This window comes from Streptomyces sp. NPDC002232, from assembly GCF_042890295.1.
Classification (GTDB): domain Bacteria; phylum Actinomycetota; class Actinomycetes; order Streptomycetales; family Streptomycetaceae; genus Streptomyces.
In genome coordinates this window covers 342,240-399,494 of record NZ_JBIARV010000005.1, presented here as the reverse complement: position 1 = coordinate 399,494, position 57,255 = coordinate 342,240, and the positions used below count along the sequence as shown (strand labels likewise).

45 protein-coding genes, 1 pseudogene and 1 riboswitch (1 of these 47 cut by a window edge) are annotated in these 57,255 nt (G+C 73.5%); of the genes and pseudogenes, 19 read left to right on the top strand and 27 right to left on the bottom strand.

What is annotated here, in order from left to right:
• On the bottom strand, nucleotides 1–656 hold the 5' portion of the coding sequence (locus ACFYXU_RS24830; protein ID WP_376511025.1) for a tyrosine-protein phosphatase. The gene continues 166 nt to the left of window position 1, outside the view; the window shows 656 of its 822 coding nt (coding positions 1–656); it begins with the start codon at nucleotides 654–656; its stop codon lies beyond the left edge, outside the window.
• A 341-nt stretch (nucleotides 657–997) separates the two neighbouring features.
• Nucleotides 998–1,185: riboswitch (cyclic di-AMP (ydaO/yuaA leader) on the top strand.
• A 4-nt stretch (nucleotides 1,186–1,189) separates the two neighbouring features.
• On the opposite strand from ACFYXU_RS24830, the gene ACFYXU_RS24825 reads away from it, so the two are divergent.
• Nucleotides 1,190–2,131 (top strand): peptidoglycan DD-metalloendopeptidase family protein, encoded by a 942-nt coding sequence (locus ACFYXU_RS24825; protein WP_376511027.1) that lies wholly within the window; start codon nucleotides 1,190–1,192, stop codon nucleotides 2,129–2,131.
• A 171-nt stretch (nucleotides 2,132–2,302) separates the two neighbouring features.
• Nucleotides 2,303–3,097 (top strand): SGNH/GDSL hydrolase family protein, encoded by a 795-nt coding sequence (locus ACFYXU_RS24820; RefSeq protein WP_329853743.1) that lies wholly within the window; start codon nucleotides 2,303–2,305, stop codon nucleotides 3,095–3,097.
• Between the two features lie 3 nt (nucleotides 3,098–3,100).
• Here the strand turns inward: ACFYXU_RS24820 and ACFYXU_RS24815 are convergent, their stop codons facing one another.
• Genes ACFYXU_RS24815 through ACFYXU_RS24795 form a run of 5 tightly spaced genes read right to left on the bottom strand, consistent with a single transcriptional unit; the run spans nucleotide 3,101 to nucleotide 8,242 of the window.
• Nucleotides 3,101–3,961 carry an STM4011 family radical SAM protein gene (locus tag ACFYXU_RS24815; RefSeq protein ID WP_361400635.1) on the bottom strand — a complete coding sequence of 287 codons (861 nt, stop codon included), beginning with the start codon at nucleotides 3,959–3,961 and terminating at the stop codon, nucleotides 3,101–3,103.
• Nucleotides 3,962–3,970: 9 nt separating this feature from the next.
• Nucleotides 3,971–5,290, bottom strand: coding sequence for an STM4012 family radical SAM protein (locus tag ACFYXU_RS24810; RefSeq protein ID WP_389460007.1), 1,320 nt, complete (start codon nucleotides 5,288–5,290; stop codon nucleotides 3,971–3,973).
• The gene (locus ACFYXU_RS24805) at nucleotides 5,287–6,108 is read right to left on the bottom strand and encodes an STM4013/SEN3800 family hydrolase (RefSeq protein ID WP_376511076.1); all 822 of its coding nucleotides are present in this window, start codon (nucleotides 6,106–6,108) and stop codon (nucleotides 5,287–5,289) included. Before ACFYXU_RS24805 ends, ACFYXU_RS24810 begins: the two co-directional genes overlap by 4 nt.
• Before the next feature lie 11 nt (nucleotides 6,109–6,119).
• Nucleotides 6,120–7,286, bottom strand: coding sequence for an STM4014 family protein (locus ACFYXU_RS24800; RefSeq protein WP_389406292.1), 1,167 nt, complete (start codon nucleotides 7,284–7,286; stop codon nucleotides 6,120–6,122).
• Nucleotides 7,283–8,242: an STM4015 family protein gene (locus ACFYXU_RS24795; protein WP_389460004.1), complete on the bottom strand. Its 960-nt coding sequence runs from the start codon at nucleotides 8,240–8,242 to the stop codon at nucleotides 7,283–7,285. Before ACFYXU_RS24795 ends, ACFYXU_RS24800 begins: the two co-directional genes overlap by 4 nt.
• 166 nt (nucleotides 8,243–8,408) lie before the next feature.
• On the opposite strand from ACFYXU_RS24795, the gene ACFYXU_RS24790 reads away from it, so the two are divergent.
• The 3 genes from ACFYXU_RS24790 (at nucleotide 8,409) to ACFYXU_RS24780 (ending at nucleotide 10,705) form a co-directional block, all read left to right on the top strand.
• Nucleotides 8,409–8,735: a hypothetical protein gene (locus ACFYXU_RS24790; protein WP_329853733.1), complete on the top strand. Its 327-nt coding sequence runs from the start codon at nucleotides 8,409–8,411 to the stop codon at nucleotides 8,733–8,735.
• A 25-nt stretch (nucleotides 8,736–8,760) separates the two neighbouring features.
• Nucleotides 8,761–9,798, top strand: coding sequence for a DUF6745 domain-containing protein (locus ACFYXU_RS24785; RefSeq protein ID WP_389406291.1), 1,038 nt, complete (start codon nucleotides 8,761–8,763; stop codon nucleotides 9,796–9,798).
• A gap of 142 nt (nucleotides 9,799–9,940) precedes the next feature.
• Nucleotides 9,941–10,705 (top strand): SIMPL domain-containing protein, encoded by a 765-nt coding sequence (locus ACFYXU_RS24780; protein WP_389460002.1) that lies wholly within the window; start codon nucleotides 9,941–9,943, stop codon nucleotides 10,703–10,705.
• 241 nt (nucleotides 10,706–10,946) lie between these two features.
• Here ACFYXU_RS24780 and ACFYXU_RS24775 read toward each other — a convergent pair.
• Both ACFYXU_RS24775 and ACFYXU_RS24770 read right to left on the bottom strand, forming a co-directional pair.
• Nucleotides 10,947–11,543: pseudogene (locus ACFYXU_RS24775) on the bottom strand (TetR/AcrR family transcriptional regulator); the annotation flags it as partial.
• 63 nt (nucleotides 11,544–11,606) lie between these two features.
• Nucleotides 11,607–12,785, bottom strand: coding sequence for a Glu/Leu/Phe/Val dehydrogenase dimerization domain-containing protein (locus ACFYXU_RS24770; RefSeq protein WP_389460000.1), 1,179 nt, complete (start codon nucleotides 12,783–12,785; stop codon nucleotides 11,607–11,609).
• A gap of 132 nt (nucleotides 12,786–12,917) precedes the next feature.
• Between ACFYXU_RS24770 and ACFYXU_RS24765 the strand changes: the two genes are divergently transcribed.
• Complete coding sequence (locus ACFYXU_RS24765; protein ID WP_389459998.1) at nucleotides 12,918–14,117, top strand: MBL fold metallo-hydrolase; 1,200 nt, start codon at nucleotides 12,918–12,920, stop codon at nucleotides 14,115–14,117.
• A gap of 72 nt (nucleotides 14,118–14,189) precedes the next feature.
• Here the strand turns inward: ACFYXU_RS24765 and ACFYXU_RS24760 are convergent, their stop codons facing one another.
• From ACFYXU_RS24760 to ACFYXU_RS24690, 15 genes are all read right to left on the bottom strand, one after another.
• Entirely contained in the window at nucleotides 14,190–15,593 is a 1,404-nt protein-coding gene (locus ACFYXU_RS24760; RefSeq protein ID WP_376511044.1) for a cytochrome P450, read from the bottom strand.
• Nucleotides 15,594–15,670: 77 nt separating this feature from the next.
• Entirely contained in the window at nucleotides 15,671–16,795 is a 1,125-nt protein-coding gene (locus ACFYXU_RS24755) for an alpha/beta fold hydrolase (protein ID WP_389459996.1), read from the bottom strand.
• The gene (locus ACFYXU_RS24750) at nucleotides 16,792–19,290 is read right to left on the bottom strand and encodes a thioester reductase domain-containing protein (RefSeq protein WP_389459994.1); all 2,499 of its coding nucleotides are present in this window, start codon (nucleotides 19,288–19,290) and stop codon (nucleotides 16,792–16,794) included. The genes ACFYXU_RS24755 and ACFYXU_RS24750 overlap by 4 nt, the downstream gene beginning before the upstream one ends.
• Nucleotides 19,291–19,325: 35 nt before the next feature.
• Complete coding sequence (locus ACFYXU_RS24745) at nucleotides 19,326–27,965, bottom strand: HAD-IIIC family phosphatase (RefSeq protein ID WP_389459992.1); 8,640 nt, start codon at nucleotides 27,963–27,965, stop codon at nucleotides 19,326–19,328.
• A gap of 190 nt (nucleotides 27,966–28,155) precedes the next feature.
• Nucleotides 28,156–30,027 (bottom strand): fatty acyl-AMP ligase, encoded by a 1,872-nt coding sequence (locus ACFYXU_RS24740; protein WP_389459990.1) that lies wholly within the window; start codon nucleotides 30,025–30,027, stop codon nucleotides 28,156–28,158.
• 150 nt (nucleotides 30,028–30,177) lie between these two features.
• A complete protein-coding gene (locus ACFYXU_RS24735; RefSeq protein ID WP_389406285.1) occupies nucleotides 30,178–31,161 on the bottom strand; it encodes an acyl-ACP desaturase in 984 nt (327 codons plus the stop codon).
• Nucleotides 31,162–31,264: 103 nt separating this feature from the next.
• The gene (locus tag ACFYXU_RS24730) at nucleotides 31,265–32,713 is read right to left on the bottom strand and encodes a DHA2 family efflux MFS transporter permease subunit (protein ID WP_389459988.1); all 1,449 of its coding nucleotides are present in this window, start codon (nucleotides 32,711–32,713) and stop codon (nucleotides 31,265–31,267) included.
• Nucleotides 32,714–32,839: 126 nt separating this feature from the next.
• A complete protein-coding gene (locus ACFYXU_RS24725; RefSeq protein ID WP_389459986.1) occupies nucleotides 32,840–34,261 on the bottom strand; it encodes an adenylosuccinate lyase family protein in 1,422 nt (473 codons plus the stop codon).
• On the bottom strand, nucleotides 34,258–36,225 hold the full coding sequence (locus ACFYXU_RS24720; RefSeq protein ID WP_389459984.1) for an FAD/NAD(P)-binding protein: 1,968 nt from the start codon (nucleotides 36,223–36,225) through the stop codon (nucleotides 34,258–34,260). The genes ACFYXU_RS24725 and ACFYXU_RS24720 overlap by 4 nt, the downstream gene beginning before the upstream one ends.
• A 61-nt stretch (nucleotides 36,226–36,286) precedes the next feature.
• Entirely contained in the window at nucleotides 36,287–37,183 is an 897-nt protein-coding gene (locus tag ACFYXU_RS24715) for a prephenate dehydrogenase (RefSeq protein ID WP_389459982.1), read from the bottom strand.
• Nucleotides 37,183–38,100 carry a phytanoyl-CoA dioxygenase family protein gene (locus ACFYXU_RS24710; protein WP_329853714.1) on the bottom strand — a complete coding sequence of 306 codons (918 nt, stop codon included), beginning with the start codon at nucleotides 38,098–38,100 and terminating at the stop codon, nucleotides 37,183–37,185. The genes ACFYXU_RS24715 and ACFYXU_RS24710 overlap by 1 nt, the downstream gene beginning before the upstream one ends.
• Before the next feature lie 76 nt (nucleotides 38,101–38,176).
• Nucleotides 38,177–39,241, bottom strand: a complete 1,065-nt coding sequence (gene hppD, locus ACFYXU_RS24705; RefSeq protein ID WP_329853713.1) for a 4-hydroxyphenylpyruvate dioxygenase — start codon at nucleotides 39,239–39,241, stop codon at nucleotides 38,177–38,179.
• Nucleotides 39,242–39,271: 30 nt separating this feature from the next.
• Complete coding sequence (locus ACFYXU_RS24700) at nucleotides 39,272–40,540, bottom strand: beta-ketoacyl-[acyl-carrier-protein] synthase family protein (RefSeq protein ID WP_376511063.1); 1,269 nt, start codon at nucleotides 40,538–40,540, stop codon at nucleotides 39,272–39,274.
• Entirely contained in the window at nucleotides 40,537–42,180 is a 1,644-nt protein-coding gene (locus tag ACFYXU_RS24695; RefSeq protein WP_376511064.1) for a class I adenylate-forming enzyme family protein, read from the bottom strand. The genes ACFYXU_RS24700 and ACFYXU_RS24695 overlap by 4 nt, the downstream gene beginning before the upstream one ends.
• Nucleotides 42,181–42,333: 153 nt before the next feature.
• Complete coding sequence (locus tag ACFYXU_RS24690; protein ID WP_329853708.1) at nucleotides 42,334–42,597, bottom strand: acyl carrier protein; 264 nt, start codon at nucleotides 42,595–42,597, stop codon at nucleotides 42,334–42,336.
• 50 nt (nucleotides 42,598–42,647) lie between these two features.
• Between ACFYXU_RS24690 and ACFYXU_RS24685 the strand changes: the two genes are divergently transcribed.
• On the top strand, nucleotides 42,648–43,271 hold the full coding sequence (locus tag ACFYXU_RS24685) for a 4'-phosphopantetheinyl transferase family protein (RefSeq protein WP_389460545.1): 624 nt from the start codon (nucleotides 42,648–42,650) through the stop codon (nucleotides 43,269–43,271).
• Nucleotides 43,272–43,278: 7 nt separating this feature from the next.
• Here the strand turns inward: ACFYXU_RS24685 and ACFYXU_RS24680 are convergent, their stop codons facing one another.
• Nucleotides 43,279–44,691, bottom strand: a complete 1,413-nt coding sequence (locus ACFYXU_RS24680) for a class I adenylate-forming enzyme family protein (RefSeq protein WP_389406282.1) — start codon at nucleotides 44,689–44,691, stop codon at nucleotides 43,279–43,281.
• 298 nt (nucleotides 44,692–44,989) lie between these two features.
• Nucleotides 44,990–46,081: an alpha-hydroxy acid oxidase gene (locus ACFYXU_RS24675; RefSeq protein WP_361400692.1), complete on the bottom strand. Its 1,092-nt coding sequence runs from the start codon at nucleotides 46,079–46,081 to the stop codon at nucleotides 44,990–44,992.
• Between the two features lie 188 nt (nucleotides 46,082–46,269).
• Between ACFYXU_RS24675 and ACFYXU_RS24670 the strand changes: the two genes are divergently transcribed.
• Genes ACFYXU_RS24670 through ACFYXU_RS24660 form a run of 3 tightly spaced genes read left to right on the top strand, consistent with a single transcriptional unit; the run spans nucleotide 46,270 to nucleotide 49,251 of the window.
• Complete coding sequence (locus tag ACFYXU_RS24670) at nucleotides 46,270–46,914, top strand: TetR/AcrR family transcriptional regulator (RefSeq protein ID WP_329853702.1); 645 nt, start codon at nucleotides 46,270–46,272, stop codon at nucleotides 46,912–46,914.
• 46 nt (nucleotides 46,915–46,960) lie between these two features.
• Entirely contained in the window at nucleotides 46,961–47,914 is a 954-nt protein-coding gene (locus tag ACFYXU_RS24665) for an alpha/beta hydrolase (RefSeq protein ID WP_389459979.1), read from the top strand.
• Nucleotides 47,915–47,916: 2 nt separating this feature from the next.
• Nucleotides 47,917–49,251, top strand: coding sequence for a PLP-dependent aminotransferase family protein (locus ACFYXU_RS24660; protein WP_389459977.1), 1,335 nt, complete (start codon nucleotides 47,917–47,919; stop codon nucleotides 49,249–49,251).
• A 68-nt stretch (nucleotides 49,252–49,319) separates the two neighbouring features.
• Here ACFYXU_RS24660 and fabI read toward each other — a convergent pair whose 3' ends face one another.
• A complete protein-coding gene (fabI, locus tag ACFYXU_RS24655; RefSeq protein ID WP_376517288.1) occupies nucleotides 49,320–50,099 on the bottom strand; it encodes an enoyl-ACP reductase FabI in 780 nt (259 codons plus the stop codon).
• Entirely contained in the window at nucleotides 50,096–50,890 is a 795-nt protein-coding gene (locus tag ACFYXU_RS24650) for an alpha/beta hydrolase (protein ID WP_389459974.1), read from the bottom strand. The genes fabI and ACFYXU_RS24650 overlap by 4 nt, the downstream gene beginning before the upstream one ends.
• 204 nt (nucleotides 50,891–51,094) lie before the next feature.
• Here ACFYXU_RS24650 and ACFYXU_RS24645 point away from each other — a divergent pair, with 204 nt between their 5' ends.
• Genes ACFYXU_RS24645 through ACFYXU_RS24605 form a run of 9 tightly spaced genes read left to right on the top strand, consistent with a single transcriptional unit; the run spans nucleotide 51,095 to nucleotide 56,948 of the window.
• Nucleotides 51,095–51,556, top strand: a complete 462-nt coding sequence (locus ACFYXU_RS24645; protein ID WP_389459972.1) for a hypothetical protein — start codon at nucleotides 51,095–51,097, stop codon at nucleotides 51,554–51,556.
• A gap of 60 nt (nucleotides 51,557–51,616) precedes the next feature.
• Nucleotides 51,617–51,808, top strand: a complete 192-nt coding sequence (locus tag ACFYXU_RS24640; protein WP_361400711.1) for a hypothetical protein — start codon at nucleotides 51,617–51,619, stop codon at nucleotides 51,806–51,808.
• A gap of 24 nt (nucleotides 51,809–51,832) precedes the next feature.
• On the top strand, nucleotides 51,833–52,462 hold the full coding sequence (locus tag ACFYXU_RS24635) for a TIGR03086 family metal-binding protein (RefSeq protein WP_389406278.1): 630 nt from the start codon (nucleotides 51,833–51,835) through the stop codon (nucleotides 52,460–52,462).
• Nucleotides 52,452–52,715, top strand: coding sequence for a hypothetical protein (locus tag ACFYXU_RS24630; RefSeq protein ID WP_329853691.1), 264 nt, complete (start codon nucleotides 52,452–52,454; stop codon nucleotides 52,713–52,715). The genes ACFYXU_RS24635 and ACFYXU_RS24630 overlap by 11 nt, the downstream gene beginning before the upstream one ends.
• Before the next feature lie 17 nt (nucleotides 52,716–52,732).
• Nucleotides 52,733–53,707 (top strand): ferritin-like domain-containing protein, encoded by a 975-nt coding sequence (locus tag ACFYXU_RS24625; protein ID WP_329853690.1) that lies wholly within the window; start codon nucleotides 52,733–52,735, stop codon nucleotides 53,705–53,707.
• Nucleotides 53,697–54,047 (top strand): holo-ACP synthase, encoded by a 351-nt coding sequence (locus ACFYXU_RS24620; RefSeq protein ID WP_361400717.1) that lies wholly within the window; start codon nucleotides 53,697–53,699, stop codon nucleotides 54,045–54,047. The genes ACFYXU_RS24625 and ACFYXU_RS24620 overlap by 11 nt, the downstream gene beginning before the upstream one ends.
• Nucleotides 54,044–54,472 (top strand): acyl-CoA thioesterase, encoded by a 429-nt coding sequence (locus tag ACFYXU_RS24615; protein ID WP_329853688.1) that lies wholly within the window; start codon nucleotides 54,044–54,046, stop codon nucleotides 54,470–54,472. The genes ACFYXU_RS24620 and ACFYXU_RS24615 overlap by 4 nt, the downstream gene beginning before the upstream one ends.
• Nucleotides 54,469–55,980 (top strand): AMP-binding protein, encoded by a 1,512-nt coding sequence (locus tag ACFYXU_RS24610; RefSeq protein ID WP_389459969.1) that lies wholly within the window; start codon nucleotides 54,469–54,471, stop codon nucleotides 55,978–55,980. The genes ACFYXU_RS24615 and ACFYXU_RS24610 overlap by 4 nt, the downstream gene beginning before the upstream one ends.
• A complete protein-coding gene (locus ACFYXU_RS24605) occupies nucleotides 55,977–56,948 on the top strand; it encodes a hypothetical protein (RefSeq protein ID WP_389459967.1) in 972 nt (323 codons plus the stop codon). Before ACFYXU_RS24610 ends, ACFYXU_RS24605 begins: the two co-directional genes overlap by 4 nt.
• Nucleotides 56,949–57,255: the final 307 nt, after the last annotated feature.

The window sequence follows — 57,255 nt, the reverse complement described above, 5'->3', positions numbered from 1 at the left end:
ATCACCTCGGGCGACATCGCGTCCTCGGCGACGGAGCTGCGGCGCACGTTGTAGCGGCGGTGCGGGTCGTTCGACTTCACGTAGTCGGCCTCGATCGCCTCCCGCTCGACGCCGATCGCGAGCAGCGTGATCGCGATGCCGAGACCGGCCCGGTCCTTCCCGGCCGCGCAGTGCATCAGGGCCGGGACGCTCTCCTCCGCCATGGAGTGGAGGATCCGGCTGTGCTCCGGGGTCCGCTCGACGATCATCCTCCGGTACGAGTCGGTCATCCGGGCGGCGGCCTTGCCGTCCCCGAGGATCTCCCGGAGCTGCGCGATCTCGCCGCCGCGCACCAGCTTCCAGAACTCCTTGCCGTCGGCCGGGTCGCTGAGCGGTATGTTCACGTTCCGCACGCCGGGCAGCTCGACGTCCGCGCCCTCCACCTTCCGGTCCGACTCGTTGCGGAAGTCGAAGACCGTGTGCAGGCCGAGCGAGGCGAGGAAGGCGGCGTCGTCCTCCGTCGCGTGGGCCAGGTGGCCGCTGCGGAAGAGGCGGCCCGGGCGGACGGCGCGCCCGTCCGCCGTCGGCAGGCCGGCCACGTCCCGGAAGTTGCGGACCCCCGCGAGCTCGGGCTCGGCGGCATCGGCGGGCGGGACCTGCGGCAGCTGCTGCGTCACGGCTGCTCCTGTTCTGTAGATCGGTTCCTGGGGCAATCATCTCTTTCCCGGACCCGGGCACGCACCCCCTCGGACGGGAATGGGTGATCTGTCCGTATTGAGGGTTTAGCGGTAACCCGCCCCGGTTGCAGGGGAGATGGGGATCGGCGCGTGAGCAGCGTCATAAACGTGACGGACCGTGCCTGATCGTCTTTTCCAAATACCCCCGGGAAAAGGGAGATCGAAGGACCGTCATCCACGGAGGGTGACCGGAATTCCGGCCGGACGACCCGCGATCCCGGAGTGCGTGGAATTCGCGGCTTGTTCGCCCCGACCCCACTCGTCTAGCGTCGCGCTCACTTCCGGACGGACCGCCGAATCCTGCCACCGACCGGATTCCACACTCACCCGTACGAGGCAGGAGCGGGGGACCCAGGTACTACGCCGATCCCTCGAAGAAGGACGGCTCGGGGTGAAGTCGCGTGCAGACGCGGCCGGACATCTCCAGTCCGAACCCGACAGCTCACCTCGCAGGCGCCGGAGAGGAATTCGCCATGCCCGCATCGGGTAAGCACCGCCGCGTCAAGTCCAGCCGCCTGACCCGCGGCATCGCCGCCGCCGGCACCGGCGGCGCCGTCGTCGCCCTCCCGCTCCTCGGAGCCACCGGCGCCCACGCCGCCGAGCAGGCCGCCCCGGCCGCCGCTCCCGCCCACGCCGTCGCCCAGGTGAAGGCCGCCGCCGTCCAGGCCGCGCCCACCACCACGAAGGCCGCGCCGAAGACGTACTCCGTCGTCCGGGGCGACTACCTCTCGAAGATCGCCGCCGAGCACCACGTCAAGGGCGGCTGGCAGAAGCTCTACCAGGACAACCGTCAGGTCGTCGGCGAGGACCCCGCGCTGATCCTGCCCGGGATGAAGCTCACCCTCGGCGCCAAGGGCACTGCCGAGCCCGCCGCGCACCAGAGCGAGGCGAGCACCGGCAAGAACGGCGACACCCCGCGCGCCTCGCGCAGCAGCGAGCGCTCCTCGGCCCCGGCCGCCGCCCCCGCGTCCGCCCCGGCGTCGTCCTCCTCGGCCGGCACGACCTCCTCCTCCGGCTGGGTCGCCCCGGTCAGCGGCGGCACCGGCACCGCGTACAAGGCCTCGGGCTCCATGTGGTCCTCCGGCTACCACACCGGTGTCGACTTCATCGCCTCGACCGGCACCACCGTCGTCGCGGTGGGCCCCGGCACCGTCTACTCCGCCGGTGACGGCGGCGCGTACGGCAACCAGGTCGTCATCCAGCACGCCGACGGCACCTTCTCGCAGTACGCCCACCTGTCCTCGATCTCCGTCTCCGCCGGCCAGACCGTCACCGGCGGCCAGCAGATCGGCCTCTCCGGCGCCACCGGCAACGTCACCGGCCCGCACCTGCACTTCGAGATGCGGACCGGCCCGGAGTACGGCTCCGACATCGACCCGCTGGCGGCCCTCCGTCAGCACGGCGTGAACATCTGACGCTCCTTCGGAGCCCCTCGGCGCCTCGCACCGCCTCAGGCCCGGCACTCATGTGCCGGGCCTGAGGCGTATTCCGTTTTGGGGGAATCTTTATCGGTGGCATATGTCACCCGTCGTCAACCCCTCCTTACGGTCGCGTAGGTCACACGGAAAGGTGAAGGATGTGCTCCCGTGGCAGACGATTCGAGATCAAGAGACAAGAACGCATTCGGGTCGTACGCGGCGATCGGCGACAGCTTCACCGAGGGCGTCGGAGACCCCGGGCCCGACGGGACGTACGTCGGCTGGGCGGACCGCTTCGCGGTCCTGCTCGCCGACCAGCTGCCGGAGCACGACGGCTTCCGCTACGCCAACCTGGCCGTACGCGGGCGCCTCCTCGACCAGATCGTGGCGGAACAGGTCCCGCGGGCGAAGGAACTCGCCCCCGACCTGGTGACCTTCTGCGCGGGCGGCAACGACATCATCCGCCCCGGAACGGACCCCGACGAGGTGGCCGAGCGCTTCGAGCGCGCCGTCGCCGACCTCTCCTCCGCCGTCGGCACCGTCATGGTGACCACCGGCTTCGACACCCGCGGCGTGGCCCTCCTCAAGCACCTGCGCGGCAAGATCGCCACGTACAACGGTCACGTCCGGGCCATCGCGGACCGCTACGGCTGCCCGGTCCTCGACCTCTGGTCGCTGAGGTCCGTCCAGGACCGGCGCGCCTGGGACGACGACCGGCTGCACCTCTCGCCCGAGGGCCACACCCGGGTCGCCCTGCGCGCCGCCCAGGTCGTCGGCCTGCCGGTGCCCGCCGACCCGGACCAGCACTGGCCGCCGGTCCCGCCGCGCGGCACGCTGGAGGTGCGCCGCGACGACATCCACTGGGCCAGGGAGTACCTGGTGCCCTGGATCGGGCGCCGGCTGCGGGGCGAGAGCTCGGGCGACCACGTCGAGGCCAAGCGCCCCGACCTCCTGCCGCTGTAGGCCTCAGCCTCCGGCGGCCGGGAGCGCGGCGGGGATCCGCTCCAGGACCCCGCCCGCGAACACGTCGTACAGCGGCAGCGTCTCCAGGTGGACGTAGCCGATGTGGCAGTCGCACCGGGCGAGGGGGCACGCGCGGGGACGCAGCGCGGCCCGGTACGAGCCGTCGTACAGGTTCCCCAGCTCGGCCCTGACGAAGTGGCAGCGCCGCACCGTCCCCTCGCCGTCCACCGAGATCACCGACTCGCCGGTGCGGCAGGGCAGCCCCGCGGAGCGGTGCGGATGCCGGCTGTACGGGAACAGCGGGTCGAGCTCCGTCCAGTCCTCGGCCTCCGCGTCGGTGTACGTGTGGCCCTCGGCCGCGTTCACCCAGAGGTAGACGTGCGGTGGCAGCGCGGCCCGCAGCAGGCGGGCCTCGTCCCGGTGCCCGGGGAGCCCGACCACCCCGACGCTGAACCGGACGCCCCGCTCCGCGAGCTCCCGGCACTTGCCGAGGAACCGCTCGCGCGGCGTCTCCCCCGGGTGGTACGTGCACCAGAGGGCCACGCTCTCCGGGTCGGCCTCGGCCAGCCACTCGGTCCGGCAGCTCAGATTGGTCTGGATCGCCACCCGCTCCACGTGCGGCAGCCGGGACAGCTCGACCAGCGCCCGCCGGTACCAGGAGCGGACGAGGCCCTCGCCCCACGGGGTGAAGAGGATCCGCAGCCGGTCCTCGGTCCGGTCCGCGGCCCAGCCGGTGAACCGTTCGAGCGCGGCCCGGTCCGCGCGCAGCTGCTCCCGGCTGTCCCGGCGCTTGGCGAAGGGACAGTAGGGGCAGTCGTAGTCGCAGGAGGCGAGCGGCCCCCGGTAGAGCACGGTGAGGTCCACGGGCGCCGCCTACTTCGTCTCGTACGCGGCCATCGCGGCCCGTACCGCGGGGGAGAACAGCTCGGGGCCGAGCCCGTCCGAGTGCGCGAGCCCCTCGGGCGACAGCCGCAGCAGGCCCGCCGGGGCGTCCGCGAGCCAGCCGTACTCCCCGAAGCGGGCGAGCTCCGGACCGAAGTCCGCGAACGGGGAGGACCCGAACCGCTCCTCGTACCCGGCGATCTCCATGCCCTCGGCCTGGAGCAGCGACTGGAGCAGATGACGGCGCCGGGCCTCGTCCGCGTCCACCGCCCGGCCGACCTCGGCGCGCGAGAAGTCCTCCGTCTCCGTGTACGCGTCGATGATCGAGCGGATCTCCCGCATGTCCACCGCGTAGTCGAAGGAGTAGTGCAGCGCCGAGGTGTACGAGCGGGCGCCGCATCCCAGGCCGATCATGCCGTCCGTCTGGCAGGCGTAGTCGTCGGGTCCCGCGGGGCCGGCGTCCGCCCGGCGGAACATCCGCATCGACACCTGCTCGTAGCCGTGCGCGAGGAGGTGGTCCCGGCCGTACCGGTAGAGCCGGAGCCGGTGCTCGTCCCACGCGCGGTCGGCCGCCGCCGGGTCCTGGATCCGGCCGAGGCCGGTGAGCGGGCGCACGTACAGCGGGTACAGATACAGCTCCTCGGGCCGCCAGGCGAGGGCCGCGTCCAGCGAGACCCGCCAGGACCGCTCCGTCTGGCCGTCGATGCCGTAGATCAGGTCGATGTTCAGCACGGGCACGCCGGTGTCCCGGATCCGGCCGAGCGCCGCCTCGACGTCCGCGCGGTGCTGCGGCCGGACCGCCGCCCGCGCCTCCGCGTCCACGAAGGTCTGCACGCCGATGCTCAGCCGGGTCGCGCCCCGGTCCGCCAGCAGCGCCAGCCGGTCCGCGGTCGCGGTCGCCGGGGAGGTCTCCACGGAGAGCGGCACCGCCCGCAGGTCCACCCCCGTCCGCTTCTCGGCGATGTCGCACAGCCGCTCCAGCTCGGCGGCGGTGAGGAAGGTGGGCGTGCCGCCGCCGAACGCGGCCGTCGCGAACCGCACCGGCGCGGTGTCCCCGAGGGCCTCGCGGACGGCGATGGCCTGCCGGTAGAGGGCGTCCTTCGGCTCCCCGGCCCAGAGTTGGGCCAGTCCGGGGCGCTCGGGGAGCGCGCGGTACGCCGTCTTGTGCGGATAGGCGTAGACGTAGCTGCGGTACGGGCGGGGCACGTCGCCCGGGGAAGGACGGGCGGCGTCGCCCGGGGAAGGGCGCTGGACGTCGCCGGGCGAAGGGCGGGGCAGGTCGCTCGGGAGCGGGTGGGCGGTGTCGCTCATGCCGCGACCTCGCTCTCGGGACCGGCCAAGACGAACTGCGCGTACGGCACGGTCCACACCACCTCGTGCCCCAGCCGGTGTCCGGTGAAGCCGTCCTCCCCGTAGGCGGTGCCGTGGTCGGAGCAGACGATCGCGAAACAGGGGCGACGGCTGCTCATCGCGGCGAAGAGCCGCCCGATGTGCCGGTCGACGTACTCCAGGGCCGCCGCGTGGGTCTCCCGGGAGTCGCCGGCCTCGGGGGTCGCGCCCGGCAGATGGAACCAGTTGGGCTGGTGCAGCGCGGACACGTTGACGAAGAGGAACAGGCGCTCCTCCCGCGGCATCCCCGCGACGACCTCCTCGGCGCACGCGACCTGGGACTCGAAGGAGCTGGGGGAGGCGACGCCGAACGAGGGCTCCCAGTGGCTCTCCGCGAACAGACCGGGGAGCACGGAGCCGAGCGGCGGCCGCTTGTCGAAGAACCCGACGCCGCCCACGCACACCGTCCGGTAGCCCGCGCCCGCCAGCGCGGACACGAAGTCCGGGGTGTCGTGGACCCAGGTCCCGTCCGCCGTCGACTCGCTGCCCGCGAAGCGGGCCGCGAACAGCCGGGGATGGGGCCCCTGAGCCGCCGGGGTCGGCAGGAAGCCCGCGAAGATCGCCTGGTGGGAGGCGTACGTGAAGCTCCCGGGCGCGTGCCGGCGCTCCCAGACGCCGCCGGGGAGGTGGCGCGCCAGATGCGGGATGCGGCCCTCCGCCGCGAGCTCGGCCGCCACGTCGTACCGGAGCGTGTCGAGGGTGACCAGGAGCAGGTCGTGGCTGCCGACGATCGCGTTCATGTCGGGCTGGTTCACGGGGTGCTCGTTCCTGTGGTGCGAGAGGCGTACGTGGTGGGCGGGCGACCCGGGACGGGCGCGTGGGCGGGAAACTGGGCGGCCACCTGGGCACCGTACGTGTCGAGTCCCTCGGCGCCGCCGCCGGGCAGGCCCGTCAGGCCGGGCAGCAGGTCGCCGAAGGCGTTCACCTCGCCGACGGCGAACCGCCGCCAGCCGCTCGCGGGCAGCAGGTCGACCCCCACGCACCGGGTGCCGGGGAAGACGGCGGCGGCCCGCTCGCAGACCCCGAGCGCGTCCTCCCAGCGGCCCCCGGCCGCCGCGATCGACGCCCGGGCCGCGTCGAGATCACCCCGGGCACCACCCAGGTGCAGATTGGTCATCGGGGAACGGCTGGTGCGGAGCACGGCGTGGGTGGCGCGCCCGTCGATCACCACCACCCGCAGATCGGCCGCCCGGCCGTCCTGCGTGGCCTTCGGCACCCAGCGCTCGACGTGCAGGCCGTCGGGGGCGAGGGCGTCCACGATCGCGGCGACCTCGTGCTCGCCCGTGTAGCGCCGCACCCTCAGGGAGTTGAAGAGCCGTCCGTCGCCCGCGCGCTCCACCGAGGTGGTCGCCTGGAACCGGCCCGCGCCGTTGGTCTCCACCGCGAGCACCCCCGAGGCGGAGGAGCCGTGCGCGAGCTTCACGAACACCCGGCGCGGCCCCGCCCCGCCGATCAGGGCCCGCACGTCCGCCCAGCCGCGCACCACCGGGGCGCCGGGCCCCGAGGTCGGCGACTCCGGGACCGGGACGCCGGCCGCCGCGAGCAGGCCGTGCGCGAGCCGCTTGTCGAACAGGACGGCCAGCTCGGCGGGGTCGTCGACCAGGACGGCACCCGCCTCCGCGACGGACCGGCCGAGGTCCGCCACGGCCCGCGTGAACCGTGCGTACCAGCGGCCGGTGCCCTCGACCCGGGCCGGATCGCCGACGCCGCGCAGGAGCAGATCGGTCTCCGGATCCTCACCGGGAGAGTCCAGCCGCACCGTCTCGCCCGCGTCGAACCGCGCCCGGCCCCGGAGCACGTCCGGCCAGGACACCGCCCGCGCCCCGGGCAGCCCGGCGGTCCGCAGCGCGTCCTGGAAGAACGCGACGCGACGGCCCGCCGGGTCGCCGACGACCACGAGGCGCGGGCCGGAGGTCATTCGGCGACCGCGACGTAGCGCCAGACGTCCCCGTCGCCGTCGTCCTCCGCCACCTGCGCGTCGTCGAGGTCGACGGTCACGCCGTACGGGACGAGCGCGGCGCGGACCCGCTCGGCCATCGCCGCCGACAGGTAGTGGTGGGACAGGTCGAGGTGGGTGAGGTGGGTCAGCGGCTGCCCGTCGAGGAGGGCCGCCGCGCCCTCGTCGGTGAGCACGCCCATGGACAGGTCGAGCCGCTCGATCCGGGCGACGACCGGCGCGCCCGCGACGGCGGCGGCCACGGCGTCCTGGATCACGCTGTCGCACAGGCCCAGCTCGCGCAGGGCGGGGAAGGCCGTGCCGGCCAGCAGCGGCGCCAGGTCGTCGGGGGTGCTGTCGCCGCCGTACTCGTCGGTGCCGAGCCACAGTTCCAGCTTCTCCAGGGCGGGCAGGTCGCTGCCCACGATGCCGCGCACCACCTCGGCGGGGAGGCCTCCGGTCTGCACCACGAGGGCCTTCAGGCCCGTGTGCCGGACCGACGGGAAGGCCAGCTCCGAACCGCCGCGCACCCCGAACTCCCCGAGGGCCGGGTAGGCGGCGAGGAGCGGCGTCACGTCGGACTGGATGATCCAGGAGATCTCGCAGTCCTCCCCGGTCATGTCGCCGAGGAAGACCGCCTCCAGGCCCGTCAGCCGGTCGTTCGCTCCGATGAGCGCGGTGACGATGTCCGCGGACGAGTTCTCGTAGGCCTCGTCCCAGCCGCCGACGACCAGCGCGCGCACCCGGCCCGTGTCGACCGTCTTCAGGAAGCGCTCGAACTGCGGACCCCACAGCTCGTCCCCGGGGTCGGAGTACGTCGGCGCCGAGATCCGCCACGCGACCGCGTCCGTCGCGGGCAGCCCGACCTGCGCGTCCGCGCCCGGGAAGTCGAACACGGGCAGGCCGTGGAATTCCTGCAGGTGGGTGCCAACGGTCATGGCGGCGCTCCAGACAACGATCGGGGTGGCTCGGCTGATGGAGAGAGTTGTACCAAGCGGCACCGACACCGCGCCCCTCCGGGTCGCCTCCGGAGCGATTGTCAGTGGCGGGTCCTAGCGTCGTTCCCATGTCCGGCCGCTCGTGCCGGACGGTAGGGGGAGAGCCATGTACCGGCAGGGAGACGTGCTGATCGTGCCCGTCGCGGAGACGGCCGTTCCGGAGCGGGTGAAGGGGGCGGCGGGGGAGCCGAGGGACGCCCGGGGCCGTCTGCTCCTCGCCCTCGGCGAGGTCACCGGACACGCCCACGCGGTCCCGGGCCCGGGCCGGCTCGTGCCGGAGCCCGGGCCCTTCGGCCCGCTCCTGCTCGAACTGCCCGAGGGCGGACGGGTGGTGCACGAGGAGCACGCGCCGATACCGCTCCCCAAGGGCTGGTACCGGGTGGTGCGGCAGCGGGAGTACGTGCCCGGCGCGTACCGGATCGTCGCGGACTGACGTCCGCCGGAGAGAAGTGAAGGACATGGGGGAGATCGAGATGAACCGCACCACCGCGGCGGACAGATGGCGGGCCGTCGCCGCCGCCACCGGGCCCGCCGACCGGGCGGCCGCCGAGGCGGGCGTCCGGCTCGCGTACCGCACGGCCGGCCTCGCGGAACCGGAGCGCGTCCTGTGGGCGGACTCGCCGCTCGCGGCCGTCACGCTCGTACGGGACCTGGCGGACCGGGGCCGTCCGGTCCGGGACGAGGTGCGCACCCGGCCCTGGGCCGAGGAGCGCCGCCGCCTCCACGACCTGCTCGGCCCGGCGGGCTGGGCCGAGCACTGGCAGGCGACCGGGGCGCACCTGTGGGACCGGACGCGGGGCCTCGCCGAGCGGATACGGGCGGGGGTGACGGAGGCCGCGGAGGCGGCGGGACCGGCGGCGGGCACCGGCGGGCCCGAGGTGCGGCTGCTGCTGCTCGACGCGGTGCTCGGCCAGCACGACGCGGCCTGGCTCGCCGCCTTCGACGGACACGGCGACCGGCTCGCCGGACTCGCCGCCGTCGCCGGGCACGCGGGCTGGTGGTGGCCGTACGAGCGCGCGGTCGTGGTGTGCGAGCGCCCCGTCGCACTCCACCGGGACGAGGCCGGGCGGCTGGACCGGGGCGACGGGCCGGCGCTCGCCTTCCCCGACGGCTTCGCCCTGCACGCCTGGCGGGGCATGGCGGTCTCCGCCGCGTTCCTCTCCGGTCTCGCCGGGCTCACCCCCGAGCGGATCCGCGACGAGGAGAACGCCGAACTGCGACGGGTGATGCTGGAGTACTACGGCTACGACCGCTACCTCGCCGCTTCCGGGGCCCGGCACGCGCACAGCGACGAGACGGGCGTCCTCTGGCGGATCGAACTCGCCGACGACGAGGACGTGGTGATGGTCGAGGTGGTCAACTCCACGCCCGAGCCGGACGGCACCCACCGCACCTACTGGCTCCGGGTGCCGCCCGCGACCAGGACCGCCCGGGAGGGCGTCGCCTGGACCTTCGGTCTCCTGCCGGAGGCGTACGAGCCGCTCGTCCAGACCTGAGCACCCGCCGGGGGACCGGGCCCGGTTGGTGCGGAGAGGTGAAGGGAGCCCCCGGTCAGGAGTGGCGCACGGGAGGCGGCGGCGCCGGGTGCTGGGATGTGCCCGCCGGAGACCCGGCACCCCCACCCCGAAGGGACCGCCCGTGACGATCCGCCGGCCCAGCGCCGCCCGTACCGCCCGACTGCTCGCCGCCACCGCCGTGCTCGGCGGCCTCCTCGCCGGCACCGCGGCCCCCGCCCTGGCCGCCGCGCCCGCGCGGACCGGTCTGCGCGCCGCCGCCCCGGCCACCGCCACGGTCACCGTCACGGGCAACGGCCGCGCCTCCGCCGCGCCCGACCTGGCGATCCTGTCGGTCGGGGTCGAGGTCGCCCGGCCGACGGCGAAGGAGGCGATGGCGGCGCAGAGCAAGGCGGCCGAGGTGCTGCTCGACGTCCTGCGCCGGCAGGAGATCGAGGACCGGGACATCCGCACCGACAGCCTCGCGCTGACCCCGGTCTACACCCAGACCAAGGAGGGGGAGAGCAAGGTGACCGGCTATCAGGCGGCGCAGTCCTTCTCCGTGAAGGTCCGCGTCATCGACAGGACCGGTCAGGTCGTCGGCGCGGTGAACGACGCCACCGGGGCCGCGGGCCGGGTCAACGGCGTGGTGTTCGACGTCGCCGACCCCTCGGCGCTCCGGGCCACGGCCCGTGAGGCGGCCTACCGGGACGCGCACGACAAGGCCTCGCAGCACGCGCGGCTGAGCGGCCACCGGCTGGGCCGGCTCGTGTCGCTGAGCGAGGGCGAGTCCGTGCGCCCGGGTCCCGGGGCGGCCCCCGGCTTCGCCGCGGACGAGACGGGCGTTCCGCTGGCGCCGGGCGAGATCGAGGAGCAGGTCACCGTCTCGGCGGTGTACGAGCTGGTCTGACGGGGGCCGGGACCGGGACCCGACCGGATCGGGTCGGACCGGGACCGGGTCGGGGACGGCCCGCTCGCGCGGTGCGTCGGGGGCGGGGCTAGGAGTCGGCGGCCCCGGGACCGTCGGCGTCCGCCCGTGCCCCGTCCGCTCGTGCCCCGTCCGCCCGCGCCCCCTCGGGTCCGGGGGGACCCGCGGGGGTGGGTGCGGGAGCGGGTGCCCGGTGTCCGTCGGAGCCGGGTGTCGCGGGGCGCTCCGCGGGGAGGTCCAGTTCGCGGGAGAGTGCCTCGTCCGCCCAGCGGAGCATCGCGCTGCGGGAGAGGGCGCCGGGATAGGCCGTCGTCTGGACGGCGAGGCCGTCCAGGAAGGCGGTGAGCCGCCAGGCCGCCGCGGCCGGATCCGGGCAGGGGAACTCCCCGGCGGCCACGCCCTCCTCGATCACCCGGGTCAGCTCCGCCTTCCACTCCTGGTCGAGGGAGGCGGCGACCCGGCGCAGCTCGGGATCGCGGAGCGAGGCCGCCCAGCCCTCGATCCACAGCCGCCAGCCCTTGGCCTGGCCGGTCGGGGCGTACCAGCGCACGGCGGCCCGCAGCCGTCGCTCCGCCGTGGAGCGTCGCCCCAGGATCCGTCCCAGCTGGGCGAGATCGGCCTCGGCGGCGTGCGCGAAGGCTGCGGCGACCAGCTGTTCCTTCGACGAGAAGTGGTAGAGCACGAGGGCGTTGCTCACTCCGAGCGCGGCGGCCACGTCGGAGATCCGGACGGCCGCGACGCCGCGTGCCTCGATCTGCTCGACGGCGGCCCCCAGCAGCTCGTCCCGCCGCTCGGCCACGCTCAACCGCACTCTCGCCACGCCGTGCAGCCTACACAGCACGGAAACGGAGCAAGATCGTCCACGGCTGGGGCGCGTGGGGGATCAGTACCAGCCGTAGCGCTCGGCGATGACGGGCAGCCGTTCGTCCACCAGCGCGTGCGCCGCGGCGCGCGGACTGACGCCGTCCGCCGCCGCCCGGTCGAGCATCCCGCCGACCAGGGCCCGCATCGAGCGCCGTACCCGGTCGAAGGCCTGCTCCGCGTCGGCCTCGATGTCGCCGAAGAGCGTCCACCACCACCAGGCGTTGGTGCACGAGTTCACGACCACGTCCGGCAGCACGGTCACGCCGCGCGCCGCGAGCGCCTCCTCGGCCTCCGGCAGGACGGGCATGTTCGCCGCCTCGGCGATCCAGCGGGCGCCGATCCGGTCCTGGTTCGCGCCATCGATCGCGTACGAGACAGCCGCCGGGACGAGCACCTCGGCGTCGGCCGAGAGCCACGCGTCCCGCGGCTCCTCGCGGTCGCCGGGCCGCAGGGCGGAGCGGTCGACGGTCCCGTGGGCGTCCCGGGCGGCGAGCAGCGCCTCGACGTCGAGGCCGTCGGGGTTCGCGATCGTGCCCCGGACGTCCGCGACGGCCACCACCCGCAGTCCGGCCCGGGCCAGGAAGCGCGCGGTCGCCCCGCCCATGGTGCCCAGGCCCTGCACCGACACCCGGGTCCCGGCGGGGGACCGCCCGGCCCGGTCCAGGGCGACGAGCACGGACTCGGCGACCCCCAGCCCGCCGACCAGCTCGTCCAGTCCGATCCCGTCCACCTCGATCGCGAACGCGTCGGCGAGCCGCTTCCGGGCCGCGGCCTCGTCGTCCAGGAGCGGGTACACGGCCTGCACGGAGGAGACGAGACCGGCCTCGGCCACGGCGCGGTCGACCAGGTCCTGGGTGAGCCCGAGGTCCTCCCCGGTGGTCCAGAAGCGCTCGACGTAGGGCCGCATGGCGCGCAGGTACCGCACGAGCACCCCGTACGCCTCGGGGGAGCGCGGGTCGCAGTCGATGCCGCCCTTGGCGCCGCCCAGCGGCACGTACCGGGCGGACGGGTCGTAGTGCAGGGCCTCCTTCATGGTCATGCCCCGGGCGAGCCCGGCGACCTCCTCGGCCGTGCACCCCTCCCGCATCCGCAGCCCGCCGCTGGCCACCCCGCGCACGAGCCGGTCGACCACGAGATGGCCCCGGCGCCCGGTCACGTGGTCGGTCCATCCGACGGACAGCAGGGGGGCGTGGCTCATCGCGGGTCTCCTCGTGGGGGACGGGGCCGACGGGACGGTCATACTGAACGGTGGTTCAGTATGACCGACCGCTCGGCGGTCTTCGGCGCGGGGCGCCCATAATGGAACGACCCCCAGAGATCAGGAGGTCCTGTGACCGGTACCGGCTCCGACCGTTCCCCACGGGCCCGGCTGCGCGCGCTGCGCCCGGAGTCCTTCGGCGCGGATCCCACGGGCGAGCGCCTCGCCCGGATCCGCCGCTCGCCGAACTTCGCGGACGGGATCTTCCAGAACCCCGAGCCGGCGCGACGCGGGCCCTCCGGGTCCGGCCTCGAGTTCGCCAAGATCTACTTCGAGAAGGAGGGACGCGCGCGCCGGGCGCCCACCGGCGCGATCCCCGTCCACCCCACCACCCTCGCCGACCTGGCCCAACCCCCGGCGACCGGTCTGCGCCTGACCTGGATGGGGCACTCCGGCGTCCTCGCGGAGATCGACGGCCACCGGGTGCTGTTCGACCCGGTCTGGGGCGACCGCTGCTCCCCGTTCCCCTTCGCCGGCCCGAAGCGGCTCCACCCGGTCCCCCTGCCGCTCGCCGCGCTCGGCCCGGTGGACGTGGTCGTGATCTCGCACGACCACTACGACCACCTCGACCTGCCGACGATCAAGGCGCTCGCCGGCACCGACACCCTCTTCGCGGTGCCGCTCGGCGTCGGGGCGCACCTGGAGCGCTGGGGCGTGGCCGCCTCCCGCCTGCGCGAGCTGGACTGGAACGAGTCCACCTCGGTCGGCGGCCTCACGCTCACGGCCACCCCCGCCCGGCACTTCTGCGGGCGCGGACTGCGCAACACGCAGCACACCCTCTGGGCGTCCTGGGTCGTGACGGGTCCCGACCACCGGATCTTCCACAGCGGGGACACCGGCTACTTCTCCGGCTTCGCGGACATCGGCGCCGCCCATGGCCCCTTCGACGCCACCATGATCCAGATCGGCGCGTACTCCGAGTTCTGGACCGACATCCACATGACTCCGGCCGAGGGCGTCCAGAGCCACCTCGACCTCCAGGGCGGCGCCCCGGGCGGGGTGCTGCTGCCGATCCACTGGGGCACCTTCAACCTGGCCCCGCACCCGTGGGCGGAGCCGGGCGAGTGGACGAAGGACGCGGCCGACGAGGCCGGCCAGGCGGTGGCGTTCCCCCGCCCCGGCGAGCCGTTCGAGCCCGCCGGGAAGCTGCCGGGGGAGCCGTGGTGGCAGGCGGTCTCCCGTCCGATCCCGCGCCCGTGGCGCCGCCCGCGTCCGGCCGGGACCGCGTCCGGGACGCGCAGCGACGACCTGGACCTCGCGGGCGAGCGGTGACGCCGGCGGGGGACGGCCAGGACGCCGTCCCCCGCGTCGGTCGCCGCTCGGTGGCGCCCGCCGCGGGCCCGGTCAGGGCCGGTGGGTCGGCGGTGCGTCCACGCGGCGGATCCGGCACCGGGCCGTGCCCTCGACGCGCAGGCTGATCCCGGCGGTGAGCCGGAGGTCGGTGTCCACGGCGTCGAACTCGTAGACCCGCAGGAGCATCGCCAGCACCAGCACCGACTCCATCATCGAGAAGTGCTGCCCGATGCAGGCGCGCGGGCCTCCGCCGAAGGGGAAGTAGGCGTAGCGCGGACGGGTCGCCTCGGCCTCCGGGGTGAACCGGTCGGGGTCGAAGCGCTCCGGGTCCGGCCAGTAGCGCGGGTGGCGGTGCGTGACCCACGGTGCCAGCATCACGTCGGCGCCCGCCGGGACGGTGTGGCCGCCGATCTCGCTCGCGGCGACCGCGCGCCGGCCGGTGACGGGGGCCGCGGGATAGAGCCGCATGGCCTCCTTGAGCACCCGCGTCAGGTAAGGGAGGCGCTCGACGTCGCCGGCGTCGGGCGTCCGGTCGCCCAGGGCGTGGTGGATCTCGTCGCGCGCCCGGGTCTGGATCTCGGGGTGCCGGGCCAGCAGATGCAGCGCGAAGGCGAGCGAGGTGGCGGTCGACTCGTGTCCGGCGAGCAGGAAGATCAGCATCTGGTCGCGCAGCTCGGTCGCGTCGAGCTCCCCGTCCTCCGCGTTCGTGGCGGCGGCGAGCAGCGACAGCAGGTCCTCCCCCTGCGGAGAGGTGCCGTCGCGCCGTTCGGCGACGATCCCGTCGCACACGCGGTACAGCTCGTGCACCGCGGCGGCCGCGCGCCGGTTGCCCGGAGTGGGCCAGTCGCGGGGGACGGTCACGGGGGAGTAGCCGCGGCGCATCGTGTACTCCGTGATGACCGGGAAGCACCGGTCGACGACGTCGATGGTGGCCTCCACGTCGGTGCCGAAGAGGATCCGGGCGACCGCGCGCAGCGCGAGGCGCATCATCTCGTGCGAGACGTCCACGATCCCCTCGGGCGCCTGCTCCCAGGCGTCGATGGTCACCTCGGTCTCGGTGACGACGGCGCCCGCGTATCCCTCCACCCGGCGCTTGGTGAACAGCGGCTGCACCAGCCGTCGTTGACGCAGATAGTCCTCGTCCTGGCTGGTCAGCAGGCCGTTGCCGAAGGAGTCCCGGATCTCCTGGTAGAAGTGGTTGTCCTTGCGGAAGTTGGCCGCCTCGGACCCCAGCACCTGGTGGGCGCCCTCCGCGGAGAACACGCAGTGCATCTCGGCCCGCACCCCCGGCGGGCCCGCGGTGATGCGCACGACGTCGCCGTGCGCGTGCATCGCGCGCAGATAGGTGCCCAGCGAGTCCGATTTCAGGTCGAAGAGCGAGCCGAGCAGGGGGACTCCCGCGAGCCGGGGAGCCTCCGTACCGCCGCTGTTCCGTGCCTCGGTCGTCTGCGTCATGTCCGTCTCCTCCGTCGTCTCCGTCACCGGTCTCTCCTTCCGGAACGCGTCCTCACGGCCGGCTCTCGCGGCCCTCGTCACAGCTGCTCGCCCAGGAAGTCCAGGACGTGACCGAACACGTCCAGCGCGGCCGCCCGTCCGATGAACGTGTCCGCGTGGCCGTAGCCGGGGACCTCCGTGTACCGGACGTCCAGGTGCGGCTGCCGGGCGGTGAGGACCTCGTGGCAGAGCTTCTGCGAGTCCCGCCACGTCCCGTTCTCGCTGCCGGACAGCAGGAGCACCGGGCAGTCGATCCGGCCGGCGTGGTCCAGGGCGTTCTCCGGGAGCGCCCGGTAGCGGTCGTCGCCGTGGTGCCAGCGCACGACGCTGCGCGCCAGGTCGATCCGCCGCAGGTGCGGGACGATCCACGTCGGCGCGGGGCCGAACAGCTCCGCCAGCCGGTCGTGCGTGGCCTCGGACAGGTGGTCGTGCACGTACAGCGAAGCGCCCATCCCCCAGGCCGAGTTGTGCAGGATCTGGCAGGTGGCGTCGGGGCAGTCCGCCTTCCACGAGGCCAGCGCGAACAGCGGCGTGTACTTCGACCAGAGCCCGACCCTGCGGAAGTCCACCGGGATGTGGTCGACGCGGGACCGGAGCAGTTCGCCGCCCAGGGCCATCCGCAGCGACGTCGTGCCCGCGAACCGGGGCGTCAGGAAGGCGCCCTGCGCCACCACCCCGGTCAGCCCCGGCACCAGGCCCGCGGCCATGCTCATCGACAGCGTGATCGCACCCAGGCAGTGCGCGACGGCGAACAGCGGCCGGTCGCCGATCCGCCGCCGGACGTGGGCCACCGCGTCGGGAATGTCGTACAGGGAGACGTCGTCGTACGTGTACGCGCGGCCCGTGGCGTTGTACGGCAGACGGCAGCTGCCCCGCCAGTCCAGCAGCCACGGCTCGTAGCCCTCGTCCAGCAGCACCTCGACCAGGTTCCGGGTCTCCGGCTGGACGAACATGTCCGAGGAGGCCGTGTGGCCGTGCAGGAGCAGCACCGCGGGCCGGTCGTCATGGCCGCGGGAGACCCTGGTCAGACCGATCAGGGTGCCGTCCCCGGCCCGGAGGGGGATCTCCTCGACGGTCGCCCCGTCGAGGCGGGCGTACAGCGGTCGCAGCGTCGTGGCCGACCGCCGCGTCATCGCTCGCCGGGTCGTCGCTCGCAGGATCATCGGTCGTGCTCCGTCGGTGTCGGGGTCCGGCGCAGGTCGAGAAGATCCGCGCCGACCCGGGCGAACGGGCCGAGCAGACCCCGGCCCACCTCCATGCCGAACCAGGCGAGCCAGGTCAGCTTGGCGGCCCGCTTCTCCTGACCGGACAGCCGGGGATCGACCCGGATGCCGTCGATCTGCTCGCGCACGTAGCTGTCGCCGGGCACGACGACCTGACCCTCCAGGCACGCCGGCTCGCCCTCGCGGCCCAGCGCGACGGTCAGGGTGCGCGTCTGGCGCCACAGATCCCGCCGCGCGCGGGCGTGCTTCCGGCCCTCCAGCCACCACACCCGGCCGTCGCGGTCGCGCAGCCGCAACCGGTAGCGCAGCAGGGTGTGGCGCAGACCGTGCTCCTCCGGGATCCCGCCCTGGGGGCGGACCCACAGATCGCCCCGCTCGACCACGAGGGGTTCGGGGTGCAGCAGGGCGCAGGAGAGCTCTCCGCCGATGTCGATCCGGCGCTCCCGCTGGAGCTGGTACATGCTCGCGATCGACAGGGTCAGCCGCAGCGTGCACGGGGTGTCGGGGAGCGCGCCGACCGGCCCCAGGGCCCCCTCCATCGTCTCCGGGAACCACAGGTACGGCGGATCGTCCCGCTCGGGGAGCCGGCCGAGCCCGTCCCGCGCCAGCTTCTCGAAGGTCTTCAGCTGCGCCCGGGCGTCGTAACGGGCCGCGGGCGGCAGGTTCCGCGCGGCGACGAACGCGTCCGTCCGCTCACTGGTGCATTCCGGACCCCGCAGCGTCGCCTCGCACAGCTTCACGGCCGTGGGGCTCTCCAGCACCCGTGCCAGGAAGTCCAGTTCGGGGACCGGATCGGCCTTCAGCCGTGCCACGGTGTCGACCCGCCACTCCTCCCAGTCCTGGACGCGGACGGCCATGCCGCCGAGCGACATCTCGCGCACCAGGTCCGGAAGCGTGTTGGGCCTGCCCGTCAGGTGGTAGTTGTAGCCCCAGGCGCCCGGCTCCAGGACCACGCCCACCGCCACCCGGCTCACCCAGTCCACGGGGGCGCTGTTGAGGCAGCTGAAGGCCGGCACCCTGCGGAAGCGGGCGATCGCCGAGGTCAGGCCGCTGCTGAGGTCCTGGGGGTTGTAGGCACCCGTCCGGGTGTGTCCGGCGATGCCCCCGGGACGCAGCATCGTGACGACCAGTCCGTGGTCACGGGCCCGCCGGAGCACGGCCTCCGCGGCCCACTTCGACTTGTCGTACCCGGCGACCAGCCGGTCGATGTGCGCGACCGGGTCGTCCTCGCCCATGGAGGCGATGCCGAGCTCGTTGAAGACCGCGACCGAGGAGACGTGGTGCAGCGGCTTCGGACGTCCGGTCGCCGCGAGCTCCGCCAGCGTCAGCGGACCGATCACGTTGCTCTGCCGCAGCGACGGGTACCCGCGCAGGAAGTCCACCGCCGCGGCCACCCCGACGACCGAGTCCACCTCCTGCGCCAGGGCGTTCCAGCGCTCGTCCGGCAGCCCCAGCCTCGGCTGCCGGATGTCGCCGGTGAGGACCGTGACGCGCCGTCGTATCTCGGAGGACCACGGCAGGGCGTACGAGGACAGCGCGGCGCCGAGCCGCTTGGTCCCCTCCTCCTCGTCCGCCGCGCGCACCAGGCACACGACGTGCGCGTCGCTGTGCCGCAGCAGATCGAGCAGCATGTGCCCGCCGAGGAAGCCGGTCGCCCCGGTCAGCAGGATCCGGCGCGGTACGGCCGGCTCCGGCGGACCGGCCCACGGCAGGGCGTCGGCGCGGGCGAGGTCGGCCAGGATCAGGTCGAGGTCCTCCTCGGCGGCGCCCGCCGGCACGGCCCGCGCGGTCGGCACGGGGGCCGTACCGGCGGGCGACAGGCCCGGCACGGGCCGGGTGCCGCCGGCCGAGAGCCGGCGTGCGGCGATGCGGCGGGGCCTGGCGTCGGCGAACACGTCGTCGAGGCCGACCTCCACGCCGAGCTCGCGGGCCAGCGCGGCGACGAGTTCCACCGCGTCGACCGAGGTCCCTCCGGCGTCGAAGAAGTCGGTGTCGGGCCCCATGGAGGCGGCCGGGAGGAACCGCGCGGCCACGGCGGAGATCGCCTCGGCCAGGGCCGTCACGTCGTCCGCCGTCACGTTCTCCGCCGCCGCGTGCTCCGGCCCTGCTTCCCGCGGCCCCGTTTCCGCCGTCCCCGTTTCCTCCGGCCCTGCTTCTTCCGTCGTGGTGTGGCCCGTCTCGTGAACGCGTACGGTCCCGGGCGAGGCCGGGGGAGACGCCGTGGCCGTCGGCCGGACCAGGGCCAGCAGATCGGCCACGCCGAGCGGCCCGCCGCCCCGCTCGATCGACACCGCTGCCAGGTGCTGCCCGCCCTCGGGGCCGGTCACGGGCGCGTCCGCGCTCGGCTTGCCCACTGGCGCGTCCGTGCCCACGTCGCCCACCGGCGTGTCCGCGCTCGGCTCGCCCGCCGGCGCGTCCGCGCTCACCTCGCCCATCGGGTCCCTCTCACCGTGTGCTCTTCCCTTCGCCATCAGTGCCGCCAGGACCGGAACGCCCTCAGGGGCTCCGGGGTCGTCACGAGTTCCAGCCGCTCGTCGTCCGGACCGCCGCCGCCGAGCGCGGCCACCAGCCGTCGGGCCGGTGCGTTGCGCGGCGTGCGCTCGGCCGTGATCCGTACCGCCGTGCAGCCGAGCGCTTCCGAGCGGTCGGCCAGCCACTGCAACAGCCGTTCCTCGACCCCCCGGCCGAGCGCGCGGCAGCTGAGCGCCCAGCCCAGGACGTCCAGTCGGTCGCCGTCCCGCCGCACCGCGAGGAGCCCGACCTGCCCGTAGTCGCCGAACCGGTCGCGGGCCGAGGCCGTCCAGACCTCGCCCGCACGCCGCCACCGCTCCAGGTCCTGGCCGTCGGCCGATCGCGCGCGGAGGGTGAACTGGTTGGTGCGCCGGATCAGTTGGTCACCGCGCTCGACATCGGCCTCGGACAGCGGCCGGACGTCGACCTCCAGCTCCAGACGGTCGAGGAACTCCTCGAAGCCGACCTGCTCGCGCACGACCTCCCGCGCCCGTTCCTGCCGGTAGAACTCCGGGCGCAGGCTGTCCTCGGCCGTCGCGGGCAGCGGGACCGTCGGCCACAGCCGGGACACGAAGGACTCCAGTTCCCCGACGGCCGGGCAGGTCACGGACAGCACTTCGGGCAGCGCGGCCCGCATCGCGGCGATCTCGACCGGGTTGTCGTCGAGGTACAGGAAGGTGTCCGTGCCGAGACCGAGCGTGCGCGCCGCCTCCGCCAGCCGCTCGGACTTGCGGCCCCACGCGGCGGAGAGCACGCTGAAGTGCTCGGCCCGCAGGACGCTGTCCGGGCGGTCGAGCACGGCCCGCACCGTCGCCTCGTCGTTGTTGCTGACGAGGACCAGCAGGGTGCCGGCGTCCCGCCACCGCAGGAGGCGCCGGGCGAGCAGGGCGCGGGCGCCGCCGAGATCCACGGCGTCGGGACCGCTCTCGCCCGCCACGCCGCCCCAGAGGGTCTCGTCGCCGTCGACGGCGATCACCTTCGGCGGGACCCGGCGGACGGTCCGTACGACCTCGGCCAGGGTGAGGGCCACGGCCGCCTGGAACTCCCGGGTGTACGGCAGGTGGGCGAGCTCCTCGGTCCTGTCGTCGAAGGGTTCCCCGACGGCATGGTGACGGGTCCAGTCGTCGGGGCCCAGGAGCGCGATGCCGGGCAGCTCCGACAGCTCGCCGGCCACGTCCCGCTCCCACCGCTCCAGCCGGTCGTCGCGGCGGGCGGACGGCAGGAACCCCACGATCAGCGGCCGCCGTGTCCGCGCCGACAGGGCCCGCAGGGCCGCCGGGAATTCGGTACGGAGACCGTCGAGCAGCTCGTCGGTGACCGGACCGAACCGCTCCAGGTCGGTGGCCCTCAGGAGCACGGCGCCGACGGCCGTCGTCGGCCGGGCGAAGACCCCGGACGGATCCCGGAGGCTTGCCAGCACGTGGTGGTACGGGGCCGCCTCGACCTCCGTACCGGAGCTCCCCGCAGGGTCCCCGGCGTCCAGAGCCGCCCCGCACATCAGGGGCAGGTCCCCCAGGGCGAAGGTGGCCGCGAGGGCGAGCGAGCCGCCCGACGGCGGTTCCGGTACGGGCGTCGCCGCACGTACCCTTTCCGGCGTCGGCGTCGGCGTCGGCGTCGGTGCCGGTACGGGGGAGGGCCGGGCCGGGGTCGCCGGATCGTCCGCCGCCTCCGCGAGGAGGCGCAGGAACTCCTCCCCGATCCCGGTGGCGGCCGCCCCGTCCATGATGTCCAGGTTGTGGTCCAGCCGCAGCAGACCGATGCCCGTCGTCACGGTGACCATCAGATCGATGTCGGAGTACCCGGTCCCGGACGGAAGGAACTCCAGGGCGACGGGCCCGGCGTTCGAGGGCCGCACGTAGTTGAAGTAGACCTCGACGAGGGGCGCGTCGCTCCGGTACAGCCCCTGGGCGGCCAGCGCGGCCAGGGTGTCGGAGAACAGGGCGTCCTTGGCCAGCACCCGCTCCAGGTGGCCGTCGGTGCGGCGCACCACCTCGTCGATGCGCTCACCCGGCTCGGCCCTGGCAGGGAAGGGCACCGGCACGCCGAAGAAGCCGACCGCGTCGAGGGCCCCGACGTGCATCCGGGTGTCCACCGGGACGGCGAGCACGAACCGGTCGCGGTTCCGCAGCCGGGCGAGGAGCACCGTCAGGACGCCCAGGCAGAAGGCCGCCGGAGTGACGGCCAGCCGGCTCGCGCGGGTGGCCACCCGGTCCAGGAGACCGTCGGGGATCTCCAGCGTCACGCCGCCGGCCCGGAACGACCGGTGCTCGGGGCGCGGGTGAGTGAGCGTCAGTTCCAGACGCCCGCTGCCGGCGAACTTCTCCCGCCAGGCGGCCACCGTGCCGTCCGCGTCACGGACCGGCCGCGCGGTCTGCGCCTGGAGCAGGAGGTCGATGTCGCGGTTCGAGACGGTCCCGTCGAGCGGGGTGCCGGACAGTTCGGTGTCGATCTCGGCGGCCACCAGAAGCAGCGACTGGAGGTCGCTCACGCCGTGATGGGCGCCGAACAGCAGCGTGCTGCCCCGTGCGCCGCCGTCCAACAGCTCGAAACGCCACAGCGGTGCCACGGCGAGATCGAAGGGCGGCTCGAGGAGTGCGCGGAGCCGCTGATCGACGTCGACCTCAGCGTCCTCGCCGAGGTCCGACCACCGGAGCAGCGGCCCGGCCGGCTCCCGTTCCACCCGCAGCCGCCGTTCCTGTCCGGCGTCCGTGACGATCGCCGTACGCAGTGCCGCGTGCCGTGCCGCCAGTCGCGCGAGGATGTCCGTCAGCTGCCGCCGTGTCGTGGGCACGGTGAGCCGCACCGCGAGTCCGACGGCGTGCGCCGCGCCCGGGACGCCCGGCCGCGCGCTGCGCAGCAGACGTACCACGTCCCGCGTCGCCGGACGCAGCTCGTACGCGGGCACCCCGGCGCCGGTCTCCGGCGTCGGCCCCGGTTCCGGCGGGCCCTGCTCCGGGGCGTCGGCCCGCTCGACCAGCGCGTCGCGCAGTTCGCTCGCGAGGGCGCGCAGGTCCGCCGCCGCGAACACCGAGGACGCCGCGAGTTCGACGCCGAGCTCGCGGACGAAGGCGGTGCGCAGCCGGACGAGCATCAAGGAGTCGAACCCGAGCTGCTTCAGTGACGTGGCCGGGGTGAGGTCGGTGAGGGCCCCGCCGGCCACCTCCCGCACCGTCGTCCGTACGTACGTCTCGAGCAGGTCGGTCTGCTCCCGCGCCGTCGGGAGGGCCAGCGCCCGCGCGACGAGGCCGGCCGCACCCGGAGCCCCGGCCGGTGCGGGGACGAGATCGAGCAGGAGCGGCCGCGACCGTGCCTCCGCGTCGAGGGCGAGCGCCGTCCGGTCCAGCGCGAGCGGCGCGAGCTGACGGCGCGCCGTGGACAGCACCCGCTCGAACAGCGCGCCGCCCTCCTCCGGTGCGAGGCCGATGAGGCCCGACCGCGCCGTGCCGCTGATCCGGGCGTCCGACTCGGTGACCATGCCGACCTCCGCCCAGGGACCCCAGTCGAGGCTGAGGGCCCGCCGTCCGGAGAGCGAGAGGTGGTGCGCCCAGGCGTCCATGAAGGCGTTCGCCGCGCCGTACGGACTCTGCCCGGCCGAGCCCAGCAGGCCCGCGGCGGAGGAGAAGAGGACCAGGGACTCCGCCTCCGGAACCAGCTCCGTGAGCAGCGCCGTGCCGAGCACCTTGGGTGCCAGGACACGGAGGATCCGCTCGGGCGTCAGGTTCGGGAGGGTCGCGTCGTCGAGGACGCCCGCCGCGTGGACGACGCCCCGGATCGGTGGAGCCTCCCTGCGCAGCAGGTCCAGTGCCGCCGTCAGGCCGCCCCGGTCGGCGACATCGGCCCGGGCGAGGTGCACGGCGACGCCGCGGTCCCTCAGCCCGGCGATCCACCGCTCCGCGTCCGGGGAGGGCACGCCCCGGCTCAACAGGGCCAGCCCGCGCGCCCCTTGCCGTACCAGCCGCTCGGCGGCGACCCGGCCGAGGCCGCCGAGACCACCGGTGATCAGGTAGGTGCCGTCGGGACGGACGCCCGCGTCGCCGGGACCGTCCGGGCGGGTGGGCGCGAGCCTCGGTACGAGGCGGCCCGTGCCGCGCAGGGCGATCAGCCGCTCACCGTCCGCGTGCCGCAGCTGGCTCCGGAGCGCGTCCGTCCCGCCGTCGGCCGGCAGGTCGATCAGGGTCGTGCGCAGCTCCGGATGCTCCAGCGCCACCGCCTTGCCGAAGCCCCAGCCGAGTGCCTGCTGGGGGAGCGTCACCTCCGTGCTGTCACCGGCGGGCTGACTGCCACGGGTGACGAGGAAGAGCCGGGGGGCCGGACCACGGGGGCGATCGGTGAGTGCCCGGACGAGGTGCAGGGTGCTCACGCAGCACAGCCCGGCGGCTTCCTCGGCGGTCTCGGCCGAGTCGATCGCCGGAGCGTCCAGACCGAACAGCTGGAGCACCCGCTCCGGCGGCTCCGTGGGGAACGCCTCGTCGAGCAGGCGCTCCAGGTGCCGTGGATCCCGGGGGTCGATGACGTAGCGGCCCGGCCGCTCGGCGGCGAAGGCGTCTCCCTTCCGGGCGACCACGCAGGGCGCCGGACCGAGGCGGCGGGCCAGGTCGGCCGCCACGCCCGAGTCGTCGGCCAGGATGAGCCAGGTGCCTCGGGCGGGCGGTTCCCCGGCCGGGGGCCGGGGCTGCCACCGCACCTCGAAGAGCGCCGCGTCCAGCGGGGACACGGCGGCCAGTTCGAGCCCCTCGATCTCGACGACCGGCCGCTCCTCCTCGTCCAGGAGACGCAGGTCCAGGGTGACGGTGGCCCCGTCCAGGTCCCGCAGGGCGCAGGCGACCCGGACCGGGGCGGTGCCCAGCCCGGTGAACCGCAGCCCGCCGATCCCCGCGGGCACGAACGCCGTGCCGTCGGGCGCGTCGCCCGGAAGCGCGGCCGCGTGGAAGGCGGAGTCGAGGACGGCCGGGTGCACCCGATGTCCCGCGCGGGGCACCCGGGCCAGTCCGGCCAGTGCCTCGGTCGGTCCGCTCCGGCCCTCCGTCAGGCCGCGGAAGGCGGGGCCGTAGTCGATGCCGGCCGAGGTCAGCGCGGCGTAGACCCCGGCCACGTCGACCTGCTCGGTGCAGCGCTCCCGCAGTGCGGCCGGTGTCACGTCCGGGGCGGTCGTGGACGCGGTGGTGCCGGGTCCGGAGTCGAGGTCCCCGCTCACGTGCCGCACCCAGGGGGTCGGCCGGTCGCCGTCGCCGGGCGTCCTCGACGCGATGGTGAAGCGCCCGCCCGTGCCGTCGCCGCCCGTCCGCAGCACCAGTTGGAGCCGGACCGGGGTGTCGGCGTCCAACGGGAGCGGCTGTTCGAAACGGACCCCGGTCAGCCGGACGTCGTCCCCGGCCCGCCCGAGCCCGGACGCCGCTTCGAGGGCCATCTCCAGGAACGCGGCGGCGGGCAGCCAGACCTCCCCGGAGACCCGGTGGTCGCGCAGGTAGGCGAACCGGCCGTCCCGGAGATCCACGTCGGTCTGGAAGACGTGCCGGCCCGGCTCGTCACTGGACTCGACGTGCGTGTCGATGAGCGGTGCCGTGCCGCGCCCGGCCGGGCGCGGGGGAGCGGACGGCAGCCAGTGCCGTTCCGGGGCGAAGGGGTACGTGGGCAGCTCGGCCGGGGGGCCCGCGGGGAACAGCGCGGGCCAGTGGGGGGTGTGGCCCGCGGCGTACAGCTCCCCGAGCCGGAGCGGCAGGGCGTCCTCGCCGCCCTCGTCGCGGCGCAGCGAACCGACGGCCGCGACGTCGATCCCGGCGTGCGCGGCGACGGACTCGATCGACGGGAGCAGCGACGGGTGCGGGCTCAGCTCCACGAAGTACCGGACGCCGTCGTCCAGCATCCGCCGCACCGTGTCGGCGAAGCGCACGCGGTCGCGCAGGTTGCGGTACCAGTAGTCGGCCTCCAGGGACTCCTCGTGGACCGGCTCACCGGACACCGTCGAGTACCACGCGACGGACGTCGGCCACGTGACGATGCCGTCCAGTTCGGCCAGGAGCGTCTCCCGTACGGGCTCGACCCCGGCGCTGTGGGAGGCGTAGTCGACCGGGATCCGCCGGGCGAACACCTGGTCCCGCTCCAGGCCGGCCAGGAAGGACTCCAGCGGCTCCGTGCCACCGGCCACCACCGTCGACATGTCGCTGTTGACCGCGGCGACGGACAGTCCGCCGCCCAGCACCGCGAGCCTCGCCTCGACCTCTTCGAGCGGCAGCGCGGCCACGGCCATCCCGCCGGTCCCGGTGACCGCCGTGAGGGCCCGGGCGCGCAGCGCGACCACGGCGGCCGCGTCGTTCAGACCGAGCGCTCCGGCGACGCAGGCGGCGGCGACCTCGCCCTGGCTGTGGCCCACGACCGCGTCCGGCGTCACGCCGTGGGCGCGCCACAGCGCCGCCAGGGCCACCATGACGGCGAACAGCACGGGCTGCACGACATCGACGCGCTCCAGGGAGGGGGCACCGGGGTCGCCGCGCAGAACGGCCTGCACCGACCATCCGGTGTGCGGGCGCAGCGCCGCGTCACAGCGGTCGATCTCGTCCGCGAACAGCGGGGAGCGGGCCAGCAGTTCGCGGCCCATCCCGGCCCACTGCGATCCCTGTCCGGGCAGGACGAAGGCCAGCTTCCCCGAGGGGATCACCTGGCGCGGCGCCACGACGGGGCCGGTCGGGTCCTGACCGGATGCCAGGCCGCGCAGCCCGGCGAGCAGCTCCTCGCGGTGCCCCGCCACCACGGCGGCGCGGTGCTCGAAGTGCGTACGGTGACGGGCCAGGGTCCGGGCCACGGCCGGCAGGGGCCGCCGCGGATCGTCCGTCAGGGCGTCCAGCAGCCGGTGGGCCTGCGCGCGCAGGGCGGGAAGGCTGCGGGCCGACAGCGGGAACAGCGTCACGGGCGGCCGGCCGGACTCCTGGTCCGACGCGTCCGCCTCGTCCAGGACCTCCGGTCCGTCCGGGGCCTCCTCCAGGATCACGTGCGCGTTGGTGCCGCTGAAGCCGAAGGCGCTGACGCCCGCCCGGCGTATCCGGGCGCCTCGCGGCCACGGCCGCCGGCTGGCGCACACGTCGAGGCCGCCGCCGGCCCAGTCGACGTGCCGGGTCGGGGTCTCGGCGTGCAGCGAGGCCGGAAGCAGCTCGTGCTGCAAGGACAGCACCGTCTTGATGACGCCCCCGATGCCGGCCGCGGCCTGTGTGTGCCCGATGTTCGACTTGAGCGAGCCCACGGCGAGGGGCCGGTCCGCCGGGCGGTGGGGTCCGAAGACCTCGGCCAGCGCGCGGCCTTCGATGGGATCCCCGAGCGTCGTGCCGGTGCCGTGCGCCTCCACGTAGTCCAGTGCGTCCGGCCGGAGACGGGCGGCGGCCAGCGCGGCGCGCAGGACCCGTTCCTGCGCCCGGCCGTTCGGGGCCGTCAGGCCCTGGCTGCGGCCGTCCTGGTTGACGGCCGAGCCCTTGACGACGGCGAGGATCCGGTCGCCGTCCCGCCGGGCGTCACGGAGCCGTTTCAGCAGGACCAGGCCGCAGCCCTCGGCCCACACCACGCCGTCCGCGTCGTCGGCGAAGGGCCGGCACCGGCCGGACGGCGACAGGCCGCGGAGTCTGCTGAACTCGACGTGGCCGCGCGGGCTGACCATCACCGTCGCGCCGCCGGCCAGGGCGAGATCGCACTCGCCGCTCCTCAGCGCGTTGGCGGCCAGATGGAGGGCGACGAGCGAGGAGGAGCAGGCGGTGTCGACCGTCACGGCGGGGCCCTCCAGGCCCAGCGTGTAGGCGAGCCGTCCGGAGGCCACGCTCGCCGACGCGCCCGTGGCGACGTGCCCGTCCAGGAGCTCCGGACGGGACGCGTCCGGGTAGCCGCTCCCGTACAGGCCGACGTAGACGCCGGTGGCGCTGCCGTTCAGCTCCTCGGGCACGATCCCGGCCCTTTCGATCGCCTCCCAGCCGGTCTGCAACAGCAGGCGCTGCTGCGGATCCATCGCGGCGGCCTCCCGGGCCGAGATCCCGAAGAAGGAGGCGTCGAAGCGGTCGATGTCGCCGAGGTAACCGCCGCGCAGGCTGTACGCCTTGCCGACGGCCTCCGGATCGGGGTCGAGGAGCGCCTCGGTGTCCCAGCGGCCCTCGGGGGCCTCCGAGACGGCGTCCTCGCCTCCTTCGAGGAGCCGCCACAGTCCTTGCGGATCGTCCGCCCCGCCGGGGAAGCGGCAGGCCATCGAGATGATCGCGACCTCGTCCGGATCCCCGTCGACCGTGCTCCCGGGGTCCCGCCGGGGGCGCACCGCCTCGCCCGGCTCCCGGCCCGGTCTTCGCTCCGCGGCGGCGGGAGGCACGGCGGAGGCGCTGGAGGACAGGGCCCGGGCCATCGACGTGATGGTGGGGTGGTCGTAGGCGAGTGTCGGGTCCACCGGCCGGCCGAGCCGGTCGGAGAGGCGCGCGGCCAGTGCCACCAACTGGACCGAGCCCAGCCCGAATTCGGTGAGGGGCCGGTCGACACCGATCTGGGCCGGGTCCTGTCCGGCACTTTCGGAGACGGCTCTGACGAGCCACTCCCGCAGCGCTTCGGCGGAGATCTCGCCGGACTTCTTCGCAGACATGTCGGAAAACCGTTTCCTCGGGCTCGTCGACTGGCTTCTTCCGGGCACGGCAGGTGCCCCCGGGCGCTGTGCCGAGGGCCCGCGCGGCTCCGGCACGGCGGGCGCCCGGGTGCGGGCAGCGCGGGGCGCCACGGCGCGGAAGGGACCTCGCGCGTGGCGCCACGGCGCGGCAAGGACCTGCCGCGCGGTGCTACGGCGCGGACAGGACCCGGCGGGCGGTGCCCCCGTCCCCGAGGCCGGACCCGGTCTCGAGACCGGACCCGTCCCCGGCGCCGGACCCGCCCTCGAGGTCAACCCCGCCCCCGGCGCCGGCCCCGCCCCCGAGGTCAACCCCGCCCCCGACGTCGGACCCGGCGACGACCGAGAGCGTCCCCTCCAAGTACGCCGTCCGGGACGCCTTGCGCTGGATCTTGCCGCTGGAAGTCTTGGCGATCGTGCCGCGGTCGATCAGGACGACGTCCCTCAGCGACAGACCGTGGGCCGCACCGACGGCGCCGCGGATCGCGGCCCGGATCCCGGCGGAGTCGTGCGCGGCCGCCGGCGTCACCTCGGCGACGAGGACCGGCTGCTCGCCCGCCGTGCCGTCGTCGACGGAGAACGCCGCGACGCACCCCGGCCGGACCCCGGGATGGGCCGTCTCGGCGGTCAGTTCGAGATCCTGCGGGTAGTGGTTGCGTCCGCCGATGACCAGCAGGTCCTTGAGCCGCCCGGTCACGAACACCTCGCCGTCCCGGATGAACCCGAGGTCGCCGGTGCGCAGGAAGCCGTCCCTGCCGTCCTCCAGGGACGCGCGGAACACCTCCCGGGTGGCCCGGACATTGCGCCAGTAGCCGCCGGTGACGCTCTCCCCGGCGACCCAGATCTCGCCGACCTCGCCCTCGGGGCACTCGACGCGCCGCTCGGGGTCGGTGATCACCACCGAGATGCCGATCCCCGGCCGGCCGGAGCTCACCAGCTCCCGGTCCTCCGCCGTCCCGGACATCGACGCGACGTCGGACCGGTCGACCAGCGTCGGGGACCGGTCCACCGAGCTGCCCGTCACCATCAGCGTCGCCTCGGCGAGCCCGTAGCAGGGGAAGTGCGACTCCCGGCGGAACCCGGTCTTGGCGAACGTGTCCGCGAACCGCCGCATCGTGCTCGCCCGCACCGGCTCGGCCCCGTTGAGGGCCACCCGCCACCGGCTCAGGTCGAGACCGTCCAGCACCTCGGGGGAGGCGTCGCGCAGACACAGCTCGTAGGCGAAGTTGGGGCCTCCGCTGGTGTGCGGACGGTAGTGCGAGATCGCCTTCAGCCATCGCGACGGCTTCTGCAGGAAGTGCGGCGGGGAGAACAGCGTGGACGTCCCGCCCACGTAGAGGTTGTTCAGGACGGGGGCGATGAGTCCCAGGTCGTGGTAGAGCGGGAGCCAGCTGACGTAGAGCTCCCCGTCCCACTCCTCCAGCGCCTCGGCGGTGTGTCCCATCCGCTCGGTCAGCGCCACCTGATTGTGCATCAGGTTCTGGTGCGTCACCATCACCCCGCGCGGCGCGGAGGTGGAGCCGGAGGTGTACTGGAGGAAGGCCACCGAGTCCGGCCCGAGGTCGGGTTCGCGCCAGGCGTCGCCCACCGCGTCGGGGATCTCCTCCGTGGCGACGCAGAGCAGGGAGGACAGTTCGGGGAAGTGGCCGGACGCGGCGTCCAGCGCCGCGATGACCTCGCGGGTCGCCAGGATCACCTTGACGTCCGCGTCGGCGATCATCCTCCGCATCCGGGACAGCGTCCGGAGGTTCTGCGTCCGGCCCTGCGGCGGGACGCTGGGCACCGCCACGACCCCGGCCGCGAGGCAGCCCATGTACCCGGAGACGAACTCCACCCCCGGCGGGTGGAGCAGCATGGCGCGGGCCCCGGCGAGCCCCCGCTCCTGGAGGAAGGCGCCGACGGCCCGGGCACGCCGGTCCAGCCCCGCGTACGTCAGCTCCTCGACGTCCCCGTCGCACTCGCCCGTGGCCAGGAACCGGTAGGCGGTCCTGTCGGGTCGGGCCGAAGCGTGGGAGGACAGGACGTCGACCAAGGACCGGGCCATGCGGCGGTACCCACCGATCTGATGAAGGGGACGAGTGCGTGACGGGCGCGGTGCTCAGCCGCTCGTGCCCGCCGGCTGACGAGTGCGTGGCGGACGCGGTACTCGGCCGGTCGTGCCCGCCGGTCGGCGAGTGCGTGAGGGACGCGGTGTTCAGCCGGTCGTGCTCGCGAGCGCGCCGGCCCGCTTGGCGCGGGACGCCCGGATGCCCTCGCGGCGGTCGGTGAAGGACGTCGCCTGGGTGTCCAGCCGTGCCACGAACGCGGCGAGTTCGGTCCTCGCCCGCTCTCCGGCGGCGCCGAAGCCCTCCCGTTCAAAGACGCGCAGCTTGCGCAGGATCGGCATGACCACGCTGTCGTGGTGCAGCCGCAGGTCGTAGATGCCCGCGATGGCGATCTCCGCGGACTTGCGCCCGAAGTCCTTGATGGTCGAGCCGGGCATCTCGAAACCGGTCACGACGTCCCGTACGGCCTCCATCGTGACGTCGGGTGCCAGCTCGAACGCGGCCTCGACCAGGTTCCGATAGAAGACCATGTGGAGGTTCTCGTCCGCCGCGATGCGCGCGAGAAGCGCGTCGCACACGGGGTCGGTGCTCGCGTGGCCGGTGTTGCGGTGCGAGATGCGGGTGGCGAGTTCCTGGAAGGCCGCGTAGGCGATCGCGTGCAGCGCGCTGAATCCGTCCGGGCGCTCGTACCCCGTCGACATGTGCGTCATCCGGGCCCGCTCCAGGGCGCGGGGGTCCACGGCCCGCGTGACCAGGAGGTAGTCGCGCAGCGCGATCCCGTGCCGGGCCTCCTCGGCCGTCCAGCGGTTGACCCAGTTGCCCCAGGCCCCGTCCTTGCCGAACTGCGCGACGGCGAAGTGGTAGCCGGGAAGGTTGTCCTCGGTCAGCAGGTTCACCACGAGCGAGGTGCGGGCCACGTCCGGCAGGGTCGCCTCGTCGGGCGTCCACGCCTCACCGTCGAGCGGGCCCTCGAAGGTCCTGCCTTCGCTCCAGGGGATGTACTCGTGCGGGAACCACTCCTTGGTGACGTCCAGGTGGCGGTGGAGGTTGTCCTCGACCACCGGCTGGAGCTCGGCGAGCAGGGAGTACTCCGCGCGTGCGGCAGTACGGTCGGACCTGTCGATCGGTGCCATGGCGTGCCACTCTTCGTCGTGATCGGGATGGTTGACTCGTGGGCCCCTGCCGGGACGCCCCCGTACGGAGGGCCCTCCCGGCAGGTCTCGCCCGTACGGGAGTTCAGGACTTCAGGACCCGGGCCCGGATCGCCGGAGCCGCCGCCGCGGCCGCCACGGAGCCGATGGCGCACGCCAGGAACACCTGGAGGTAGCCCTGGTCGTCGAGGACGCTGTGACGCTGGAGGATCGCCGCCAGGACCGCGATGCCGAGCGCGCCGCCCACCTGGCGCATGGTCATCAGCAGGCCGGTGCCGGAGGCGAAGCGCTGCGGTTCGAGCGCCGCGGTGGCCGCGTTGGAGATGCCGGTCAGCGCCGCGCCGATGCCCACGCCCGCCACGATGCCGATGGGCAGCCAGAGCGCGAGGTACCGGGGCTCGCTGTCGAGCAGCAGGTACATCGCCGCGCAGGAGCCCCCGAACAGCACGGAGCCGACGAGCACTCCGGCCCACTGCCCGCGCGGTCCGATCCGCTTGCCGACGACCATCGCGCCGATCGCCGCGCTGAAGGCCCCGGGGGTGACGGCCAGGCCGGCCTTCAGCTCGGAGTAGCCCCACACCGCGTTGAGGAAGAGGAGCGTGCTGAGGAGGTACGCGTACATGGCCGCTCCGAAGAGCAGCGAGGCGACGTTGCTGGCCGCGAAGGGGCGGCTGCGCCACAGGTCCCACTCGATGGCGGGCGAGGCGTGGCGGCGGGAGCGCAGCAGCGCGCCGGCGGTGAGCACCGCTCCGCCGATCAGGAGGGCGAGCACCCGGCCGCTGTCCCAGCCCCACTCCGTTCCCTGGGTCACGCCGAAGACGAGTCCGCCCAGGCCGAGGGCGAGGGCGAGCGTCCCCACCGGGTCGGGCATCCGGCGCCCGCTCGGCCGGTCACCGGTCAGCCCCCGGGCCGCGACCAGGACGAGGGCGAGGCCGATGGGCAGGTTGATGAGGAACACGCTGCGCCAGCCCCAGGTGTCCACGAGCAGTCCGCCGAGGCTGGGCCCGACGGCCGCGGCCATACTCCCGACCGCTCCCCAGACGCCGACCGCGCTCGACCGGTGGGCCGGCGGCGTGTGCTGGAGCACGAGTCCGAGGGCGGAGGGGATCAGTCCGGCCGCCGCCACGCCCTGGAGCGCGCGGGCGGCGACGAGCACCTCCACGTTGGGCGCGAATCCGCTCAGCACCGAGGCCACGGTGAACAGGACCGTGGACCACAGGAAGAGGCGCCGGCGCCCGACGACGTCGGCGACGCGCCCGGCGACGGCGAGCAGCGCCGCGAAGACGACCGTGTACGCCGTGACGACCCAGGTGAGCTCCGACAGCGACGCGGTCGAGAAGTCGGCGCGCAGGTCGGAGAAGGCGATGTTCACGACCGTGGTGTCGAGCACGGCGAGGAAGGTGGCCCCGGACGCGACGAGCAGCGCCAGCCGGGCGGTGGCCGACGCCGCGGCGCTCTCAGGAGCCCGCGCGTCGCCTTCCGCGTCCGGAGGCGTCGTCGCCTCGCTGGGTGATGGTGATGATGCGGTGGTCATGGGGTTCCCTCCATCGGTCGATCCGCCGGGACCAAAACTAAACGACCGTACGTGCATTTAAAAGCCCTGTCGGAGAACAGCACGTGTCGACCCGGTGCGACCGCGGGGAGAAGGCGGTCCCCGGGGCTACCGCTTCAGCGACCGCTCGATCAGTTCACCGGCGGCGCCCGTGTATCCCGCGGGGTCGAGCAGCCGCGCGAGGTCCTCCTCCGTGAACCGGCCCTCCAGCTCCGGCAGTTCGGCCAGAACGTCCGCGAGCGCGCGGCCCGAGGCGGCGGCCAGCGCCGACGCCCGGCTCATCACGTCCTTCGCGGTGGCCTTCCCGAGCACCGGGGCAAGTGCCGCGGCCAGCCGCTCCGAGACGATCAGGCCGCTCGTCAGATCCAGGTTCGCCCGCATGCGCGCGGGATGGACCTCCAGACCCGCCACGAGCTCGCGCGCGGTGTGCGCCGCGCCGCCGGTCAGCCGTAGGCACTCGCGCAGCGGCTGCCACTCCGCGTGCCAGGCACCTGCGGACCGCTCGTCCTCGGACAGCATCGCCTGCGTCAGTACGCTCGCGTAGGCGGGCACCTGGAGCGCGGCCGAGCGGATCAGGGTGGCCAGGGCGGGGTTCCGCTTCTGCGGCATCGCCGAGGACACCCCCCGGCCGGCCGCGGCCGGCTCGGAGACCTCCGCCGTCTCGGTCCGGGCCAGCGACTGCACGTCCACCGCGATCTTCCCGAGGACCCCTGTGGCGAGGGCCAGTTCGCCCGCCAGGGCGGCGATCGGCAGCCGGTGGCTGTGCCACGGGAGAGTCGGCGCGACGAGCCCCGTCTCCGCGGCGAACTGCTCCGTGAGCCGTGCCGCGTAGCCCGGGGACTCGGTGCCGCGGTGCAGTCGCTCGTACTCGACGTATCCCGCCAGCGTCCCCGCCGCGCCGCCCAGTTGGACCGGCAGGCCCTGGGCCCGCAGCTCCCGCAGCCGGTCCGCCGCCGTACGCACGGCCGCGTGCCACCCCGCGGCCTTGAGCCCGAAGGTCGTCGGTACGGCGTGCAGCGCGAGGGTGCGCCCGGCCATCAGGGTGTCCGCGTGCTCGACGCTCAGCCCGCGCAGCGACTCCGCGATGTGGTCCAGGTCCGCCACCAGGAGGTCCAGCGTCCGGCCGGCCACCAGCATCAGCGCCGTGTCGAAGATGTCCTGGCTGGTGGAGCCCCGGTGCACGTAGTCGGCCGCGACCGGGTCCCGCTCCGCCACCACCTGGGTGAAGGCCTGCACCAGGGCCACGACCGGATTGGCCGCGCCCCTGCTCCGTACGGCGAGGGCGCGCAGATCCAGCAGCTCGGCCCGGGCCAGCTCGCTGATCGTCCGGGCCGCCTCCGGCGGCACGTTGCCGAGCAGCGCCTGGGCGCGCACCAGCCCCGCCTCGGCGTCCAGCATCGCCTGGAGCCAGGCGCCGTCGGAGGTGGCCGCCTCCGCGGGGGTGCCGGCGCGCACCGGGCTGAGCAGCCCGGCGTCCACGACGGGGGCCACGGGGCGGACGTCCCCGGCGACGGGTCCTTCGGCGGTCATCGGGTCAGCTCTCCGATCATCTCGCTGTCCGCGTCCAGGCCGTCCAGGCTCCTGGACAGCCCCAGCACGGCGCGGGCTATGGCATCCGAGTCCTGCAGCGTCACCGAGTTCACCCCGGGACGAATGCCCGCCGCCGTCGCCCAGTGCACCGACTCGGTGGGAACCCCGAAGGCGAAGCAGCGGGGGTTCGGGCGGCCCTCGGCGTCGATCAGATGGAACGGCGCCCCGGTGACGGCGACTCCGCCGGTCTGGTGCGCTTCCCCGTCCGGGTCGCTGATCTCGTACGGGCGGCACTGCCCGGTCTCCAGGAGCTGACGCAGCAGCGGGTCGGCGGTCCGCCGCAGGTCGATGTCCGGGAGACGTGCCTCGATCAGGGTGGTCGCCGAGACCGCCGAGCCGGGCACGGTGACGGACTCCACGGTGAAGACCCCGGCGACCGGGTCCGCGGTGGACCGGGTCGCGGGGCCCAGCACGCGCAGGACTCCGGCCTCGATCAGGGCGATGGCCTCCTCGATGCGTCGCGCGGGCGGGCCGATGGACAGGAAGGCGTTCAGCGGCGTGTACCAGCCGTCCAGGTCCTGGCGGTGCGATCGGCCCGCCAGCCCGCCGTGGTCGACGATCATCCGGAGCTCGTTGCGCAGGTCCCGCAGGACGTCGAGGGCCGCCTTCAGCGGACCGTCCACGTTCCCGCTCCGGGCCGCCCGCAGATCCTCGCGCAGGTGGTCGAGCAGCCAGCCCTCGAAGTCCTCGGCGGAGGCGAACTCCCGGTCCGCCCACGGCTGCGCGATCCGGTGCCAGTCCCAGCGGTCCCGCTCCCCGATCCCGAACTCGGCCAGGACCGCCCGCTCACCGTCGCTGCCCGGCTTCGCCTCCAGGTACCGGGCACGCAGCCGCTCGGCCTCCCTGGTCCGGCCCTCGGAGGTGAGCAACGCCGTGTAGTAGACGGTCTCGACCTCCTTGGACACCAGGGGCCACAGCACCGCGCGGAAGTCGATGCCGCCGTGCAGCCGGGACCGCTCCTGGAGCTCCGCGATCACCTCGGGGGTCAGCACGGCCGGCCAGTGGCGGCCGTGGGCACCCTTCTGGTTCTCGCCGCGCGAGTGGAAGGGCAGCCCCCGCCGGGAGCCCGCGACCAGCCGCGGCTCCCGGCCGGACGGCTCGTAGACCAGCCGCCCCGCGACCCGGGAGAAGCGGCCGCCCCGGCCGTGCGTCAGCAGCGACATGTAGTCGAAGAAGTTCAGGCCGAGGCCGAGCAGCGCGACCGTCTCGCCCGGCCGGATCGGCGACAGGTCCACGTCCGCCGGGTTGGCGGGGGCGATGTGGCGCAGCCCGTGCGCCGCGGCGAAGTCCGCGAGCTCCCGCTCGCGGGACGAGCGGCGCAGCGGCAGGTGGCCCTGGGCGAGCACCACGGCGTCCAACGGACCGAGGGCGGTGCCGTCGTCGAGCAGGACGGTGCGCGTGGCGCTGTCCTGCTCCTCCTTCAGGGCCACCGCCCGCGCCCGGTGCACCACGGTCGTCAGCCGGGCCGGCGCCGTCTTCGTGACCCGCGCGAAGACCCACTCCAGGTACTGGCCGTAGAAGGCGCGCGACGGATACGAGTCGGGGCCGAGCGAGCGGGCCTCGGCCATCACCTGCTCCTCGTACCGCCGGTCGTCCATCGGACCGATCAGGACCAGGAACCGCGCCCATTCGTACAGGCTCGGCCCCGGGACCAGCGGCCCCTCGATCTCCACGCTCTCGTCGGTGAACATGGTGACCTGGGAGGCCACCGTGTTCATCAACAGGTGTTCGGACTGGTCGGTACGCCACACCTGGCCCGGCCCCGCCGGGTGCGGATCGACCACGTGCACGGTGATCCCGCCCTCGTCGGGGTCCAGCGCGGCATTCGCACAGATCCGCTCCAGGAGCGAGAGCCCGCGGGGCCCCGCACCGATGAGGCAGACGTCGAGCCGTCGGGTGGCCATGCTCTCTCCAGTCGTTCGAAAGTCTCGACAGTCTTCGAATGCCGATGTGGACCCGCGGCGGTCAGCCGCGGGAGGTCGCACCACTCAGGCGAAGTCCGCCGGAGGCCGGGACCGGGATGCGGGCCCGGCCCTGGGTCCCCCGGACCAGCGCCGAAGTGAGCTGCGCCGTGCTGATGCGGGGCTCTTCCGGCGCCCGGGTGCCCAGGTCGCGCAGGGCCTCGACCACCGTGTGCAGGTCCGTGGCGAAATCCGCCAGGACCTCCGCCACGGCGGCCGCGTTGGAGCCGAGGATGTCCGTCCACAGCCCCGGGTCGCCGCCGGCGATCCGCGTGGTGTCGCGCAGGCCCTGCCCGGACAGCCGGAGCTGGGACTCGTCCCCCGACAGCAGGCGGGCCGCCAGCAGCGTCGCGACCACGTGCGGAGCGTGGGAGGTGAGGGCCACCGCCCGGTCGTGATCGCTCTGTGTCATCACGACCGGGTGGGCCCCGCAGAGCTCGGCGAGCTCCCCGACACGGCGGACGGCCGCCTCACGGGAGACCGCCGAGGGGGTGAGCACCCAGGGCCGGCCCCGGAAGAGGTCCCGCTGGGCGGCCAGCGGTCCCGACTGCTCCCGTCCCCCCATGGGGTGCCCGCCCACGAAGCGGGCCAGGTCGCATCCCAGTTCGGCCGCCTCCCGCTGCGGCCGTACCTTGACGCTCGCCACGTCCGTGAAGTCGTGGGCGAGTCCCAGGAGTTGGTACTCCTTGAGGACCTGGGCGACATGCTGGGGCGGAACCGCGAGCACGGCCAGGTCGACCGGCTCGCGAGGGAACTCGACCACGCCCGCGCCGAGATCGGCCGCCGTGCGGGCCGCTTCGGGATCCCGGTCGACCAGATGGGGGACGATGCCCTGGTCCCGCAGGGCCAGCGCGATCGACGTACCGATCAAGCCGGTACCGACCACTGCCGCGCTGAACATCAGCGGCTGCTCCACAGCACGGGGCAGTACTCCGGGTCGCTGTAGTCGGGGGTTCCCTCAGCGGTCCGGCGCACCAGCACGTCGTGGTTGTACGCGACCTGGGTGCCGTCCGAGCGGCGGAAGTCCCGGTACCGGTTGTCGCCGTCCTGGAGGTGGAAGGAGATGGCCCGGCGCGGGCGGTCGCTGACATTGGCCCCGCTGCCGTGGTAGGTGCGGCAGTGGTGGAAGTTGACGTGGCCCTTGGGGATGTGGACCGGGATCTTCGTGACCTCGGTGCCGTTGTACGCCGCGTTCTGATCGAGCATCACGTCGAGCTCGCTGCGGTCGCGCTCCGCGAAGTGCAGGGACGTGGCGTCGTTCTGGGCGATCTCCTTCCAGCGGTGGCTGCCGTCCACCATGGTGATCGTGCCCATCTCCTCGCCGCAGTCGTGGAAGGGGATGAAGGCGGTCAGCATCCGCTCGGAGGTGGACGTCGACCAGTAGTGCCGGTCGAAGTGCCAGGGCACGATGTTCGACTGCTCCTGGGCGACCGGCGGCTTGAAGATGAGGGTGGACTGGAAGACCCGGATCTCCTCGGCCTCGGCGAGCCGCGCGGCGACCGCGCCGAGCAGCGGCTTGCGCAGCACGCGCCCGATCGCGTCGTCCTCGTAGTGGATGTAGTCGTTGTGCCGCTGCACCGGTCCGTGCTCGGGCTCCCAGTACGCGAGCTTGGGCGGCCGGACGGGCAGGGTGCGGTCGCGGTGGCCGGCGTAGAAGTTCTCACTGGCCGACTCGAGGAGGTCGATCTCCTCGTCGGTGAAGAGCTTCTTCGACAGGTACCAGCCGTGCTCGGCGTAGAAGGCGACGTCCTCGTCGGTGGGGAGGAGCTCCCGCTCCTCCTCGGTCAGGGTGAAGCGCTCGGATTCCTGGACAGTCACGGTGTTCCTTCGGGTGCGGGGTGCGGGGTGCGGGTGGGACGCAGCGGTGACGGGTGGCGGCCGGCGGCGGAGCCGGTCAGGCGGTGGCCTTCTCCCGGGCGACGGCCTCGTAGAGGGCCTTGATGTTGCCGCTGCCGAAGGTGCGGGCGCCGTGCCGGTCGATGACCTCCCAGAAGAAGGTCCGCCGGACGTGCAGGGACTGCGTGAAGATCTGGAAGACCTGGCCCCAGTGGTCCTGGTCGACCAGGACGTTGGTGCGCCGCAGGTCCGCGATCTTCAGCTCCGGGCTGCCGAGGCGCTTCTCCAGCTCGGAGTAGTACGTGTCCGGCGTCTCCAGGAACTTCACCCCCCGGCTCTCCAGCGTGCCGACGGCGGCGACGATGTCGTCGGAGAGCAGCGCCAGGTGCTGCACGCCGGCCCCGCCGTGCCGGGCCAGGAAGCCGTCGATCTGGCCGGGCTCGCGGTCGGTCACCGGCTCGATCAGGGTGAAGGTGACCTTCCCGGACGGGCTCTGCACCACCTTGGAGTCCATGGCCTGGGCGCCGACCTCGATGAACTCCTCGAAGATCTCCGAGAAGCCGAAGACCTTCTCGTAGAAGGCGACCGTCTCGCGCAGCTGACCCGCCGGCAGGCAGATCGCCGCGTGGTCCACGGTGGACAGCACCTGCTCGGGCTCGTCGGGGTCCGGGGCGAAGATGTCCATGACCCCGGGCAGGAAGTCGTCCCGGTCACCGGTCCGCTGGACGAAACGGTGCGCGACGTCGCCGAATCCGAGCACGGAGGCCGTGACGACCTCGTTGCCGTCCCGGCCGTGCGCCGTGAGCTCCTCGACGACGGTGGCACCGCGCCCGACCGCGGTCGCGAACGCCTCGGCGGCGTCGGTCACCTCGAAGGCGATGTTGGCGACGCCGTCGCCGTGCAGGGCGACGTAGGCGGCCGCCGGGTGCTCGGGCGTCAGCGCGGAGGTGAGGACGACGGAGATGCCGCCCTGGCGCAGCAGCAGGGAGCGCTGGTCGGCCAGGCCCGTCTCGGGGCCCGCCTGACCGCACAGGCGGAAGCCGAACGCGGTGCAGAGGAAGAACGCCGACTGCTGGGCGTCCCCGACATAGAACTCGACATGGTCTACGGCCCCGATGTTCACGGAGCCCCCTTTCTTCTGGCGCCTCTGGCGCTACTGGCGCTTCTTGCGGGTGGTCGGCTCGCCGAAGAGCAGGCTGACGTTGTGCCCGCCGAAGGCGAACGAGTTGGAGAGGGCGGCGCGGACCCGCTGGTTCCGGGCTCCGCCGCGGACGTGGTCCAGGTCGCAGGCCGGGTCGACCTCGTCGAGGTTGTGGGTCGGGGGAAGCTGCCCGCGGGAGATCGCGAGCGCGCAGAAGGCCGCCTCGACCGCCCCGGATCCGCCCAGGAGGTGACCGGTCATCGACTTCGTGCTGCTGACGGCCGGGGACCGGTCGCCGAAGACGGCGTGCACGGCCTTGGTCTCGGCGACGTCGCCCAGCTTGGTCGAGGTGCCGTGCGCGTTGATGTAGTCGATGTCGTCGGGCGTGAGCCCGGCGGTCGCGATCGCCCCGCGCATGCTGGCCGCGGCCCCCTCGCCGTCCGGTCGCGGCGCCGTGGGACGGAACGCGTCGGTGCTGGCACCCCATCCCATCAGGTCGGCGTAGCCGGCGGCGCCGCGGGCGTCCGCGAGGCCGGCCCGCTCGACGACGAGCACACCCGCCCCCTCGGCCAGCACGAAGCCGTTGCGGCGGCGGTCGAACGGGCGGCTGGCGGCCTCCGGGTCCTCCCACCGCTGGGCCAGCGCCCTGGCGTGGTGGAAGGCCAGCGCCGAGGTGGGGTTGAGCGGCGCCTCGGCGCCACCGCAGACCACGACGTCGGCCTCGCCGTAGCGGATCAGCCGGGCGGCCTCCGCCACCGCGTGGGCGCCGGCGGCACAGGCCGTCGCGATCGCCGAACTCCAGCCGCGGATGCCGTACTTGATCGCGATGCGGGCGGCGGCCATGTTCGGCAGCATGCCGGGCAGCAGGTACGGGCTGACCGCCGTCGGACCGCGCTCGGCCCGGGCCAGCGACTGCGCCTCGTACGTCGTCAGACCGCCGGCGCCGCTGGAGACGATCACCGCGACCCGGTGCGGGTCGACGTCACGGCCGACGACGATGCCCGAGTCGGCCAGGGCGTCGTCCGCGGCGGCGAGCGCCATCAGCGCGAAGCGGTCGACGAGCCGGCCCTCGCTCGGGGGCAGGACCTCGCCGGCGGAGATGTCCGGGGCGATGCCGGCCACGTCCACGGTGCCGGCGAGCAGGTGGTCCTCGGGCGGCCTGCGCAGCCCGGACTTGCCGTGGCAGAGCGCGTCGAAGGTGTCCGCCGCGCCCCGGCCGAGCGGGGTGAAGGTGCCGATGCCCGTGACGACGGCGGCCGGGCCCGTGCCGCGCCCGCTCATGCCGCCACCGCCGCGGCGTCCGTGCCGAGCAGCTCGCCGGCGAGGAAGCGGGTGCGCAGCAGCACCTTGCGGACCTTGCCGGTCGGTCCGAGCGGGATCCGGTCCGGGCTGACGACGATCACGCGGTCGACGGTCTCGGCGACGTGGGGCTCCAGCGCGGCCAGCACCTCGGCGCCCCGGTCGGCCTCCGTGTCGGCCCGCTCGTCGAGGACGAGGAGCACGGAGGTGGTGACGTTCCCGTCGGCCTTCACGGCGACGACGGTGCACTCGCGGATGTCGGGGCAGGCGGCGAGGACGCGCTCCTCGGACAGCGCGGTGAACAGGCGTCGGCCGTTGCCGAGTTCCACCGCGTCCACCGCCCGGTCGACGTGGTAGAAGTACCCGGCCTCGTCGCGGAAGACGAGGTCACCGGTGAGGAAGTAGCCGTCCCTGCGGGTGCGGTAGGTGGTGACCGAGTCGTTCCAGTACCCGAGGGCGAGGGTCGGCGCGGCGATGGCGAGCTCCCCGACCTGGCCCGGGCCGAGCTTCTCGCCCTCCGGGTCGAAGACGGCGGCGTCGGTGAAGGCGTGCGGCTTGCCGATGCAGCGCCCGTACCGGTTGGTCTCCGGGGTGTGGGTGATGAAGAACTGGGAGTGGCCCATCTCGGTGGAGCCGAGACCGTCGACGAAGTACGAACCCGGCCGGTTCGTACGGCCCTTCGCGCCGGCCGAGGCCCGGCTGCCGACGGCGATGAGCTTGCGCACGTGCGCCTCGTGCGCGCAGTCGCCGGTGTTCCACCAGACGCTCACGGAGTCCAGGCGACGGGACGCGAGGTCCTCGCCGGCCAGCTCCGACCAGGTCGCCGCGAAGCCGAGCACGCTCTGCGGCTGCCAGTTCTCGATGGCCTCGAGCACGACGGTGCCGCTCTGGTTCGACACCAGGGCGAGCTGGACCCGGTTGGCCAGGGCCAGGTTGACCGCGATGACGGTGGCCGCGTGGGCGGAGGGGAGGGCGCCGAGCATCCGGTCGAGGCCCTGGCCCTTCGGGAGGGAGAGCCGGTGCCGGATCGAGGCGAACAGGCTGTGGTGCGAGTGGGCCACCGCCTTGGGCAGGCCGGTGGTGCCGGACGAGTGCGTGATGACCACGGGCTCGTTGCCGTGGTGGCGGTAGGGCTTGGGGGCCGCGGCCGGGTCGCCCTTGCCGAACTCCGAGACGTCGGGCAGCAGCGGGGTCTGGGTGTCGTGGCCCTCCAGCAGCGCGCGGTGGGCGGCGTCGGTGATGACGCCGACGGCGCGGAGCCGCTTGATGTACTCGGCCGCGGACTCGGCGGGGACCTTGCCGTTGACCAGCGCCGGGACGGCCCCGAGGCGGGCCAGCGCCAGGTAGGAGAGCACCTGGTCCGCGGCGTCCGAGACGAAGACGGCGACCGGGTCGCGGGGCTTGATGCCCAGGGCGTGCAGGGCGGCCGCCCGGGCGGCGACCCGCTCGCCCAGCGTCCCCAGGGAGAGGGGCTGCCAGGCGGGGTGACCGTCCACCTCGGTGTCGAAGGTCAGGGTCGGCAGGTCGAGGCCGTCTCCCCGGGCGACGAGGGTGGTCAGCAGATTGCCGATGCCCAGCGTTTGGTCGGCCGCGAGTTCCGCGCGCTCGTTCTTCGGGTTCATGCCTCGTTGTCTCCGTGTTCTGAGTCTGGTCTGGCTTGCCGCCGGTCCCCGGCGCTGTTTCCCGTACGTGACGGCCACGGGTGTCCGCGGTACCCGCCGCCCGCTGCCGGGGCAGACGGGCGGACAGGGTGCGGAACGCGGGGCACGGTGCGGCTACTGGACCGAGACGGCGGTGGCGGCGCGCTTGACGATCTCCTGGACCAGACCGGAGACGGTGAGCAGGGCGACCGTCTCCATCTCGTCCTCCTCGAACTTCACGCCGTAGGTGTCCTCGACCTGGATGGCGATCTCCGCGACGGAGAGCGACTCGAGGTCGAGACCGGCCGGACCGAGAGGGGTCTCGCCGGTGACATCCGTGACGTCGTAGTTCATGTTCTGGAGAGCCTCGATGACAAACTGGGTGACCTCGGCGGACATCTGATTGACTCCTCTGTGTGGAACGACTGCCGGGATGTGACCCGGACTTGGTGACGGTGCTGTGGTGCACCACGGACGGGGACGAGCGCGCGCAGGCGCACCGGCTGCTGTCGCAGAGTGCGGCCGCGCTCCTCGGTGTCCCGGTGTCCGAGCTACGGGTGGAGCACGAGCCGAGCGGGCGCCCGTTTCTGGGCGGCGCCGGCGAGGGGCTGATGGTGAGCGTCAGCCATGCCCGCGGGGTGCTGGCGCTCGTGCTGAGCGCGCGCTGCCCCGTGGGGGTCGATGTGGAAGTGGTACGCCGCCTCAACGCGGGCGCGCTGGCGCGGTCTTACCTGGATCCTGTGGAGACGGACTGGGTCCGCGCCCTGCCCGAGGATGAGCAGGCGACGGGGTTCCTCTGGCTCTGGACGCAGAAGGAGTCGGTGGGGAAGGCGCTCGGCCAGGGGCTGCGGGGCGGCGGCATGAGCCGCCGGGTACCGCTGCCGGAGTCCTGGCCGCCCGGCGACACCGCTCTTCTGACGCCCCGTCGGCTGCCCGGTGACCCGGACCTCCGGTCGGCCGCCCTCCTCGCCGGCGACGGGCGGTTCGTCCTCGGTGTCGCGACCCACGGCGAGCACGGCGACTGCGGCGTGCCCGTCCAGGTGCGCCGGGTGGACGCGCCGTCGGCCGGCTGAGGGGCCGCTACTTCTGTGCCGGGGTCGCGCCGGCCGTGGCACGGGCCGCGGAGCGGAGCGTCTGCGCGTTCCGTACGGGCTTGCCGGTGGCGGTGCGGGGGAGTTCGTCCAGGACGTGCACGGCCCTGGGCCGCTTGTACGGTGCCAGCCGGGTGGCGAGACACTCGGCGAGCCGGTCGGTCACCGACTGCTCGGTGACCGTCACGTACGCCTCGATGCCGGTGCCGTGCACCACGACCGCGTCGGTGATGCCGGGCAGCGCGGCGATGGAGGCCTCGACCTCGGAGAGGTCGACCTTCAGTCCGCCGACGGAGACCTGGGAGTCGAGCCGTCCGTGCACGGTCAGCAGGCCGTTCACCTCGTCGAAGTGGCCCGCGTCCTTGGTGTGCAGCCACCCGTCGACGTACCGGGTGGGGTCGATGCTCCCGACGTACGGTGAAGCGGGCAGCCCCAGCAGGATCTGCTCGTCCTCGACGCGGACCCGCATGCCGGGCACCGGAGTCAGCCCGGCGGCGGTCCCGGAGAGGTCGACGGCGATCACACCGGTCTCGGTCATGCCGTACATGGCGCCGAGGCCGGCGTTGTAGCCGTTGGTGAAGCGCTCCCGGACGGACGGCTTGATGAGCTCGCCCCCGGTGATCATCTGACGGAGCTGCGGGGGGCGGGTGGGGGACTGGGACGCGGCCAGCAGGGCGGCCTGGGAGGGGACGCCGAGGATGGTCGTCGGTTCCGGCCCGGCCGCGACGGCCTTGAGGATGCCGTCCAGCGTCTGGCTGGTGGGCAGCACCACCTGGGTGCCGCTGGCGAGCCCGTACAGCAGCCCGCCGACCAGTCCGAGGACGTGGACGATGGAGGCCAGGACGACGGTCCGCTCGCCCCGGCGGGGGAAGCCCTCCAGCTGTCCGTACCGGTCGATCTCCTCCAGGAGGCTCGCGACGGTGCGGCCGATCACCTTGGACGGACCGGTCGACCCCGAGCTGAGCTGGAGCAGCGCGTGATCGGTGGCGGCCGGCCGGCCGCCCTTCAGCGGAGTGAGCCGGACGTCCACGTGGAAGAAGCCCCACAGCGCCCCGCCCACCTTCTCCGTGGGCTCGACGACGAGCTGCGGGGTGAGCCGCGCGATCGCCTGACCGACCTCGTGCGGGGTCAGACGGTAGTCGAGCAGGATCACCTGGGCACCCGCCCGCCAGCCGGCGAGCATCGCGACGATGCAGCTCAGGGACGGTGGGACCCGTACGGCGAGGGAACCCCCGGCGGTCAGCCCGGCCGCTTCGAACTCGGCCCGCTGGGCGGCGACCAGCTCCCGGAGCGTCGCCCGGGTCACCGGCGCGTCCAGGTGCAGGACGACGTCGCGGCCGTCGCCTAAAAGAAGAATGTCGTCGACCCAGGCGCCGTCGACGCAAACGGGCCTGGTCGGCACCGTTTCCCCCACTGGAATCTCCCACCTATCGCAATTTCGAGTACCCGGCAGTAAATCGGAACTTCACTGTTCGGAAGACGCTCGGGTAAGTGCGTCGCGCTTTCGTTCGGCGGCGACGAGTTCACCATCTCCTAGTACTCATGAGTAGGCAAGCGAACAAAAGTGATCCTGGCAACAGTGCGTCAGGTTTCCGAATAGTGTCGTATTCGGGACCGCGCAGGGCATGCCAAATGCCCCGCCCACCCAATAGTTCGGGTGTGCGGGGTGGTGGGGAATGCTGATCGGCGGGCCGGCCCGTCTAGGGCGCGGAGATGTCGGACCGGAAAACTCCGGATGACGTGAAGTCACCGGGCGTCGGTGCGCCCATGAGCGCCATCACTTCGTCGAACTCCTCCTGGAGGCACTCCAGGACCCCGGTGACGCCGTCGCCGCCGCCGTGCGCGAGGCCCCAGAGGACCGGGCGCCCGACAAGGACCGCATCGGCGCCGAGGCAGAGGGCTTTCGCGATATCGGCGCCGTGTCTAATTCCGCCGTCGAGGATGACCGAACATCGCCCCGAAACCGCTTCCTTTATTTCGGGCAGACAATCCGGGGCCGCTCTCGCGAAATCGAGCTGCCGGCCCCCGTGATTGGAGACGATGATTCCCTCGACACCGTGCTTGACGCAGAGTTCGGCATCCTCCGAGGTGAGGATTCCCTTGAGCACCAGGGGCAGCGACGTCTGCTCCCGCAGCCACGCCAGATCCTCCCAGGTGATGGAGGGGTCGAACTGCTCCTTCGAGTGCCGCGCGATGGCGGACTGGCCGGGGGTGTGGCCGTGCGACGCGGCCATCATCGCCGGGTCCACGTTCACCGCGCGGATGTCCGGCGGGACGCTGAAGCCGTTCCGCGCGTCACGCGGGCGATGGGCCACCCGGGGGGCGTCCACCGTCAGGACCAGCGCGCGGTAGCCGGCCGCCTCGGCCCGCCGGGCCAGGGTCGCCAGCTGGGCCCGGTCCCTCAGCCAGTAGAGCTGGAGCCACAGCGGCCCGCTCGCCGCGGCGGCGATGTCCTCCAGCGTGCGGCTGGCGAACATGCTCACCGTGAACAGCGCCCCCGCCGCGCCGGCCGCCCGCGCGGTCGCCACCTCGCCCTCGGGATGGGCCAGTCGGTGGTACGCCATGGGGGCGATGCCGAGCGGCGCCGCGAGCGGCGCGCCCAGCAGGGTCGTCCGCGGGTCGCGCCGGGACACGTCGACGAGGCAGCGCGGGCGCAGCGTGATCCGGTCCAGCGCCCGGCGTCCCGCCGAGAGCATCGACTCGGTGCCGCTTCCCCCCTCCAGGAAATCCCAGACCGGGGCGGGCAGCCGCTCCCTGGCCGTGGCCTCGTACTCGCGCAGTGTCAGTGGCACCGCAGCTCAACCCCCCGTGATCCGCTTCGGCCGCGCCAACCAACCGCACGACCGTTCTTCTACTCTCGCATACTGACCGCACGGTCGTCCATGTTCTTAGTATGCTGGGCGTCAACGGCATCGGGGGAGATGCTGTGCGCAGTGATGTTGGGGGACCCGGTAGTCCAAGCACGAGAAGAGGCCGAACCATGACAGCGACGCACGAAGACGGGCGGATCGCACGCGGGAACCAGACCCGTCAGCTGGTCCTCAAGCGCACTGTCGAGATCGCGTCCGTGGAGGGCCTCGAAGGTCTCTCCCTGGGACGGCTCGCGACCGAGCTCAAGCTCAGCAAGAGCGGGGTCTTCGCCCTGTTCGGCTCCAAGGAGGAGCTACAGCTCGCCACCGTCCGCGCCGCCATCAAGGTCTACCTGGAACACGTCGTCCAGCCCACGCGCGGGATCGCGCCCGGCATCCGGCGCCTGTGGGCCATCTGTACCGCCTGGCTCACCTACTCCGAGCAGCGGGTCTTCCCCGGAGGCTGTTTCTTCTACTCGGTCTCGGCCGAGTACGACGCCCGTGAGGGCAAGGTGCACGACACGATCGCCGCGGCACACGCGAACTGGTTCTCGTTCCTCGGCCAGAACATCGAGGACGCCCAGCGGGCGGGCGAGGTCGAGCAGGACGTCGACATCCCCCAGCTCGTCTTCGAGATCGTCGCGCTCCTGGAGACCGCCAACGCCGAATCCGTCCTGCACAACGACTACTCCAGCTACGGCAAGGCCGCCAAGGGCATCCTGAACCGCCTGCGCGGCGTGGCCACCGACCCCACGCTGCTTCCCGACACACCCTGACTCCGCCCGCCGCCCCACGCGGTCGCGGGCCCGGACCGGAGACACCATGCCATTCGATCCAGAGTTCCAAGCCCTCTACGACCAGCGCGCCGCGCAGGGCGGCCGGCCGCTCTACAGCATGACCCTGGAGGAGGCCCGCGCCGCCGACCTCGCCGCCATCCAGGCCGGCTCCGGCGAGCCCGAGCCGGTGGCCGAGGTCATCGACACGACCCTCCCGGGGCCGGGCGGGACGCTGCCCGTCCGGATCTACCGGCCCGCCGCCGCGGAGGGGCCGCTGCCCGTCCTCGTCTACTTCTTCGGCGGCGGCTGGACGCTGGGCAGCATCGAGACCGGCGACGCGATCTGCCGCAGCCTCGCCAACGCGGCCGGCTGCCTGACCTTCGCCGTGGGCTACCGCCTCGCGCCCGAGCACAAGTTCCCCGCCGCGGTGGACGACTGCGACGCGGGCGTGCGGTGGATCGCCGAGCACGCGGGCCGGTACGGCGGCGACGCGACGAGGATCGCCGTCGCCGGAGACAGCGCGGGCGGCAACCTGGCCGCGGCCGTCACGCTCAGGAACCGGGACGCCGGCGGCCCCCCGCTCGTCGCCCAGCTGCTCGTCTACCCCAACACGGACTACCTCGCGGACACGGCCTCGCGCCGGGAGAACACCGACCCGCTGCTCTTCAACGACAAGTCCGTGCACTGGTACTGGGACAACTACCTCGCCACCGCCGAGGACGGCGTGCACCCGCTCGCCTCCCCGCTGCGCGCCCCCGACCACACCGGACTGCCGCCCGCCCTGGTGATCACCGCCGAGTACGACCCGCTGCGCGACGAGGGCGAGCAGTACGCGGACCGCCTGCGGGAGAGCGGTGTCCCGGTCGAGTCGGTGCGCTACCCCGGCGTCGCCCACGGGTTCTTCGCGATGGCGGGCACCCTGGACGCCGGCCGGCGCGCCGTCGCCCAGGCCGCCGCCCATCTCCGTACGGTCTTCGCCGACGCCACGACGGGGGTCTGACGATGCCGGACACCACCGCACGGACCGTACCGGCCCTGCCGCTCGCCGAGCTGCACGCCTCGCTCTCCGATCCGCTCCTCGACGCGATGAACTTCCTCAACGAGGTCGTCAACCGCTTCCCCGAGGCCGTCTCCTTCGCCCCCGGCCGGCCGTCCGAGGGCGGCTTCGACACGGAGGACCTGTTCCGCCATCTGCGGACGTACACCGACCACTTGGAGCGGGACCGGGGCTGGTCGCCGGAGCGGGTGCGCACCCAGCTGTTCCAGTACGGGCGCACCAACGGCATCATCCACGAGCTGATCGCCCGCACGGTGGCCAACGACGAGGACATCCACGTCGCTCCGGAGGCCGTGGTGGTCACCACGGGCTGCCAGGAGGCGATGCTCCTCACCCTGCGGGCCCTCTTCGCCGCCCCCGAGGACACCCTCCTCGTCAGCTCGCCCTGCTACGTCGGCATCACCGGCGCGGCCCGCCTGCTGGGCATCCCCCTGGGGCCCGTCCCGGAGGGACCCGCGGGCCCGGACCCCGAGGCCGTCCTGGCGGAGATCCGGCGCACCCGGGAGGCCGGCGGGCGGCCGCGCGCCCTCTACGTCGTACCGGACTTCGCCAACCCGTCGGGCGCGAGCATGACCGTGGCCGCCCGGGAGCGGCTCCTGGAGATCGCGGCCGAGGAGGACCTGCTGATCCTGGAGGACGATCCGTACGGCTTCTTCGTCCGCACCGGGAGCGCCCGGCCCACCCTCAAGGCGCTCGACCGGGACCGCCGGGTGATCCACCTCGGTTCCTTCGCGAAGACCGCGCTGCCCGGGGCCCGCGTCGGCTACGTCATCGCCGACCAGGAGGTCATCGGGCCCGGGGGGCGGGTCTCGCTGCTCGCCGACGAACTGTCCAAGATCAAGAGCATGACCACGGTCAACACCTCGGCGGTGGGACAGGCCGTGATCGGCGGACTGCTCATCGCGTCCGGCTGCCGGCTGCGCGAGGCGAACACCGAGGCCATCGCCTTCTACCGGAACAATCTGGACACCCTGCTCGGCGAGCTGGACCGGCACTTCCCCGCGGACCGCAGGGCGGCCCTCGGCATCGACTGGAACGAGCCCGACGGCGGGTTCTTCCTCGTGGTGACCGTCCCGTTCCTCGCCGACCACAAGGCGCTGGAGCGCTCCGCCCGGGAATTCGGGGTGCTCTGGACCCCCATGAGCGACTTCTACCTCGACGGGGGCGGACTCCGTCAGCTCAGGCTCTCGTGCAGCGCCCTGGAGCCGGCGGGCATCGTGGACGGGATCGCCAGGCTGGCCGCGTTCATCGAGGCCCGGATCGCCGAGACGGCCGAGTAGCGGAGCCGCACGGACGGAAGGAGGGGAGGGGCCGGATCCGGCCCCTCCCCTCCTTCCGTCGCTCGTCCTCAGGCGCCGATGGCGTGGACTCCGCCGTCGACGTGCACGATCTCCCCGGTGGTCTTGGGGAACCACGGGGAGAGCAGGGCGACCACCGCGCGCGCCGTGGGCTCGGGGTCCGCGAGGTCCCAGCCGAGCGGTGCCCGCGTGGTCCACACCTCGCGGAAGGTCTCGAAGCCGGGGATGGACTTGGCCGCCATCGTCTTGATCGGCCCGGCCGCGACCAGGTTGCAGCGGATGCCGTGCGGGCCGAGGTCCCGGGCGAGGTAGCGCGAGGTGGACTCCAGCGCCGCCTTGGCCACACCCATCCAGTCGTACGCGGGCCAGGCGATCTTGGCGTCGAAGTCCAGGCCGACGATGGCGCCGCCGTCCTCCTTCATGAGCGGAAGACAGGCCATGGCCAGCGACTTGAGGGAGTACGCGGACACCTCGACCGCGGTCGCCACGGACTCCCATCCGGTGCTCAGGAAGTGGCCGCCGAGGGCGTCCTGCGGAGCGAAGGCGATGGAGTGCACCACCCCGTCGAGCCGTGCGTCGCCTCCGACCTCCTGCCGGATCCGGTCGGCGAGGCTCGCCAGGTGGTCCGGGTTCTGCACGTCGAGTTCGAGCACCGGAGCCGGCTCCGGCAGCCGCTTGGCGATGCGCTCCACCAGGCTCAGGCGGCCGTAGCCGGTGAGCACCACCTCGGCGCCCTGCTCCTGGGCGAGCCGCGCCGTGTGGAAGGCGATCGACGACTCCATCAGGACCCCGGTCACCAGGACGCGCCGGCCCGCGAGAATGCCGCTCACTGCGCCGCCTCCGTCGCGAGGTCGTTCCCCTGCCGCCCGGCGCCGACGGACACGAAGTCCACGACCTCCCGGACGACCCGGGGCGCGCCGATGATCCGGCGGTGCCCCAGCCGCTCCGTGGTCACCAGCCGCGCGTGGTCGCCGAAGGCGGCCAGGACCCGGCGGGCGTGCGGGGGGTCGACCATGTCGTCGTCATCGTCGTGGATCACCAGGATGGGGACGCTCACCTCGTCGGCCCCGGCGAAGACGGAGAACCGGTGCCAGATGTTCTCCTCGTCCGGGAACATCTCGCGCTCGATGCGCCCGCGCAGCTCGTCCTTGAGCTTGTCGCGCAGTCCCAGCTGCTCGCAGAACTTGTCGACCAGGTAGGCGAATTCCGGTACAGGGCTGATCGCCGCGATCCGTCCGACGCGCAGTCCGTGCTGCATCGAGAGGAACGTCGCGGTGACGCCGAGGGAGTGGGCGACGACCGCCTCGAAGTCCCCGTGCTCGCGGTGCAGCCGGGTGATGATCTTCAGGTACTCGGCGATGTTGGTGGTGCGGCCCGTGGAGTCGCCGTGACCGGGCGCGTCGAAGCTGACCGGGCTGTAGCCCAGCTCGACCAGTTCGCCGATGATCTTCGCGAAGCGCGAGGCGCGCGACTCCCAGCCGTGCACGACGAGCACCTTGCGCGCGCCGTCGCCCCACTCGTAGGTCACCACGGTCGAGTCGTTGAACTGGAGTTCGCCGCGCCGGGCGGTGTCGAACACCGGGGCCTCGTCGGGCCGGGGCCTGCTGCGGCCCTTGGGCATCCGGAAGAGGTTGAACGCCCCCTTGCCGGCGAGCTTGCCCGAAGCGTAGGACGTGCTGTTCAGGGCTGCACGTACAACTGCCGTAGAGCGATCCATGTCACGCGCCCTTCTGGTTCTGCCGGAGATGCGGGAGAATCTAGCACGATCGTTCGCGTATATTAATCCGTGGAACCGTCCCAGGTCGTGACCAGGAGGCATCGAGCCGTGTCCCGCCCCATCTGGAGCTCTCCCTGGCAGCCCGGCCCCGCGGCGGAGCCGTCCGGCGGCGCGGATCCGGTGACGGTGAACATCACCGAGTTCACCGCCCACCGCCCGCTGGACGCGGCCAAGGTCCTCGTCGCGGGGGTCATGCTCCGCCGGACCTGGCCCCGGACGGCCGGCGCCGTCGGCATGTGGCTCTGGATGGAGGCCGGTCCGCTGCGTCCGCGCTCGGGTTCGGTCTCCCTGTGGCGCGACCGCGCCCGGCTCCAGGACTTCGTCGGCAGGCCGGACCACCTGCGGATCGTGCGCGCCTTCCGGGACAAGGGCGATCTGCGCTCCGCCACCTGGACCTCGTCCGAATCCCGCCCGGACGTGCTCTGGGGTCCGGTGCACCGGATCCTGTCCGGTCTTGACCCCTGGCCCCTCGGGCCGGAAGTTCCGGAGGAGGGGGTCGCCGGCCCATGAAAGTAAACGTACGGTCGTGCTACTGTCTGCTCGGTCTGCACTCCCGCTCTGGAGGATGACGTGTCTCTCTCGCCCGTGGCCGGCGGCCAGGACCGCTACCCCGGCCCCAACCAGCGATTCAAGGACGACCTCGACCGCCTGATCGACGAGCTTCTGATGCCGTCCTTCACCGGCGAACCGCAGGGCCCGCCCCACGGGTCCGCCCCGCTCACCGCAGCCCGGCCCGCCCCCGACGGACAGGGCGACGGCTGAAGACGCCGCCCGAGAAGGAGCCGCATGGACATCCTGGACCTCGACCGCACCGCCGTCCTGGAGACGGTCCGTCTCCTGGAACACGTACAGCCCGAGGACTGGGAACGCCCCACCCCGTGCGACGGCTGGAACCTCCGCCGCCTGGTGGCCCACATGGCGGGACAGCACCACGGGTTCGCGGCCGCGGCCTCCGGCGGCGGCGCGGACCTCGCCGTCTGGCGGGACAAGCCCCTCGGTGACGACGGCCTGGCCGTCTACCGGGAGTCGGCCGACCTGGTCCTCGGACGGTTCGCCGAACACGGCATCCTGACACGGGAGTTCTCCCTCCCGGAGATCAGCACCGACCTCAAGTTCCCCGCCACCGTCGCCATCGGCTTCCACTTCCTGGACTACGTCGTGCACGGCTGGGACGTGGCCAGGACCCTCGGCATCGAGCTGGACCTGGCCGAGGAGACCGCGGAGGCCGCCCTGCTCTTCGCCCTGAGGGTCCCCGACGACGAACGGCGCCATCGCCCCGCGGCACAGTTCGCGCCCGCCCTGCCCACCGGCCCCGGCACGGGGTCGCTCGACCTCGCCCTCGCCGCGCTCGGCCGGTCACCCGACTGGTCCGCACCGACCGACCCGACCTCGCAGAAGGAATCCCGTGACCGCTGACCTCAGGGCCCACATCGCCCGCCGCCTGGAACTGACCGAGGACGAGGTGTTCGACGGCCGTCCGCTGTCCGCCGTCCTCGTCGCCTCTCCGGTGGCCATCAACTCCATCGACCTGCTCGACGCGTTCGCGGGCGCCCTCGCCGACGTCGGTCTCGACGACGACGTCGAGCTGCCCACGATGACGCTGGACCACACCGCCGGCGACGTCGTGGCGGCCCTGTCCGGCCAGCTCGAATCCGCTCCCTCCTCCTGAACGGAAGGCGTGTACCCGTGCTCATCATGACCGACATCGTCAGTGAGCTCCGCGCCGGAGCGACCATCAGCGATGTGCTGCGCGCCCAGCAGAGCTACCACGAGTATCGCCGCTGGTCGACCGACGAGCTCTTCGACGGCCGCAGGCTCGACCGGCCGGCCCCCGAGGACCGGGCCGCCCTCTGGCACGCGGCCCGTGCCGAGCTGACCACCCAGCCCGCCGGGATCCGGCTGGCCGTCGACGGCGTCAAGCTCGCCCACGAGCTCCGCGAGTCCAACCCGCTCGGCGCCGATGTCCTGCACATCGCCGCCGCCTGGTCGGCCCGCTACTGGCTGGAGGAGGAGGCCCACCACGAGGTCTCCTTCGGCCGCCTCATGGAGATGGCGGGGGTCGACCCGATCGGCCACGACGAGGTCGTCGACCACCGGGGCCCGTTCCCCACCGACAACTACGCCCGGGTCTGCGTCCTCCAGGCCTGCGTGGAGATCGAGGCCTGCGTCTCGTACGGATTCGTCTCCCGCACCACCGAGGACCCCCTCGTCCGCGACGTCTTCCACACGGTCATGAAGGACGAGGTGCAGCACCGCCAGTACTTCGTGTCCTTCGCCAAGGCCCTCGTGGAGTCCGGGGTGTACCCCATCAAGGACGTCCTCTCCATGGCGTACACCTGGATCCGTCCCGACGGGGGCGAGACCTACGGCTCCTCCCGCGAGGCCCAGACCGACCGGCAGGGATACGTCAACTGGTGGGAGCACCTGCGCGGCGGCGAGGAGGAGTTCGGCCTCGGCGACGTCGCGCTGCACGAGGGCTCGGTGCATTCCAGGAAGCTCAGCAGTGTCTTCGCGCTGGTCCGCGAGGCCACCGGGATCGCCGTCACGTCGTATGAGGACCTCAAGCGTGCCTACTTCGCCAGCCTTCGGACGAACGATGTCGACCGGATTCGATCTGCAGTCCGTCGAGGAGCTGAGAAGGAAGCCGCACTTGCTCGATAGCGGTGCGCTGTTCACCGCCGCCGAGCGCGCGTACGTCCGCGACCGGCCCGACCCGTACGCCTCCCTGGCCGGCCTGTTCTCGGCCAAGGAGGCCTGCGTGAAGGCGCTGAGCGCCATGGGCGGAGCGCCGGGCCACACCTTTCCCGACATCGAGGTCGTGCACGGCCCCGCGGGCCAGCCCCGGATCCGCCCCCACGGCCCCCTCGCCGCGTGGGTGCGGGAACGCCGCCTCGCCGTCGAACTGTCCATCAGCCACACCGGCGGCCTGGCGGGCGCCGTCGTCGTACTCCTCGCCGCTCCGCCGGAGGGGCCGGGGAGAGAAGGGACGGCTGCCGCATGACCAGCGACGGCACGGCGGTCACCGCCGCACCGCCCGGACTCGTGGAGCACACCGTCGAAGTGGGGCTGCGCCCCAACGACTTCGACTGGGCCGGGCACCTGAACAACAGCGTCTTCCCCCAGCTCCTGGAGTCCGGGCGCTGGGAGTGGGGGCTCGCCAACGGGGTCGACCTGCGCGACAGCACCCTGGTCGCGGTCGTGCTCCAGCTCCGGCTCGACTACCTGAAGGCGGTCGACTGGGATCCGGTGGGCCGCCTCCGGATCCGCACCTCGCTCGCCGGGCAGACCCCGTACAGCTTCACCCTCGCCCAGGACGTGCTCCTGGCCGACGGCACGGTGGCGGCCCGGGGCCAGGTGCGGCTCGGGCTTGTGGACCGGGAGACCAAGGCGATCCACCGGGTCGACCTCCGGGGGCGGGCGTCATGACCGCGCGCACCCTGGGCGAGGCCGTCGCCGCGCAGTCCGGCCGCACGGGGGCGCACGTCGTCTTCGGCACCTCCGCGAAACGGGAGACGCTCGGCTACCCCGAGTTCAACGAGCAGGTCGCGGCCGCCGCGGGCGGCTTCGCCGAGCAGGGCGTGCGGCCGGGGGACCGGGTGATGATCCGCGTCGAGAGCACCCGCGAGGCGGTCGTCGCGCTCCTGGGCCTGGTCCACCTGGGGGCGGTGCCCGTCTCGGTGAAGCCGAAGGTGCCCGGGGCCATCACCCGGCAGTACCTCGCCATGGTGGTCCGGCAGCAGGGGATCCGGCACACCTTCCGGATCCCCGGGCAGGGACTGCGCGAACTGGACCTCGTCCCGCGCCCGGGCGTGGTGCGCGAGCCGGCCGCCGCCGCTGCGGAGGACCTCGCGTTCGTCCAGTACACCAGCGGCTCCACCGGCATGCCCCGGCCGATCCCGCTCAGCCACCGGGCGCTGCTCGGCAACGTCGAGGCCATCCGCGGCGTCTCCGGGATGAAGCACGGGCACGCCGGGCTCATCGCCCTGCCGCTCCACCACGACATGGGCCTGGTCGGCGTGCTGACCTCGCTGGTGCACGGCATCGACCTGGTCGTCGAGGGCTCCGGCACGTTCCTGCGCCGCCCCATGGCGGCGCTCCAGCTGCTGCGCGACACGGAGAGCGTCCACAGCGCGCTGCCCGACTTCATGCTGAGGTACCTCGCGGCGCGGATCGGCGAGACGGCCCGGCAGGGCACCCGCGACCCGGAGCTGTTCGCCGCCTGGCGCACCGTCTTCTGCGGGGCGGAGCCGATCCGCCGACGCACGGTCGACACCTTCCTGGACGCGGTCCGCCCCTGGGGGTTCGACCCGACCTCGCTGGTGTTCTGCTATGGGCTGGCCGAAGCGACCCTGATGGCCACCTCGCACCGCTACGTGGACGCCGCCACCAGCTTCTCGGCCGCCGGCGCCGTCGGGGCGGCCTGCCTCGGCGGCCCCATCCCCGGCCTGGACCTGCGGATCGTCGACGAGTCGGGGCGGGACTGCGCGCCCGGCGCGACCGGCGCGGTGCAGCTGCGCGGACCCACCCTGTTCGACGGCTACGACGGGGCGACCGACCACCGCACCTCCTGGTTCGACACCGGTGACCTGGGACACGTGCGCGCCGGGCGGCTCTATCTGAGCGGCCGGCGCGGCGACCGGATCTCCGTGAACGGCGTCAACGTGTTCGCCACCGACATCGAGCAGGTGGTGGCGGCCCAGGAACCGGTGGCCGAGGCCGTGGTCCTGCCGCACGGGGAGTCCTTCGTCGTCCTCGTCGTGCCCGAGCGGGCGCGGACCGTCGACCCCGCGCGGGTCGCGGCGGGGATCGCCGCCGACTTCGGGGTCGCGCCGCACTCCGTCGTCGAGGTCCCGCGCAGCGCCATCACCCGCACGGCCAGCGGCAAACCCGCCCGCACCCACATGACCGAACAGTTCGAGAAGGGACTGCTATGACCCCCACCGGCACCCGGCCGCGCATCGGGATCGCCATCGCCTCCGGGATGCTCAAGGGCGTGTTCGGGCACGGCGTGCTCTCCGCCTTCGAGGAGCGCGGACTGCGGGCCGAGGTGTACGGCACGGCCTCGTCCGCCGTGCTCTCCGGCGGGCTCGCCGCGGTGGGCCGGGCGCGTGCGACGGGCGTGGCCTACTGGCACCAGGCCGCGGCGGGAGCCGCAGGAAAGGGCATGAGCCAGGTCGTCCTGAGCAGCATCGAGGAGTACGGTCCGACGCTGCGGGACGGCCTCTTCCGCGCCGGAGCGCCCGAGTTCCTCCTGGCCACCAGCAGGGTCACCAATCCCGCGGCGGCCGAGATCACCCAGGGGCCGGGGGCGAAGGAGCTGGGCCGGCAGCTGCTGCGGAACATCTTCACGGGGGACCGGACCTGGGTCGAGGAGAACCTGGCGGCCGAGGTGTTCTCCTCGTACGCCGACGCCTCCTCGTACGCTTCCTCGGACGCCGACGACGACGCGCATGCCGACGCCGACGCCCGGGGCGGGCGGCCGAGGCTGACGCCGGAGAACTTCGACGCCGTGTCGTACGCCTCCACCCGCATGATGCACGCCTGGTCCGTACCGGCCGAGGTCGGCGGCGAGGCCTACGTCGACGCCTCGTACACCTGCGCCTGTCCGGCCCGCGAGGTCGCGGCCACGGGCGTGAGCGAGCTGATCGTGATCGGCGCCGACCCCTTCCCGGTCTTCCGCGACATCTACGCCTCGGAGGAGATCGTCGACGGATCCACCCTCGACGGAGCCACCGTGCGGGTGATCAGGCCGGAGGACGACCTCAAGGTGCTGGGCGTCGACTACGCGGCCGCCTCCCCGGAGGGGCTGACCGGCGCCTACGAGCTCGGACTCGCCGCCGGTCACCGCTTCGCCGATCTGCGTCCCGGTCTCCTCGACCCGGCCGGGACCCAGGGCAAGTAGGACCGGCCTCGTCCGCCTGGCCGCCCCCGGATCTCACTGACTGTCACCGGCCCGTTGCGGATGCGACGGCCGGGACACCGGGTCCGACGGCCCGCGCGGGCGCGGATCCAGGGCTCGGGGGAGTGCGGGACGGGTGCGGCGCGGAGGCCGGCCGGGGTGGGCCGGGTACCGCACGCATCCCCCCAGAAGCGAGTGGACCGGACGTACCGCCCTCCTCCGAAGGATTCCGGTCAGGGCGATTTCCGCAGAGGGCGGGGGTGCGAGGGCGCCTCCGCCCTCTTCCGTTCCGGCCCGGCACCGACCCTTC

What these genes read in the sequence shown, in the direction of transcription:
- ACFYXU_RS24825 (WP_376511027.1), top strand. Translation starts at nt 1,190, where the DNA reads ATGCCCGCATCGGGTAAGCACCGCCGCGTCAAGTCCAGCCGCCTGACC.
- ACFYXU_RS24810 (WP_389460007.1), bottom strand. Translation starts at nt 5,290, where the DNA reads ATGAGCGACACCGCCCACCCGCTCCCGAGCGACCTGCCCCGCCCTTCG.
- ACFYXU_RS24805 (WP_376511076.1), bottom strand. Translation starts at nt 6,108, where the DNA reads ATGAACGCGATCGTCGGCAGCCACGACCTGCTCCTGGTCACCCTCGAC.
- ACFYXU_RS24800 (WP_389406292.1), bottom strand. Translation starts at nt 7,286, where the DNA reads ATGACCTCCGGCCCGCGCCTCGTGGTCGTCGGCGACCCGGCGGGCCGT.
- ACFYXU_RS24795 (WP_389460004.1), bottom strand. Translation starts at nt 8,242, where the DNA reads ATGACCGTTGGCACCCACCTGCAGGAATTCCACGGCCTGCCCGTGTTC.
- ACFYXU_RS24790 (WP_329853733.1), top strand. Translation starts at nt 8,409, where the DNA reads ATGTACCGGCAGGGAGACGTGCTGATCGTGCCCGTCGCGGAGACGGCC.
- ACFYXU_RS24785 (WP_389406291.1), top strand. Translation starts at nt 8,761, where the DNA reads ATGGGGGAGATCGAGATGAACCGCACCACCGCGGCGGACAGATGGCGG.
- ACFYXU_RS24770 (WP_389460000.1), bottom strand. Translation starts at nt 12,785, where the DNA reads ATGAGCCACGCCCCCCTGCTGTCCGTCGGATGGACCGACCACGTGACC.
- ACFYXU_RS24760 (WP_376511044.1), bottom strand. Translation starts at nt 15,593, where the DNA reads ATGACGCAGACGACCGAGGCACGGAACAGCGGCGGTACGGAGGCTCCC.
- ACFYXU_RS24755 (WP_389459996.1), bottom strand. Translation starts at nt 16,795, where the DNA reads ATGATCCTGCGAGCGACGACCCGGCGAGCGATGACGCGGCGGTCGGCC.
- ACFYXU_RS24750 (WP_389459994.1), bottom strand. Translation starts at nt 19,290, where the DNA reads ATGGGCGAGGTGAGCGCGGACGCGCCGGCGGGCGAGCCGAGCGCGGAC.
- ACFYXU_RS24745 (WP_389459992.1), bottom strand. Translation starts at nt 27,965, where the DNA reads ATGTCTGCGAAGAAGTCCGGCGAGATCTCCGCCGAAGCGCTGCGGGAG.
- ACFYXU_RS24740 (WP_389459990.1), bottom strand. Translation starts at nt 30,027, where the DNA reads ATGGCCCGGTCCTTGGTCGACGTCCTGTCCTCCCACGCTTCGGCCCGA.
- ACFYXU_RS24735 (WP_389406285.1), bottom strand. Translation starts at nt 31,161, where the DNA reads ATGGCACCGATCGACAGGTCCGACCGTACTGCCGCACGCGCGGAGTAC.
- ACFYXU_RS24730 (WP_389459988.1), bottom strand. Translation starts at nt 32,713, where the DNA reads ATGACCACCGCATCATCACCATCACCCAGCGAGGCGACGACGCCTCCG.
- ACFYXU_RS24725 (WP_389459986.1), bottom strand. Translation starts at nt 34,261, where the DNA reads ATGACCGCCGAAGGACCCGTCGCCGGGGACGTCCGCCCCGTGGCCCCC.
- ACFYXU_RS24720 (WP_389459984.1), bottom strand. Translation starts at nt 36,225, where the DNA reads ATGGCCACCCGACGGCTCGACGTCTGCCTCATCGGTGCGGGGCCCCGC.
- ACFYXU_RS24715 (WP_389459982.1), bottom strand. Translation starts at nt 37,183, where the DNA reads ATGTTCAGCGCGGCAGTGGTCGGTACCGGCTTGATCGGTACGTCGATC.
- ACFYXU_RS24700 (WP_376511063.1), bottom strand. Translation starts at nt 40,540, where the DNA reads ATGAGCGGGCGCGGCACGGGCCCGGCCGCCGTCGTCACGGGCATCGGC.
- ACFYXU_RS24695 (WP_376511064.1), bottom strand. Translation starts at nt 42,180, where the DNA reads ATGAACCCGAAGAACGAGCGCGCGGAACTCGCGGCCGACCAAACGCTG.
- ACFYXU_RS24690 (WP_329853708.1), bottom strand. Translation starts at nt 42,597, where the DNA reads ATGTCCGCCGAGGTCACCCAGTTTGTCATCGAGGCTCTCCAGAACATG.
- ACFYXU_RS24670 (WP_329853702.1), top strand. Translation starts at nt 46,270, where the DNA reads ATGACAGCGACGCACGAAGACGGGCGGATCGCACGCGGGAACCAGACC.
- ACFYXU_RS24665 (WP_389459979.1), top strand. Translation starts at nt 46,961, where the DNA reads ATGCCATTCGATCCAGAGTTCCAAGCCCTCTACGACCAGCGCGCCGCG.
- ACFYXU_RS24660 (WP_389459977.1), top strand. Translation starts at nt 47,917, where the DNA reads ATGCCGGACACCACCGCACGGACCGTACCGGCCCTGCCGCTCGCCGAG.
- ACFYXU_RS24650 (WP_389459974.1), bottom strand. Translation starts at nt 50,890, where the DNA reads ATGCCCAAGGGCCGCAGCAGGCCCCGGCCCGACGAGGCCCCGGTGTTC.
- ACFYXU_RS24635 (WP_389406278.1), top strand. Translation starts at nt 51,833, where the DNA reads ATGGACATCCTGGACCTCGACCGCACCGCCGTCCTGGAGACGGTCCGT.
- ACFYXU_RS24615 (WP_329853688.1), top strand. Translation starts at nt 54,044, where the DNA reads ATGACCAGCGACGGCACGGCGGTCACCGCCGCACCGCCCGGACTCGTG.
- ACFYXU_RS24610 (WP_389459969.1), top strand. Translation starts at nt 54,469, where the DNA reads ATGACCGCGCGCACCCTGGGCGAGGCCGTCGCCGCGCAGTCCGGCCGC.
- ACFYXU_RS24605 (WP_389459967.1), top strand. Translation starts at nt 55,977, where the DNA reads ATGACCCCCACCGGCACCCGGCCGCGCATCGGGATCGCCATCGCCTCC.